Source organism: Promicromonospora umidemergens, assembly GCF_024171995.1.
In the GTDB taxonomy this organism is placed as follows: domain Bacteria; phylum Actinomycetota; class Actinomycetes; order Actinomycetales; family Cellulomonadaceae; genus Promicromonospora; species Promicromonospora umidemergens.
This window is the reverse complement of sequence record NZ_JAMTCT010000003.1, coordinates 224,346-282,016: the sequence shown is the minus strand read 5'-3', so window position 1 is coordinate 282,016 and position 57,671 is coordinate 224,346. Positions and strand designations below refer to the sequence as shown.

The 57,671-nt window shown below is 71.3% G+C and carries 49 protein-coding genes and 1 riboswitch (2 of these 50 cut by a window edge); of the genes, 20 read left to right on the top strand and 29 right to left on the bottom strand.

Translation table 11 applies throughout. The features are described 5' to 3' along the window. The 6 genes from APR04_RS07315 to APR04_RS07290 all read right to left on the bottom strand — a co-directional run. A protein-coding gene (locus APR04_RS07315; protein WP_253868984.1) for an exopolysaccharide biosynthesis polyprenyl glycosylphosphotransferase crosses the window boundary here: on the bottom strand, positions 1-889 show its 5' portion. Its footprint begins 584 nt before the window's first position; only the first 889 of its 1,473 coding nucleotides appear in the window; it begins with the start codon at positions 887-889; the stop codon falls past the left edge of the window. A 462-nt stretch (positions 890-1,351) separates the two neighbouring features. Next, a complete protein-coding gene (locus tag APR04_RS07310; RefSeq protein WP_253868982.1) occupies positions 1,352-1,981 on the bottom strand; it encodes an acyltransferase in 630 nt (209 codons plus the stop codon). A 15-nt stretch (positions 1,982-1,996) separates the two neighbouring features. Next, positions 1,997-2,293 carry an acyl carrier protein gene (locus APR04_RS07305; protein WP_253868980.1) on the bottom strand — a complete coding sequence of 99 codons (297 nt, stop codon included), beginning with the start codon at positions 2,291-2,293 and terminating at the stop codon, positions 1,997-1,999. A 21-nt stretch (positions 2,294-2,314) separates the two neighbouring features. Further along, positions 2,315-3,571, bottom strand: coding sequence for a pyridoxal-dependent decarboxylase, exosortase A system-associated (locus APR04_RS07300; RefSeq protein ID WP_253868977.1), 1,257 nt, complete (start codon positions 3,569-3,571; stop codon positions 2,315-2,317). Next, positions 3,568-5,172: an acyl-CoA ligase (AMP-forming), exosortase A system-associated gene (locus APR04_RS07295; RefSeq protein ID WP_253868974.1), complete on the bottom strand. Its 1,605-nt coding sequence runs from the start codon at positions 5,170-5,172 to the stop codon at positions 3,568-3,570. Before APR04_RS07295 ends, APR04_RS07300 begins: the two co-directional genes overlap by 4 nt. Before the next feature lie 239 nt (positions 5,173-5,411). Continuing rightward, positions 5,412-6,281, bottom strand: a complete 870-nt coding sequence (locus APR04_RS07290) for a GNAT family N-acetyltransferase (protein ID WP_253868971.1) — start codon at positions 6,279-6,281, stop codon at positions 5,412-5,414. Between the two features lie 344 nt (positions 6,282-6,625). Here APR04_RS07290 and APR04_RS07285 point away from each other — a divergent pair, with 344 nt between their 5' ends. After that, positions 6,626-7,606: a hypothetical protein gene (locus APR04_RS07285; protein WP_253868969.1), complete on the top strand. Its 981-nt coding sequence runs from the start codon at positions 6,626-6,628 to the stop codon at positions 7,604-7,606. Positions 7,607-7,629: 23 nt separating this feature from the next. On the opposite strand, the gene APR04_RS07280 is transcribed toward APR04_RS07285, so the two are convergent. The 5 genes from APR04_RS07280 to APR04_RS07260 all read right to left on the bottom strand — a co-directional run bounded on the left by APR04_RS07280 (position 7,630) and on the right by APR04_RS07260 (position 12,200). Continuing rightward, positions 7,630-8,490, bottom strand: a complete 861-nt coding sequence (locus tag APR04_RS07280; protein ID WP_253868966.1) for a glycosyltransferase — start codon at positions 8,488-8,490, stop codon at positions 7,630-7,632. Then, the gene (locus APR04_RS07275) at positions 8,487-9,386 is read right to left on the bottom strand and encodes a glycosyltransferase family 2 protein (protein ID WP_253868964.1); all 900 of its coding nucleotides are present in this window, start codon (positions 9,384-9,386) and stop codon (positions 8,487-8,489) included. The genes APR04_RS07280 and APR04_RS07275 overlap by 4 nt, the downstream gene beginning before the upstream one ends. After that, positions 9,386-10,039, bottom strand: coding sequence for a polysaccharide deacetylase family protein (locus APR04_RS07270; protein WP_253868962.1), 654 nt, complete (start codon positions 10,037-10,039; stop codon positions 9,386-9,388). Before APR04_RS07270 ends, APR04_RS07275 begins: the two co-directional genes overlap by 1 nt. Before the next feature lie 83 nt (positions 10,040-10,122). Next, positions 10,123-11,451, bottom strand: coding sequence for an O-antigen ligase family protein (locus APR04_RS30965; RefSeq protein ID WP_253868960.1), 1,329 nt, complete (start codon positions 11,449-11,451; stop codon positions 10,123-10,125). Further along, positions 11,448-12,200, bottom strand: coding sequence for a hypothetical protein (locus tag APR04_RS07260; protein ID WP_253868957.1), 753 nt, complete (start codon positions 12,198-12,200; stop codon positions 11,448-11,450). Before APR04_RS07260 ends, APR04_RS30965 begins: the two co-directional genes overlap by 4 nt. Positions 12,201-12,339: 139 nt before the next feature. Here APR04_RS07260 and APR04_RS07255 point away from each other — a divergent pair, with 139 nt between their 5' ends. Next, positions 12,340-13,053 (top strand): hypothetical protein, encoded by a 714-nt coding sequence (locus tag APR04_RS07255; RefSeq protein WP_253868955.1) that lies wholly within the window; start codon positions 12,340-12,342, stop codon positions 13,051-13,053. Here the strand turns inward: APR04_RS07255 and APR04_RS07250 are convergent. The 10 genes from APR04_RS07250 to lhgD all read right to left on the bottom strand — a co-directional run bounded on the left by APR04_RS07250 (position 12,971) and on the right by lhgD (position 24,704). After that, on the bottom strand, positions 12,971-14,212 hold the full coding sequence (locus tag APR04_RS07250; protein WP_253868953.1) for a glycosyltransferase family protein: 1,242 nt from the start codon (positions 14,210-14,212) through the stop codon (positions 12,971-12,973). The genes APR04_RS07255 and APR04_RS07250 overlap by 83 nt on opposite strands. Positions 14,213-14,244: 32 nt before the next feature. After that, complete coding sequence (locus tag APR04_RS07245; RefSeq protein WP_253868951.1) at positions 14,245-15,348, bottom strand: DegT/DnrJ/EryC1/StrS family aminotransferase; 1,104 nt, start codon at positions 15,346-15,348, stop codon at positions 14,245-14,247. After that, positions 15,345-16,856: an oligosaccharide flippase family protein gene (locus tag APR04_RS07240; RefSeq protein WP_253868948.1), complete on the bottom strand. Its 1,512-nt coding sequence runs from the start codon at positions 16,854-16,856 to the stop codon at positions 15,345-15,347. Before APR04_RS07240 ends, APR04_RS07245 begins: the two co-directional genes overlap by 4 nt. Then, positions 16,853-17,893: a glycosyltransferase family 2 protein gene (locus APR04_RS07235; protein WP_253868944.1), complete on the bottom strand. Its 1,041-nt coding sequence runs from the start codon at positions 17,891-17,893 to the stop codon at positions 16,853-16,855. The genes APR04_RS07240 and APR04_RS07235 overlap by 4 nt, the downstream gene beginning before the upstream one ends. Beyond that, a complete protein-coding gene (locus tag APR04_RS07230) occupies positions 17,890-18,603 on the bottom strand; it encodes a NeuD/PglB/VioB family sugar acetyltransferase (RefSeq protein ID WP_253868939.1) in 714 nt (237 codons plus the stop codon). The genes APR04_RS07235 and APR04_RS07230 overlap by 4 nt, the downstream gene beginning before the upstream one ends. A gap of 7 nt (positions 18,604-18,610) precedes the next feature. Further along, positions 18,611-19,753: a DegT/DnrJ/EryC1/StrS family aminotransferase gene (locus APR04_RS07225; protein ID WP_253868937.1), complete on the bottom strand. Its 1,143-nt coding sequence runs from the start codon at positions 19,751-19,753 to the stop codon at positions 18,611-18,613. Then, positions 19,750-20,781, bottom strand: a complete 1,032-nt coding sequence (locus APR04_RS07220) for an NAD-dependent epimerase/dehydratase family protein (RefSeq protein WP_253868935.1) — start codon at positions 20,779-20,781, stop codon at positions 19,750-19,752. Before APR04_RS07220 ends, APR04_RS07225 begins: the two co-directional genes overlap by 4 nt. Further along, on the bottom strand, positions 20,778-21,839 hold the full coding sequence (locus APR04_RS07215) for a Gfo/Idh/MocA family protein (protein WP_253868932.1): 1,062 nt from the start codon (positions 21,837-21,839) through the stop codon (positions 20,778-20,780). Before APR04_RS07215 ends, APR04_RS07220 begins: the two co-directional genes overlap by 4 nt. Before the next feature lie 193 nt (positions 21,840-22,032). After that, the gene (locus APR04_RS07210) at positions 22,033-23,256 is read right to left on the bottom strand and encodes a glycosyltransferase family 4 protein (RefSeq protein WP_253868929.1); all 1,224 of its coding nucleotides are present in this window, start codon (positions 23,254-23,256) and stop codon (positions 22,033-22,035) included. Positions 23,257-23,504: 248 nt separating this feature from the next. Further along, entirely contained in the window at positions 23,505-24,704 is a 1,200-nt protein-coding gene (gene lhgD, locus APR04_RS07205; RefSeq protein WP_253868926.1) for an L-2-hydroxyglutarate dehydrogenase, read from the bottom strand. A 223-nt stretch (positions 24,705-24,927) separates the two neighbouring features. On the opposite strand from lhgD, the gene APR04_RS30960 reads away from it, so the two are divergent. Together APR04_RS30960 and APR04_RS07195 are read left to right on the top strand one after the other, a co-directional pair. Next, complete coding sequence (locus APR04_RS30960) at positions 24,928-28,809, top strand: DUF4082 domain-containing protein (RefSeq protein ID WP_253868924.1); 3,882 nt, start codon at positions 24,928-24,930, stop codon at positions 28,807-28,809. A 14-nt stretch (positions 28,810-28,823) separates the two neighbouring features. Further along, positions 28,824-29,567: a hypothetical protein gene (locus tag APR04_RS07195; protein WP_253868921.1), complete on the top strand. Its 744-nt coding sequence runs from the start codon at positions 28,824-28,826 to the stop codon at positions 29,565-29,567. A gap of 36 nt (positions 29,568-29,603) precedes the next feature. Here APR04_RS07195 and APR04_RS07190 read toward each other — a convergent pair whose 3' ends face one another. Beyond that, complete coding sequence (locus tag APR04_RS07190) at positions 29,604-30,632, bottom strand: hypothetical protein (RefSeq protein WP_253868918.1); 1,029 nt, start codon at positions 30,630-30,632, stop codon at positions 29,604-29,606. Continuing rightward, entirely contained in the window at positions 30,629-31,873 is a 1,245-nt protein-coding gene (locus tag APR04_RS07185; RefSeq protein WP_253868916.1) for an MFS transporter, read from the bottom strand. Before APR04_RS07185 ends, APR04_RS07190 begins: the two co-directional genes overlap by 4 nt. Before the next feature lie 309 nt (positions 31,874-32,182). Between APR04_RS07185 and APR04_RS07180 the strand changes: the two genes are divergently transcribed. The 3 genes from APR04_RS07180 to APR04_RS07170 all read left to right on the top strand — a co-directional run bounded on the left by APR04_RS07180 (position 32,183) and on the right by APR04_RS07170 (position 37,497). Next, positions 32,183-32,968, top strand: coding sequence for a class I SAM-dependent methyltransferase (locus APR04_RS07180; RefSeq protein ID WP_253868914.1), 786 nt, complete (start codon positions 32,183-32,185; stop codon positions 32,966-32,968). Positions 32,969-33,017: 49 nt separating this feature from the next. After that, positions 33,018-35,759 carry a UvrD-helicase domain-containing protein gene (locus tag APR04_RS07175; protein WP_253868912.1) on the top strand — a complete coding sequence of 914 codons (2,742 nt, stop codon included), beginning with the start codon at positions 33,018-33,020 and terminating at the stop codon, positions 35,757-35,759. A gap of 415 nt (positions 35,760-36,174) precedes the next feature. Beyond that, the gene (locus APR04_RS07170) at positions 36,175-37,497 is read left to right on the top strand and encodes a hypothetical protein (protein ID WP_253868910.1); all 1,323 of its coding nucleotides are present in this window, start codon (positions 36,175-36,177) and stop codon (positions 37,495-37,497) included. Here the strand turns inward: APR04_RS07170 and APR04_RS07165 are convergent. Genes APR04_RS07165 through APR04_RS07155 form a run of 3 tightly spaced genes read right to left on the bottom strand, consistent with a single transcriptional unit; the run spans position 37,439 to position 39,476 of the window. Next, complete coding sequence (locus APR04_RS07165) at positions 37,439-38,161, bottom strand: hypothetical protein (RefSeq protein ID WP_253868908.1); 723 nt, start codon at positions 38,159-38,161, stop codon at positions 37,439-37,441. The genes APR04_RS07170 and APR04_RS07165 overlap by 59 nt on opposite strands. Further along, positions 38,158-38,778 carry a hypothetical protein gene (locus APR04_RS07160; protein WP_253868906.1) on the bottom strand — a complete coding sequence of 207 codons (621 nt, stop codon included), beginning with the start codon at positions 38,776-38,778 and terminating at the stop codon, positions 38,158-38,160. The genes APR04_RS07165 and APR04_RS07160 overlap by 4 nt, the downstream gene beginning before the upstream one ends. After that, positions 38,775-39,476, bottom strand: a complete 702-nt coding sequence (locus APR04_RS07155; RefSeq protein WP_253868904.1) for a hypothetical protein — start codon at positions 39,474-39,476, stop codon at positions 38,775-38,777. The genes APR04_RS07160 and APR04_RS07155 overlap by 4 nt, the downstream gene beginning before the upstream one ends. Before the next feature lie 253 nt (positions 39,477-39,729). Here APR04_RS07155 and APR04_RS30955 point away from each other — a divergent pair, with 253 nt between their 5' ends. From APR04_RS30955 to APR04_RS07130, 5 genes are all read left to right on the top strand, one after another. Beyond that, on the top strand, positions 39,730-41,631 hold the full coding sequence (locus APR04_RS30955; RefSeq protein WP_253868901.1) for an alpha/beta hydrolase: 1,902 nt from the start codon (positions 39,730-39,732) through the stop codon (positions 41,629-41,631). 154 nt (positions 41,632-41,785) lie between these two features. Further along, on the top strand, positions 41,786-42,211 hold the full coding sequence (locus tag APR04_RS07145; protein WP_253868898.1) for a hypothetical protein: 426 nt from the start codon (positions 41,786-41,788) through the stop codon (positions 42,209-42,211). Between the two features lie 379 nt (positions 42,212-42,590). Beyond that, positions 42,591-43,052: a hypothetical protein gene (locus APR04_RS07140; RefSeq protein ID WP_253868896.1), complete on the top strand. Its 462-nt coding sequence runs from the start codon at positions 42,591-42,593 to the stop codon at positions 43,050-43,052. Positions 43,053-43,130: 78 nt separating this feature from the next. Beyond that, positions 43,131-43,760: a hypothetical protein gene (locus tag APR04_RS07135; protein WP_253868893.1), complete on the top strand. Its 630-nt coding sequence runs from the start codon at positions 43,131-43,133 to the stop codon at positions 43,758-43,760. Positions 43,761-43,840: 80 nt separating this feature from the next. Next, positions 43,841-44,641 carry a hypothetical protein gene (locus APR04_RS07130; RefSeq protein WP_253868890.1) on the top strand — a complete coding sequence of 267 codons (801 nt, stop codon included), beginning with the start codon at positions 43,841-43,843 and terminating at the stop codon, positions 44,639-44,641. Positions 44,642-44,674: 33 nt separating this feature from the next. Here the strand turns inward: APR04_RS07130 and APR04_RS07125 are convergent, their stop codons facing one another. Together APR04_RS07125 and APR04_RS07120 are read right to left on the bottom strand one after the other, a co-directional pair. Continuing rightward, positions 44,675-45,217 (bottom strand): Clp protease N-terminal domain-containing protein, encoded by a 543-nt coding sequence (locus APR04_RS07125; protein ID WP_253868888.1) that lies wholly within the window; start codon positions 45,215-45,217, stop codon positions 44,675-44,677. After that, positions 45,217-45,426 (bottom strand): helix-turn-helix domain-containing protein, encoded by a 210-nt coding sequence (locus tag APR04_RS07120; protein WP_253868885.1) that lies wholly within the window; start codon positions 45,424-45,426, stop codon positions 45,217-45,219. Before APR04_RS07120 ends, APR04_RS07125 begins: the two co-directional genes overlap by 1 nt. A 270-nt stretch (positions 45,427-45,696) precedes the next feature. Here APR04_RS07120 and sucC point away from each other — a divergent pair, with 270 nt between their 5' ends. The 5 genes from sucC (at position 45,697) to APR04_RS07095 (ending at position 53,503) form a co-directional block, all read left to right on the top strand. Further along, positions 45,697-46,863: an ADP-forming succinate--CoA ligase subunit beta gene (gene sucC / locus APR04_RS07115; RefSeq protein ID WP_253868883.1), complete on the top strand. Its 1,167-nt coding sequence runs from the start codon at positions 45,697-45,699 to the stop codon at positions 46,861-46,863. A gap of 39 nt (positions 46,864-46,902) precedes the next feature. Next, on the top strand, positions 46,903-47,799 hold the full coding sequence (sucD, locus tag APR04_RS07110; protein ID WP_253868881.1) for a succinate--CoA ligase subunit alpha: 897 nt from the start codon (positions 46,903-46,905) through the stop codon (positions 47,797-47,799). Between the two features lie 210 nt (positions 47,800-48,009). After that, positions 48,010-49,521: a cell division protein PerM gene (locus APR04_RS07105; protein ID WP_253868878.1), complete on the top strand. Its 1,512-nt coding sequence runs from the start codon at positions 48,010-48,012 to the stop codon at positions 49,519-49,521. Between the two features lie 1,352 nt (positions 49,522-50,873). Further along, positions 50,874-51,518: a phosphoribosylglycinamide formyltransferase gene (gene purN, locus APR04_RS07100; RefSeq protein WP_253868876.1), complete on the top strand. Its 645-nt coding sequence runs from the start codon at positions 50,874-50,876 to the stop codon at positions 51,516-51,518. A gap of 326 nt (positions 51,519-51,844) precedes the next feature. Then, positions 51,845-53,503 (top strand): BCCT family transporter, encoded by a 1,659-nt coding sequence (locus tag APR04_RS07095; RefSeq protein ID WP_253868874.1) that lies wholly within the window; start codon positions 51,845-51,847, stop codon positions 53,501-53,503. A gap of 18 nt (positions 53,504-53,521) precedes the next feature. On the opposite strand, the gene APR04_RS07090 is transcribed toward APR04_RS07095, so the two are convergent. Then, complete coding sequence (locus tag APR04_RS07090) at positions 53,522-54,112, bottom strand: TetR/AcrR family transcriptional regulator (protein ID WP_253868870.1); 591 nt, start codon at positions 54,110-54,112, stop codon at positions 53,522-53,524. A 93-nt stretch (positions 54,113-54,205) separates the two neighbouring features. Here APR04_RS07090 and APR04_RS07085 point away from each other — a divergent pair, with 93 nt between their 5' ends. The 3 genes from APR04_RS07085 to purH all read left to right on the top strand — a co-directional run. Further along, on the top strand, positions 54,206-55,264 hold the full coding sequence (locus APR04_RS07085; protein WP_253868868.1) for an NAD(P)-dependent alcohol dehydrogenase: 1,059 nt from the start codon (positions 54,206-54,208) through the stop codon (positions 55,262-55,264). A 69-nt stretch (positions 55,265-55,333) separates the two neighbouring features. Further along, the gene (locus APR04_RS07080; protein ID WP_253868866.1) at positions 55,334-55,759 is read left to right on the top strand and encodes a pyridoxamine 5'-phosphate oxidase family protein; all 426 of its coding nucleotides are present in this window, start codon (positions 55,334-55,336) and stop codon (positions 55,757-55,759) included. Positions 55,760-55,955: 196 nt separating this feature from the next. Beyond that, a riboswitch (ZMP/ZTP riboswitch) is annotated at positions 55,956-56,042 on the top strand. A gap of 33 nt (positions 56,043-56,075) precedes the next feature. Beyond that, positions 56,076-57,671 carry the 5' portion of a bifunctional phosphoribosylaminoimidazolecarboxamide formyltransferase/IMP cyclohydrolase gene (gene purH / locus APR04_RS07075; protein ID WP_253868864.1) on the top strand. Its footprint extends 57 nt past the window's final position, so only the first 1,596 of its 1,653 coding nucleotides appear in the window; it begins with the start codon at positions 56,076-56,078; the stop codon falls past the right edge of the window.

The following is a 57,671-nucleotide window of genomic DNA, read 5'->3' as shown; positions in this document are numbered from 1 at the left end:
TCACGCGAAACTTCTGTCCGTCGAACCGGGGCGCCGCTACGTGCAGCAGCGAGATCCCCGACGCCGGGGCGACGGTGACGCGGGAGGCTTCGACGTCGGCCAGCTCGGTCGTGAGCATGAGGTCGACCCCGACCCGTTCGAGCTGCCAGCCGAGCCGGCGGACCACATCGGTCGTGATCCGGCCGGACGCGCTCACCGCCACCGCGCTCGCGCGGACCAGAGCCGCCGCCTCACCCACACGGGACAGGTCGCCAAGGACCGGGACGCCGCCCACCTCGTCCCCGGGAACCGCGTCACGGGGCCGCGTCCCGTCGGACCGGGTGCCGTCGCCGGACGGTGCCTCGTCGGCCGGCAGGCAGGCGCCGACCACCACGATCCCCTGCTCGGGAGAGTCGTTGAGCAGGCGGATCACCCGTTCGGCCCGCTCTCGGTGCCCTACGACGAGGACGGAGGTCATGCACCCGGCGCCGCGGCGCCGGGTGCGCAGCACCCACCGCCGCCAGGCGTACCGCGACGTGATCAACCCGGCGAGCCCCAGTGGGAACGCGACGGCCTGCACGAGCACGTCCCGCACCTCGACGAGGGCGGTGAGCCACGCGACGAGGACGAGCAGGCTCACCGACGTCCAGGTGGCGCCGAGGACCCGCCGGTACTCGGTGAGGTCGTGGCCGACGATCCGCAGGTCGTACGAGCCCTGTGCCGCCAGTGCCGCTATCCAGACCATGGCCACCACTGCGGGGACGGCGACAGAGCTGACCAGGCCGGGGTGACCCGAGGAGCCGGCAGGCAGGGCGGCGTCGAGCGCGAACGCGGCCACCGCGGCACCGACCACGACAGCGGCGTCCGAGAGGCGAAGTCGCGTGCGGTACCGGGTCTGCCACAGGGGCATGGCGAGCGACGCGCGAATGCTGTGAAATCCACGGGGTGCATGATTCCTGACCCGGAAACCCGCCAGTGCAGGGTGTATTTCGAATCCGCCGCCCAGCGTCTGGCTCGCCACGTCGAAACCCTTCTTCCCTCGGCAACGGTTGCGATGTATCGAGTGCGTTCGATCGGAGTGCAACGGCCGCCACAGGGCGATGGGGCTGGCTGTGCCAGTCCTGGTGCAGGTCGGTTCGGGGCGGTTCATGGCCCGGAACGCATCGGCTTCCTGAGCACAATGATACGAGAGGAAAGGGGCGGTGTCGTCTTGTCGTCACCTCTTCACCCATGTCTTCACCCACGTATTCACCCATGATGAAAAAGGGCGAGAAAATTCGTCGTAGAAGGGGGCGGACCCATTTCATCCACGCCATTCGCCCTTTTCATCCACGCCATTCGATCGCCAGGAAAAGGATGAGCGAAATGCGGGTCACCCGCAAGGGCGAGCGCTCGAGGATGCCTCGCTCAGCACGCCGTCCGCTTCCGTGAACTCGTCACCGGTCGCGGGGCAGCGCCACCGGTCCGGATCGATGCGTTCCAGCGGCACGCCGGCACGCCCCACCCACCGGATGCGCCGTGCCGGCACCCCGGCGACGAGGGCGAAGTCGGGCACGTCGGCAGTCACCACCGCGCCGGCAGCGACGGTGGCCCACCGGCCGATCGTCACCGGTGCCACGCACACCGCCCGCGCGCCGATGGCGGCACCGGTCCTGACCGTTACGCCTACCGCCTGCCAGTCGTCGCCGGTCTTGACCGTGCCGTCCGGGGTGATCGCCCGGGGGTACAGGTCGTTGGTCAGCACGGCGGCGGGGCCGACGAACACGCCGTCCTCCAGCACGGCCGGCTCGTAGACGAGGGCGTAGTTCTGCAGCTTGCAGCCGTCGCCCAGCAGCACACCAGGCCCGACGTAGGCTCCCCGTCCCACGATGCAGCCGGCACCGACGACGGCGTCCTCCCGAACCTGGGCGAGGTGCCAGACGGCGGTTCCCCCGCCGATCGTCGCGCGCTCGTCGACGTCCGCCGACGCCTCGACGCGCACCGGGTCCCCGTGGCTGGTCATGGTGGCCTCGGTGGTTCAGCGGGCTCTGTCGTGGACGAACGCGTGCAGGCTGCCTGCGGTCTCCAGCAGCCCGCCCGTCAGCTCGTCGTCGTCGACAGTGATCCCGAACCGGTCCTCCAGCGCGGTCAGGAGCTCGAGGACGGCCAGCGAGTCCAGCTCCGGCAGGGTGCCGAAGAGGGGCGTGGCGGCGTCGAACGTGCCGACGCGATCCTCGATCCCGAGGGTGGTGCCGACCACGTCCAGCACGGCGGCGAGAGTTACCTCGCCGCCGGTAGCGGTGCCGGACGGGCTGTGTGTCACGTCGCTGCTCATCGTGTCTCTCCTGTCAGGGGGTCAGACCAGTACCTCGGCGGGCGCCGGGTGGCCGAGGAAGGCGGTCGGGCTGGCGGTGAGGCCGTACGCCCCGGCCTGGAGCACCACGACCAGGTCACCTGGCTCGGCCCGGGGGAGCTGGACGCCGTCGGCCAGGACGTCGAGGGGCGTGCACAGGCAGCCGACGACGGTCACCTGCTCCATGTCGGGCGATGCCATGTGGTTGCCGACGAGCACCGGGTAGTTGCGCCGGATGACCTGCCCGAGGTTGCCGGACGCGGCGAGCTGGTGGTGCATCCCGCCGTCGACCACCAGGTACGTCCGTCCGCGCGAGACCTTGCGGTCGATCACGCGGGTCACGTAGCAGCCCGCCTCGCCGACGAGGTAGCGGCCCAGCTCGATGTGGACGTCGGCGTCGGGCAGCGCCGGAGCGATCAGCTCGCCGACCACGGTCGCGAGGCTCTCGCCCACGCGACCGAGGTCGACCGGTCGGTCCTTCGGGAAGTAGGGGATGCCCAGGCCGCCGCCCAGGTTCACGTAGCGCACCGGACCGGGCAGGTGGTCGGCGAGCGCGACGACGAGCTCGGCCGTGGCGCGCTGGGCGTGGGCGATGAGCTCCGCGTCCAGGTTCTGCGACCCCGCGAAGACGTGGAACCCGTTCATGTCCACCCCGGTGGCCACCAGATAGCCGAGCAGGTCCGGGACCTGCTCGGCATCCACCCCGAACTGCTGCGGGCCGCCGGACATGCGCATCCCCGAGCCGCGCACCGCGAAGTCGGGGTTGACGCGGACCGCCACGCGCGGGACGACGCCGAGCTCGTCGCCCGCCGCGACGACGCGGCGGGCCTCGGTCTCCGACTCGAGCTCGATCAGCACGCCCGCCGCGACGGCGGACCGGATCTCGTCCGGCGTCTTGCCGGGCCCTGCGAAGCTGACGTGCCGTGGATCGGTGCCCGTGTCCAGCGCGGTGTGCATCTCCCGCGTCGAGGCGACGTCGAGCGCGTCCACCAGCCCGGCCAGATGCTGCACGACGGCGGGCATCGGGTTCGCCTTGACGGCGTATCCGAGGCGCACCGCGCCGTCGAGCGCGGCTCTGACCTCGCCGACCCGGTCGGTGACGCGCTGCCGGTCGTAGGCGAAGAACGGTGTCGAGCCGACGCGGGCGGCCAGGCGGGTCAGGGGTACGCCACCCACCACGACCTCGTCGCCCGAGACCGGCAGCGCCGCGACGGCGGGGTGGAGCGCAGCGGGGGACTCGACCAGCGGTCGCGTCGTCACGAGGCGACCTCCGCCGAGACCTTGGCGCGGATCGCGGAACGGTCCAGCTTGCCGTTGGGGTTCCGGAGCAGTGCGGTCACCTGGCGAACCTCCGCAGGCAGCATGAACGTCGGGAGCGACTGGCGCATCTCCTTGAGCAGCCGGTCGGTGTCGACGGGCTCCGGTGCCCCGGCGACGAGCACGATGCGCTGGCCCAGGCGGGCGTCGGGCACGCCGAGGGCGACCGCCTCGCGCACCAGGCCCGTGCCGAGGGCCGCCTCTTCCACCTCGGTGGGGCTGACGCGGTACCCGGAGGTCTTGATCATCTCGTCGGAGCGGCCTACGAAGTAGAGGTACCCGTCGGCATCCCGCACGACCGTGTCGCCCGACCACACGGCAGGTTCCGGGACCGCACGCCACGGTTCGTCGTACCCGGGCACGGGCCGGAAGCGTGCGGCCGTGCGCTCCGGGTCGTTCCAGTAGCCGAGCGCGACCAGGCTGCCGCGGTGCACCAGCTCGCCCGGCTCGTCGGGGGCACAGGGTGTGCCGTCCGGGCGTAGCACCAGGACCTCCGCGTTGGGGATGGCCCGGCCGATCGAGTCGGGGCGCGACTCGACCTGGCCGGGGTCCAGGTAGGTGGACCGGAACGCCTCCGTCAGCCCGTACATCAGGTACGGCGCAGCGGTGGGGAACAGCTCGCGCAGCTCGCGCAGGAGCGTGCCCGGCAGGCGCCCCCCGGTGCTGGCGAAGTACCGCAGCGTCTGCCGGGAGCGCTCCGGCCAGTCCGCCGCCGCGAGCTGCGTCCACAGGGGCGGTACGCCCGTGATCCCGGTGACGCCGTGCCGCTCGCACGCGGCGGTCACGTCGCGGGGGACCAGGTAGTCGAGCAGCACCGCATGGGCGCCGACGGCGAACGCGGTGGTGAGCTGGCTGAGGCCCGCGTCGAAGCTCAGGGGCAGCACGGCAAGGAGCACGTCGTCCGCGGTGTTGCGCAGGTAGCCGGAGACGCTGGTCGCGCCGACGATCAGGTTGCGGTGCGACAGGACGACACCCTTGGGCGCCCCGGTGCTGCCCGACGTGTACAGGATCGCCGCGATGTCGGTGTCGGGCCCGGCCTGCGGGGCGTCGGGGAGCTGGGTGTCGACGGAGCTCTCGTCGGCTCCGGGAACCGGCGCCCAGCGGTGCACGGTCACGCCCGGCAGGCCGTCCGCCAGGGACGCGCCCTCCGGCCCGTCCACGAGGAGCACGGTGGTGAGCCCGGTGTCGGCGAGCCGGTCGCGCACGGCGGCCAGCCTGCCCGACGACGTGACCAGCACCCGCGCACCGGAGTCGCGGACGACGTGCGCCACCTGCGTGCCCTTGAGCAGCGGGTTGACCGGGACGAGCACACCGCCGGCCACCGAGGTGCCCCAGAGCGCCACTACCGTCTCGAACCGCTTCTCGAGGTAGACCGCCACCCGGTCGTGGCGGGCCACGCCGAGCCCGGCGAGCTGCGCCGCCGCCTGTCGTGCGGCACGCCACAGCTGCGCATACGTCAGCGTCGAGTCCCGGGAGGACAGCGCGGGGGCGTCGGGCCGGATCCGGGCCTGGTGCTCCACGTGCTCATGGATGGAGGTCGTCACGAAGTTCACGGTACGGCGGTAGCCATCGTCTCCGGCAGGCCGTAAGGGGGTGAATGGGCACGAAGAACGGGTGAATCAAATAATCGCCCGACGGTGGTTCCGGCGGCGCGGTCCTGGTGGGGCCGAATCGTACGGTGAAATCGACAAGGTGAAATCGACAAGGTGAATTCAAGGAGGTGAATTCCTGAGGGCCGGCAGATACCGGCCTCACTGGCCGGGTGAGATGTTTCCCGCCGTCTTCACCACGGGACCTGGGTGAGCTCGCTGTAGAGGTACGTGACCGATTCCGGTGGCTCCCCGGTCCGGCTCAGGTACATCATCGGTCGCTGTGCGGACAGCGGTACGGAGTGCCACGGGCGAGGGCCGCACACGCGGGTCTGGACCAGGGTGAACGGCAGCCGGTGCGCGAGCAGGATGTGCCGGTACACCGCCGGCGCGACCGTGCCGAAAAGGTCGCGGTCGCTCACGTGGAGCACCGAGGCGAACAGGCCGAGCCGCTTGCGCCGCACCCTGCGGAACACCACCCAGCACGGTCGCCCGTCGGCGACGGCGACGACATGCCGTGCCGCCGCCGAGCCCGCGTGGTCACGGTAGGCGGCCAGGTCGCCGCCCGTGAGGACGGCCTCGATGTCTGCCCGCCCGCTGAGCAGGCGAACACCGGGCTGCGTGGGCAGGGCGAGGTTGACGACCAGCGCGCCGGAGGTGTCCAGGCGGCGGAAGCCGAGGCGCTCGTTCAGGGGCACGACGGTCCCGCTCGGCGAGAGGTCGGTGAGCTCCCGGTCACGTTGGGCGAGCATCGCGCGCACCAGCCGCAGCGAGTGCTGGCGAAACTCTTCCAGGACGCACCACGCGGCGAGGTTGCACACCGCCAGCTGCCGGTCGGGGCCGCCGGTCTCGGAGTAGACCCCGGCGTACACGCCGACGACCCGGCCGTCAGACTCGAGCAGGAACCCGTGGTGGGGGTGGCTCGTGGTCCAGGTGGGGCGCAGCGACCGGGCCCATCGGTCGGGCGTGAGGGCGTTGTCCAGGTGCGCGCTGAGAAACTCGCCCACGCGAGAGAGGTCATCCGGTGTGATCGGGACGAGCCCGACCTTGTTCGAATGTGACACGTCCGCATTATGGCCCCGGGAAATTGCGCCGGCAGGCCGCGTGCGGGGTGAATCCGCCGGGGTGGCCGGATTTCATCCCGAAATTCCCCGCGACATCGTGGAGGGTGTCTTTATCACCCCTACGTTCACCCGTGAGAGGGGTGCCTTTGTCGTGCGGCGGCCCCCACTATCGGGTGGTGGTCGTCAACGAATCGGCGAGTTCCTCCCGTGTGGCTCACGTGCTTGTGGGACCGCCGGATCGAGCGCATGACGGACCTCTACGAGCAGCTCGCCGCCTCGCGCGCGGCGGGCGCCGGCCAGGTGCCCGGATGAGCGAAGAGGGCCGGCGTGCCAGGATGAACCGCATGGGCACTCCGTCCTGGCGGGTGGCGCTCCGGTGGGCCGTCGGTGCGCTGGTCGCCGCTGTGCTCACCACGCTCGGTCCGGCACCTCTGCCGTCGCCGCCCGAGGACTCCACCGCGTCCGGGCCGTCGCCCGACGCCGCAGGGCCCGCGGCCGCCGGCGACCTCTCCTCGTCCGGCACGGCGGCGGTGCCGATCACGTTCCCGACGGCCGAGACCGCGGGGTTGCCCGCCGGGTGGTCGCCGCGGCGCACCCACACGGGGGACCTCTGGATCCGCAGGGCGGGGACGGTGGTCGAGGACCTGCGGATCACGGACGGGATCATCTATGTCGCGGCGAAGGACGTCACGCTGCGGCGGGTGGACGCCGTCGGGACCAAGGTGGTGAACGACGCCGGTGACACCTGCGGGTCCGGCCTGGTGATCGAGGCGTCCCGGTTCGTCGCGGGGTCCGCGCCGACACGTGACACCGACCCGCCGGTCATCGGGAGCGGTGGGTTCACCGTGCGGGACGTGGTGATCGACGGTGTCCCGGAGGGGATCAGGGTGGGCGCCGAGCAGTGCGGCGACGTCGTCGTCGAGCGCTCGTTCGTCCGGATCACGCCGCCCGACGCCTGTCCGGACTGGCACGGCGACGGTATCCAGGGGTACGGCGGCGGCAGCGTGACCGTCCGGCAGACGCGGATCATCATGGTCGAGCGGAAGGACTGCTACGGCACCGGGCCCTTCTTCTACCCGAGCGGCCAGGGCAACACGTCGCTGACCATCGACGGGCTGCTCGTCGAGGGCGGGGGCTACCCGTTCCGTGCGGGCACGCCGGGAACCGTGCGCGACCTGCAGGTGGTGCGGAACAGCTGGGGCTACGGACCGGTCGACGTCCTCTGCTCGGCCCTCACCGCGTGGCAGGCGCACGTCGTGACGGTCAGCGACGAGGGTCGGACGACTCCGGGCCCCGCGATCGAGTGCACAGGAAGTGGCACATAGACCCGTTCGCCCGACGGCGTCGGTCACCGGGTGCTGGTGTCGCGTTCCCAGGTGGTGAAGTCGCCTGCGCGCACGGCAGCGCGGGCGCGGGCGCGCCCGGCGAGCACGACGCCGAGGAACACGGGGACCCGCGGCGCCAGGCCCGGGCGCTCCCGCACGAGCTGCCAGAGGTCGCCGAGCGTCGTGCGTGCTTCGGCCCCGCGCAGGCCGGCCCGGTCCGCCTGGACGTTGCCGGTCGTCACCCGTGCACGACGGCGGACGAGGTCCCGCAGGGTGCGCGCCGGGTGCACCACGACGGCGACGTCCTGCACGACGACGCGCTCGGCCGGTGCGAACGCCTCGGAGAGCACCAGGTCGTCGGCCATCATCTCGGGCAGCGCCTCGACCCGGCGTGCACCGTCCCGGGACACGGCCAGGGCCCCGCGCCCGAACAGACCCGAACGCACGGTGGGCAGCGCTTCCCAGACGTCGTAGTACCAGCGGGTGAGCACGGAGACCCCTGTACGAGGCATGACCCGCCGTGGTGCCGCGACCGCCGCGCGTCCTGGGCCCACCGCGGCCACGAGCCGGGCCAGGCCGTCCGCGGTGATCTCGACGTCGGCGTCGAGGTATACCCGCGGGAACGTCCGGGCCACCTTGTCGGCGGCACGCAGCGCGCGCGCCTTGGAGGGCTCCGGCAGGTCGAGCACGGTCACCGGGTACCGTGCGGCCACCCGCGCCGTCTCGTCGGTGCACCCGTTGCACGCGACGACCGTCTCGAACCGGCCGGGTTCTGCGCACAACGCGTCCAGGAGGCGGCCGATCGTGCGTTCCTCGTCGTGGGCGGGAACGATGACGGACGCGACCGGCGACCCGGGCGCTCCCGCCTCCTGGGGAGAGCTCATCGGGGCAGCACCGTGTCGCTCGCCCCGAGCGCGGCCGGACGCAGGGCAGGGCGCACGAGCGCCCGCAGCGTCGGCCAGGACGCGCGGTGGCCCAGGAGGCCGCGGCGGAGCTCCACGAGCAGGGTCAGCGCGTAGTACAGCCAGGCGGCTCCCGTGCCGCGACGCCGCCGGATCAGGCGCACCCGGTTCAGCATCTGCATGGTGTGGGTCTCGTGGCTCGTACCTGATCCGCCACCGATGTGCATGCCGCCCGCCGTCGGTGTGTAGACCGTGGCCCAGCCACGGTCCCGGGCCCGGAGCGCGAAGTCCGTCTCCTCGGAGTACAGGAAGTACGACTCGTCGAACCCGTCCACCGCCTCGAAGCACTCCCGGTCCACGAGCCAGATCGCGCCGACCGCCCAGTCCACCGCGTGCTCGGTGGTGTAGGCCCGCGGGTCGTCGATCCGCTCCGCGAGCAGCGGCATGCGGGTGAAGCTCAGCCCTCCGGCGCGAGCCACGGTCGGCGTACGCCGCAGCGTCGGAGACAGGCGCCCGTCGGCCTCGCGGGTGCGGGGAGCCACGATGCCGACCCCCGGTCGGCGCAGCACGCTCAGCATCCGCGGCACCGCGTCGGCGTCGAGCTCCACGTCCGGATTGAGCACCAGGATCGCGGCCGTCTCCGGCGCGTGGCGCACCGCACGGTTCATGCCGGCCCCGTAGCCGTCGTTCACGCTCTCGACGACCGTGCAGTCGCCCCGGCGTCGCAGCAGCGCCGGTGTCCCGTCGGTGGAACCGTTGTCGACGACCACCGTGGTGTACGGGACGTCGCCAAAGGCGCCGGGCAGGCCGTCCAGGAGAGCATCGACGTGCTCGGCGCTGTTGTAGGTCACGATGACGGCGGCGACCTCTGCCCCCATCAGCGCAGCCCCTTGATGAAGGTGCGTGCCGAGTCGGCGAACCGGGTGGCGCGGCGGTCGCCGTGCCGGAGCCAGCCGGCGACGTCGTCGGCCGTGTCGTGGGCGCGGAGGCTGAACCGGGCCTGCCGCCAGGCACCGGGCCGGGCCAGTGCCCGGTCGCTGGTGTAGACGCGGGTGTACCGCAGCCGCCGCAGCGCGGCCAGGGTCGCGCGGTCGTACCGGCCGAGCGGGCACGCCGCCGTGCGTACCGGCTCGTCCAGGATCTCCTCGAGTCGCCGGCGGGCGACCGCGAGCTCCTCGTGCTGCTCCGTGGGACCCAGCCTGCGCCACACACGGTGGTGCATCCCGTGCGACCCGACACCCATCCCGGCGAGGCGCAGCCGGCGCACGTCGTCGGCCGACAGGGAGCCCGGGTCCTCGAGACGGCCCGCGATGACGAAGAACTCGGCGACCAGCCCTCGCTCCTGCAGGTCCGGCAGCGCGACGGCGACGTCGGAGGAGTTGCCGTCGTCGAAGCTGATCCGCACGTCCGGATGATCGGCGACCAGGTCGAGGACCCGGCGGAACGTGCCGACGCCGATCCAGTAGGAGGCCTCCTCGGCCGGGACACCGACTGGGGGCGTCCCGATGCCGTGAAAGCAGAGATTGATCATTTGTTTATCGTGAACGAAGAAGTGCCGGCGCGGAATACGGCGGAGGGTGAATGTCCGGGTGAATGACGGACCGGCCGGCGCGACTATGTCCGGTCGTGCAGCGACCCGGTGAGACCGATCAGAAGAAAGAGGGCGCCCATCGTCATCGGAAAAGCGAAGGCGTCGAAGAAGAACAGGCTGACGAAGCCGACGACGACCGAGGCGATGAGGGCCAGCGCGAGGTCGTGGGACCTGGCGTCGGTGTCCACGCTGTGGGCGCGGGCCCGCACGAGCCCACGGACCGCCGCCATGCCGAGGCCGCAGAACAGAGCAGTGCCCACCACGCCGACGGTCACCAGGAGCAGCAGGTACTGGTTGTCGAAGATCCGGTAGGTGGGCAGGAAGGTGCCCAGCCCTCGTCCGAACAGGGGGTCTCGTGCGATGAAGTCGCCCGCCAGCGCGAACGATCCGGTCCGGGAGGCGACGCTCGGGTCATCGGCGACGCCGGTGAACAGGCCGAGGATCGACGCCAGCATCGCCGGTGCGACCACCAGTCCTACGGCCGTGCCCGCCGCGGTGACGCCGAGCATCACGCGGCGCCGCGATCCTCGCCAGCCGATGAGCAGGATCACGAGGCCGACGGCGGCGCCCACATAGGCGGACCGAGAACCCGATGCGGGCACCAGCGCGAGCGACGCCGCAGCGGGCGCCCAGCGCACCAGGGCTCGGCGCTCGGTGTGCTGGAAGCCGACGTGCAGCGCCAGCGGCAGCAGCATGGTGACCAGCACGCCGTACTCGATCGGGTGGGTGGCCGTGCCCTGCGGGCGGACGCGTCCGTTGCGTTCCCCGAGCTCGTACGGCGACGTGAGGGTCAGCCCGGGCAGGGAGATCCGGTCCACGAACAGCTCACCGACGACGAACTGGGCGAGCCCGAGCACGGCCAGGGCGCCGCCCGCGAGGGCCAGCCGCCACACCAGCACGTCGCGTCGGGCGGGGGACCCGATCCCGTCGTGCGCGAGGAGGAGCATGCCCGACCAGGCGAGCAGCGACAGGAGCCCGACGTCGGCGGGGCTGACCTCGCCCCAGACGACGGGCCGCGACATCGCGATGACGTACGACACCCCGACGCCGAAGAGGAACAGGCCGAGCGCCACCCGGACCTGCCGGGGGCGGCGCGGCTCCGACCCGGCCGCGCCGATGCCGGCCGCGCCGACACCGATGAGGACCCACAGCAGCAGGCTCACGAGGCCGAGCACCATCGACGGTGCCCCCGCGCTGCCGAGCGGCCCGATCACCAGCTTCGACGGCACGGCGAACAGCAGGACGAGGTAGATCGAGAGCCAGGTGACGATGTCGAACGGCACGGCCCGCCGGAACGGGGACCGTGCCGGTGCGGCATGCCGGTGGGTCGCGGCGGGCCGGGCCCGCGTCACCAGGGCTCCGCGGTGGCCGCCCGGGCGGGTGCGTCGTCCCTCCGGCGGTCGCGGGAGTCGGGGGCGGGGTTGTTCCAGGGCGGGTCGCTGTCCGATGGTTTGCTCGCCGGCGGCTTGAGGACAGGCGGCCCGGTGACCGGTGTCCGACGCCGTAACCGGCTGCGCCGCATCCCGTCGGTCGCCACGGCGCCGACGACGGTCCCCACCAGCCCGACGCCTGAGGCAGCGATGAGCATCCGCACCGTGCCGCTGGTGTCGGTCTCCGTCCGCTCGTCCTTGGCGAGGACGATCGTCGACACTATGGCGTCCTCCGGCGCGTCGACCTCCTCCTGGAGCCGCCGCAGCTCGACGGGGATCGACGAGGTGAGCAGGTCAAGGGTCTCGAGGGCGCGCTGCGGGGTCTCGTCCGTCACGTCGACGGCGATCACCGGTCCGCGCGTCGACTCCTCGATGGCCACGACGTACTCGGCGTCGGGGGAGCCGGAGGTGAACTGGGCCTTGGCGCTGTCGCTCTCGTAGTAGGCGACCACCACGCGCGCCGGAAGGTCGAGACCAGCGAGCGCCAGGAACGGGTTGCCGCCCTTGCCGACGGCCTGCTCGGAGGGCACCAGCAGGACCAGGGCGCGCGCGGTGTGGACGGGCGGCTCCATGGCGGCGGCACCCCAGACGAGTGCGGCGGTCGCCAGGAGCCCCGCGATCGACACCATCCACTGGCGGCCCAAGGCTGCGATCAGGTCGAGGAATGACATTTGTTCACCCTTTCCGGGCGTATCACGCCACGCTCGACAAAGGTATCGTGCGAGGGCGAGGAAAGGAACGAGCCGCGGCATTCTGGCCCGAATTTCGCCCACTCTGGGAAATGGCAGAGAGAGAAATAGCGGAGATTCGATGAAGTTCTGGGATTTGGTACGTGCGGCGCTGCGGCACTGGATCGTCCTGGTGGCGGGCGCGGTGGCGACGCTCGGACTCATGTACTCCACGACGCTGGACGACGGCGTCTTCTGGAGCCGCACGCAGGTCGTGTTCCTCGCGCCGCCGAGCGCCGCGTACCCGAACTCGCTGCGCACCACCTCCGAGGACCTGATCATCACGGCGGGTGCGGTCGCCAAGACGGTCTCGGGGCCGGACGCGGTCACCAAGTACGCCTCTCCGGACGCGTCGCTCGTCGGCGAGGGGGTACGTGACGGCTGGTCGATCCGCCTGCCGGACACGGGCGGCCAGTGGGCCCCCCACTTCGCCGAGCAGGTCCTGTACGTCGAGGTCGTCGCGGCCACCGCCGACAAGGCCGCGGCGCGGCAGGGCGAGATCATCGCGCAGATCACCGAGGCGCTGGACCGCCTGCAGCGCGACGCGGGGGTGGCGCCCGTCAACGACATCACCGTGACGGTTGCCCCCGAGTCGACGGTGGTCCATCAGGTGAAGGGGTCGCGCGGCCGGAGCGCCGGGATGGCCGGCGTGCTCGGCGTCGCCGCCACGTTCACCGTCATAGCAGTGCTCGAGATCCGCGGGCGCCGACCCGTCATGCACCGTCACCGCGCCGCACCTCGTCCTCCACGATCTGCGCCACCAGCTCCTGCGTCAGGTCCCAGGACCGACCCGTGACACTCTCGGCGACCTCCACCGCGTAGGCGTCGGCGTCCGGCCGGTCGACGGCGGCCGCGAGCTCCACGGCGATGCCTTCCGCCGTCGGCTCTGCCCAGCCGACGTACGCGCCCGGCAGGTCCGCGCGGGACAGTGGGGAGTCGTTGACGACCGGCACGACGCCGGCGGCGAGCATCTCCTCGGCCACGAGCGAGATGTTGGTGAAGGACATCGCCAGCCCGGCCACGACGCGCCCGTACAGCTCGTTCAGCGCCGTCGGTGTGACGCTCCCGTGGTAGGTCACCGGGAACGGCAGACCTGTGGGCGGTGACCCGTAGACGTGGATCTCCTGGTCCGGGTGCGTACGGTGAAAGCGCTCGAGCGCCAGGCGGGCCAGGAGATAGCCGCGGCGGCCGACGTCCGGCTTGGCGTAGAGCACCACCCCGGACCGAGGCATCCTGGCCTTCGGCAGGTGGTAGGTGCGGGTGTCGCACCCGAACGGGACGAGGTCGCTGTCCTGGCCCAGCTCGGACCGGAGGCAGCCGGCGACCATCTCGCCGAGCGCGATGCGGCGGAACGGGAACCGGTAGGTCATGGCCGCAAGCTCGTACTCCGAGCCGCGCGGGTAGAAGTACGGCTCGAAGTCCTGGATGAAGTACAGCCGGTGCACGGGCTCCGCACCGTAGGAGAGCACGACGTGGGCCGACTCCCACGAGGACGCCACTACCGCGTCCACGCCGCTGATGCCCGCGCGTGCGTCCCGGACCTCTGCCCGCACCCCTGGCCAGCCGCGCCGCAGCTCCGCGGTGCGCTGGGCGATGTCGAGCCCGTGCCGGTCGTAGAGGTACACGACGCAGGTGTGGCCACGCGCCTCCAGCCCTTCGACCATCCGGAACAGCGTCGTGTGGCCGCCGGACCCGGCGGCGGGCGGGCTGGTCACCCAGCCGACCGTGAGCCCAGGGGAGTCCTGGCCCGCACCGCCCGCCGGGCGGGGCGCGGGCACCGGCAGCGAGGCAGGCACGTCGCCGACGACGTCGGCCGGGTCGAGGTGCAGGTCGAGTGCCTGGGCGCCCGTTGCGCGATAGGCCCGCGCGGCCAGCCGCTGCGCCACCCCGCGCGGCCCGACGTCGCGGGCGCGGCGCAGCGTGGCAGTGGTCTGGGCGAAGCGGGATCGGGCCATGGGTGCTCCTTCTCTCGGATGCTCTCGGTGGGTCAGAGGACGTTCAGCAGTGCCTCGGCGACCCACTCCTGCTGCGCGGCCGTGATCCCGGGGAACATCGGCAGGGAGAGGATCCGGGACGCCTGCCGTTCGACGACCGGATGGTCACCGGCCCGCCCGCCCAGGTAGGAGAAGGCAGGAAGGAGATGGATCGGAGCCGGGTAGTGGATCCCGGTCCCGACCCCCGCCTCGTCCAGGGCCGCCTGGGCCTTGCCCCGCTCCTCGACCTGGACCACGTACAGGTGCCACACGTGCTCGTTGCCGGGCGCCGTGCGCGGCAAGGTGAGGCCGGGAGCGCCCTCCAGCAGCGCGGCGTACCGGTCGGCCGCGTCCCGGCGCCGGCCGTTCCAGCGGTCGAGCCGGGCCAGCTTGAGCGACAGGACGACCGCCTGCACGGTGTCCAGCCGGGAGTTCGTCCCGATCACGTCGTGCTCGTAGCGGCGGACGCCGCCGTGGTTGCGCAGCTTCGCCAGGTGCTCGGCCACCTCGGCGCTGCCGGTCGTCACAGCGCCCGCGTCCCCGTACGCGCCGAGGTTCTTGCCGGGGTAGAAGCTCGTGCCGGCAGCGGTCCCGAGGGAGCCGGACCGGCGGCCGTGGCGCCGGGCGCCCTGGGACTGCGCGGCGTCCTCGACGACGGCGACCCCCGGGCCGACCGCTTCCGCGATGAGCTCGACCTGGGCCATCTGGCCGTACAGGTGCACCGGCACCACCGCCGTCGTCCGCTCCGTCAGGTGCTCGCGGACGGAGGCCGGGTCGAGCAGGAAGTCGTCGTCCACGTCCGCGAGCACCACCTTGGCCCCGGCCCGCAGGACGGCTTCGGCAGTCGCGACGAACGTGTTGGCAGGGATGATCACCTCGTCGCCGGGCCGCACGCCGGAGGCACGCAGGGCGAGCTCGAGCGCGTCGGTGCCGTTGCCGACGCCCAGGCAGTGCTGGACGCCGCAGTACGCCGCGTAGGCCTGCTCGAAGGCGGCGACCTGCGGTCCGAGGACGAAAGCCTTGGACCGGAGCACCTCGCTCAGGCCGGCGTCCACCTCCTCGGCTATCTCGTCGTGCATGTGGTCGAGGTTGACGAACGGTACGGTCTCGGAGGTCATGGGACCATGTCCTTGCTGGGTTCGGGGTCGGGCCGGTCGGCACGACGTGGCCGGCGGGAGAGCCGGCGGAGCAGGTCCTGCCCGGGCAGGACCCCGGCAGGGAGGAGCCGTGCCAGCCACGGCAGTACGAGGGCGGCGTAGGTTGCGAACCCGGCGACGCCGCCCACGGTGAGATGGACCCACGCGTCGGGGGCGACGTGCCGGACCAGCAGGACGACGGCGGCGGCCGGGACGACCGCGGCGACCGGCACCAGCAGCGGGACGACGAGCCTGCGCAGCCGGACCCCGGTGCCGTGCAGCGCGTGCAGGAACGCGGGGAGCACGACCACCGTCACCACGACCAGGTGCGCCGCCCCTGCGCCGACCAGCCCGAGAGACCCGACGCCCCACCACATCACCGGTGCCAGGGCGACCAGCCACAACCCCTGCCGGCGCAGCAGCTTCCCGGACCAGCCGCCCGCCGTGAGGTAAGCGACCCAGACGTCGAACAGGATGCGGAACGCGCCGACTGCGGCGAGCCAGGCCAGGACCCCGGCCGCCGCGGCCCACGCGTGCCCGTACAGGGTTTCGATCACGGGACCCGCCAGTGTGCCGAGCAGCATCGATACGGGGACCGCCAGCGCCCAGGTCAGCGACGACGCGGTGACCAGCCCGTCGTGGTCCGCCGTTCCGGTGTCGTCGCTGCGCCGCGCGAACGCAGGCATCGCGACCGCCCGGACCGCGGTGCCGATCACCGAGCTGGGCCAGGACGAGACGTTGAAGGCGAGCGAGTAGAGCCCCAGGAGCACAGGCCCGCCCAGGCGCCCGACCAGGACGTTGTCGATGTTGAGCAGGACCAGCGACAGCAGCCCGGCGCACGCGAGCGGGAACCCGAACCGGAAGCCGGACGACGCGACGTCGGACCGCCACCCGAACCGGGGGAGCGTCCGGGTCGTGGCGAACTCGAGCACGACGACGGCGACCATCGAGCACAACCTGCCGACGGCGATCGCCATGGCGCCCCAGCCGGCCAGCGCGAGCCCGACCGACAGCGTGGTCGAGACGGTGAACGCGACCAGCTCGATGAGGAAGAGCTCCCGCTGGCGCAGGTCGCGCTGCAGCCGGGCGAACGGGACGACGCCGATCCCGGCGAGCAGGAGGGTCAGCGACATGGCCCGCACAGCGGGTGCCGCCTCGACGGCGCCCATGAACTCCGCGATGGCGGGTGCGCCGAACCACATGGCGGCCGTGAGAAGCCCCGAGGAGACGAGGGAGAGCGTCGCGATGGTGGGGCCGCGCTCGTCGAACCTGCCGCGGCGCACCAGGTCGGCGGCGAGCCCGAGCTCGCTGACCGTCATCAGGATGCCCTGCACGGTCGCGGCGACGGCGAACACGCCGAACGTCTCGGGGTCCAGGATGCGGGCCAGGAAGATGCCCGTGATCAGGGTGCCGAGCCGCAGGGTGGCGTTGTTCAGCGCGCTCCACACCAGCCCGGACCTGACCTGCGTCCCGAGCGGGGCCGTGGTCATACGCCGTACCTGCGCCACAGCCGCCACCACAGGTGCCGGGAGGCACGGCGCGGCAGCCCGCCCCACCGGCTCTCCAGCCAGGCATCCCAGGCGACCAGCACCGGGCTGACGCCCTGTCCGCCGAGGAAGGCGGTGGTCTCGGCGGAGAACCGCCGGAACGCCTCGGCGGAGCCGTCGCCCGACGGGTCGCGCGACCCGGCGATCGCCAGCCGGTTCGCGCGGCGGACGATGGACCGCAGCGCCGACTCGCGGACCCGCGCCGGAGGCAGGTGCGCGGGCGGCGTCTCCTCGAACAGGATCCCCAGGAGCGCGCGCTGCTCCTGCATGTCGCGGAGCATCCCGGCGTACTGGGTCAGGTGCATGTTGGTGCCGTGCACCCGGTAGAGCGCCTGGGCCTCGTTGTTCACGCGTCCGACGTCCCAGCGTGCCGCGGTCTGGTACCAGAGGAGCATGTCGCCGGCGTGGGGCACCCGCGCGTCGTACCGGCCGACGTCGTCCCAGGCCGTGCGGCGCATCACCACCCCGGGGGTGTACACCGGGTTGGTGGAGCGGGAGCACATCCAGGTCAGCCACTGGCGCCCCGGCCAGGTGGTCCAGCTCCGGGCCGCGCGGTCGGCGCGGGGAGGCTCGTCGGTGAAGTAGGCGCAGTGACCGTAGACCAGGCCGACCCTCGGGTGACGCTGCATGAGGGCGACGGCGCGGGCGAGCGAGCCGGGCACGAGCGCGTCGTCGGCGGAGAGCAGCACGACGTAGTCGCCCTTGACCTGGTTCAGGCCCTCGTTGTACGTGGCGATGTGCCCCGCGTTGGCGGTGTGCACCACGACGCGGACCCGCGCGTCCTGGTCGGCCAGGTTGCGGGCGACCTGCGCGCTGTCGTCGTCCGAGGCGTCGTCGATCACCAGGACGTCGACGTCCACGTCCTCCTGCTCCAGCACCGAGGCGACGGCGGTGGGCAGGTAGTTGCCGTACCGGTAGCAGGGGATCACGACCGAGACCGTGGCGCGTTCGGCCGGGGCCGCGGGGCGGTGGAACCTCATCGCGCCTCCTGGGCGGTCCGGAACGGCTGGGTGTCGGTGGTGCGGCGGGGGTCGGCGACGCGCGCGGGGCGTGGCACCAGCCGGCGGGCGGGGACGCCCGCCCAGGTCTCGCCGTCGGGCACGTCGTGAAGGACGACCGCGCCCATGCCGACCGTCGCCCCCGCACCGACGCGGACGCCGGGGTGGACCGAGGCGTTCATCCCGAGGTAGGCCCCCGGCCCGACGACCACGCCGCCGCCGAGGGCGACGCCCGCGGCGAGCGTGGCGACGTCGCCGACCACGCAGTCGTGCGTGACCGTGACGCCGGGCATGGCGACCACGTGCTCGCCGAGCACGGCGTCCGCGGTGATCACCACGTGTGCCATCAGGATCGAGCCGGCGCCGATCCCGCAGGCAGCAGGGTTGCGGACCGACCGGTCGACGACGGTGGCGAACCCCGCGCTCGGCCCGAGCCGGTCCCGCAGCGCGGCGCGCACCGGGCTCGGGCCCACGCACAGCAGGAGGGCGGCGTCGGGGTGGTCGGGTGCGGACGACACAGGGCCGAGGACCGGCACGTGGTCGTACGGCGGCGGGAGGACCGGCGGCAGGTCGGCGTACCGGTCGTCGAGCACGCCCAGCACCGTGCGGCCCTCCTCCGCCAGCAGGGGCAGCACCTCGCGGGCGAGGCCGCTCGCCCCCACCAGCAGGACCGGCCGGCCGTCGGTCGTCATCGCGCGATCACCCGGCCCGGCGCACGACGTCGACCACGCGGTCCAGCTCGGCGTCCGTCATCTGGTGGAACAGGGGCAGGACCAGTGTGCCGCCCGTGAGCCGCTCGGTCACCGGAAGCGGTGCGTGGTCCCGGTCGGCGTGCGCCGGGTGCAGGTGCGCCGCCATGATGCCGCGCCGCGCGGAGACCCCCGCCGAGGCGAGCGCCAGGAGCAGGCCTTCCCGGTCCGTCCCGTAGGCGGGCAGGATCTCCAGCCACAGCGACTGCATGTTGCTCGTGCCCCAGGAGGGGTCCTCGACGAGCCGCAGGCCGGGCACACCGGAAAGCTTGTCGCGGTACTGGTCGGCGAGCTGCCGCCGTCGGGCCACGATCTCGTCGAGGCGGCCGAGCTGCACCAGGCCGACGGCGGCCTGCAGGTCCGTCATGCGGAAGTTGAAGCCGACCTCTCCGTACTCCTCCGGCGGTGACACGAGGGAGCTGTGCCGGTCCGCGGCCGAGACGCTCATCGCGTGCTCCCGCAGGCGGCGTGCGCGGGTGGCCCATTCCGGGCGGCTGGTGGTGAGCATCCCGCCCTCGCCGGTGGTGAGGAGCTTGCGGGGATGGAAGGACCAGGCGGCGATCTCGGCGCCCGCCCCGACCGGACGGTCGAGGTAGGTCGAACCCGCTCCGCACGCAGCGTCCTCGATCACCACGATGCCGAGCGGGTCGCACAGCCCCCGGATCGCTGCAAGGTCCACCGGCACGCCGCCCTGGTCCACCGCGATCACTGCGCGGGTGGCGGGTGTGAGCGCCGCGGCGACCGTCTCGGCGGTGACGTTGCCGGTGACAGCGTCAACGTCCGCGAACACCGGCCGTGCGCCCACGTACGTGGGCGCGTTGGCCGTGGCGACGAACGAGAAGGACGGCACGACGATGTCGTCCCCCGGGCGGATGCCCGCGACGACCAGGGCGAGGTGCAGCGCGGTCGTGCAGCTCGACGTCGCGACCGCGGCGCGGGCCTGCATCGCGCTCGCGAACGCGGCCTCGAACGCGGCGACGCGCGGCCCCTGTGCCACCCAGCCCGACTCGATCACCTCGGTGACCGCCGCGACCTCCTCGGCCCCGAGCCATGGCTGCATGACGTTGATGCGCGAGGGCGTGACGGCGGTCATGACGCACCCTTGACCGCAGCGGCGGCCAGGTCCGGCGCTTCGGGCAGGGACCGTCCAGCGGCGATCTCCTCGCGCAGCGGACGCCACCAGTCGACGAGCAGCCGCAGGCCCTCTTCCAGCCCGATCGTCGCCTCGAAGCCCAGGTCGTCGCGTGCCGCCGTCGTGTCCGCCAGGCGCCGCACCACGCCGTTGACGGCCCGCTCCGGGCCGTGCTCCACGGGTAGGTCGGACCCCATGACCCGCAGCAGGGCCTGGGCCAGCTCCAGCAGGCTCGTCTCCGTGCCGCTGGCGATGTTGTACACGCCCTCGGCGACGTCGCTGGCCGCGGCGAGCACATTCGCCCGGGCGATGTCCGGCGTACAGACGAAGTCCATGGTCTGCTGGCCGTCCCCGAAGATCAGGGGCGGACGCCCGTCGGCTATCCGCTCCATCCAGCGCACCAGCACCTCGGTGTACAGGCCGTGCACGTCCATGCGCGGGCCGTACACGTTGAAGTAGCGCAGCGTCACGTAGTCGAGGCCGCTCATCGCACGGAACGACCTGGCCAGGCCCTCGTTGAACGTCTTGGCAGCGCCGTAGATCGTGTCGTTGTCGTGATGGTGGTGCCGCTCAGCGGTGGGGAACTCCTCGGCGAGGCCGTACACCGACGCGCTCGACGCCACCACGAGCTTGCTCACGTGATGCTCTGCCGCGGCCTCGACCACGTTGAACGTGCCGTCGACGAGCACCTCGAGGGCCAGGCGGGGCTCCTCAGCGCACTGGGTGATGCGGATCGCGGCCTGGTGGAACACCAGATCCTTGCCGCGGGTGAGGTCGTGCACCAGGTCCCGGTCGCGGATGTCGCCCTCGACGAGGGTGACCCGCCCGTCGGCGAGCGCGTCGTCGAGGTTGGCGCGCCGGCCGCGAACCAGGTTGTCCAGTACGTCGACGTGAGCGGCGCCCGCGTCGAGGAGCTGGTCGACGAGCGTCGACCCGATGGTCCCGGCGCCTCCCGTGACGAGGACATCGGCGCCCTGCAGTGTGCTCATGCGGAGAGCTCCAGTTCTCGGTGGGGATCGGGGATGAAGGCGGTGCCGGAGGCGAGGCTCGCCGACGCTGCCTCGAGAACGCCGAGGACCCGGCGCCCGGCGCGGCCGTCGGTGAGCGGCGCCCGCGCCTGCGTGATCGCGTCGGCCAGCTCGGCGACCATCAGGCCGAGCGCCTCCTGCTCGGGCAGCGCAGGCGACCAGGTGTCGCCCAGGCGGTACGAGACAGTGGCCGCCCGGCGCTCCTCGCCGTCGGCGGCGATCTGCTCGTAGTTGACGCCCCGGTCGTAGACGCTGAGCCGCTGCTGCGGGTTGAGGTCGTCCCAGACGAGGGTCCGCCTGGACCCACCGATCGTGATCCGCCGGATCTTGGTGGGGCTGAGCCAGTTGACGTGCACGTTGACCACGGCGCCGCTGGCCAGCGGCAGGAAGAGATATCCGACGCAGGCTCTGCCGGTGCCGAGCGGGTCTCCGCCGTGCGCGGCCACCGACACGGGCCGCAGCCCGCCGGGCAGCACGAAGTCGACGATCGACAGGTCGTGCGGGGCCAGGTCCCAGAACACGTCGACGTCGGGCTGGACCAGGCCCAGGTTGATCCGCACCGAGTCGATGTACAGGATGTCGCCCAGCTCTCCGACCGCGATGAGATCGCGGATCTTGCGCACCGCCGGCGTGTAGCAGAACGTGTGGTCCGTCATGAGGACCAGGCCCCGTGCGTGGGCTTCAGCGACCATCTCGTCCGCTGCGGAGGCGCTGTCGGCGATCGGCTTCTCGACGACCACGTGCTTGCCCGCCCGCAGCGCGGCCATGGCTATCGAGTGATGCGTTCCGGCAGGGGTGGCGATGGCCACAGCGGAGATGTCGTCCCGGGCGAGCAGCGCGGCGAGCGACGTCTCGACGTCGGCTCCGCCGTGCGCGCCGGCGACCCGGGCGGCGCGGTCCGCGTCGAGGTCACACACCGCCGCCAGCTCCCAGTGGTCCGACGCCGCGAAGTTGCGTGCGAGGTTGGGTCCCCAGTAGCCGGCGCCCACGACGGCCGCCCGCAAGATCTTTTCGTCCATGCTGCCTTCTTCCGTTATCAGCTCGGATCGGCCTGGGCAGTCAAGTTCCTGGCTCCGATCAATGTACGTGCCGGCCCCGTGATGTACCGGCCGGTGTGATTCGAAATCACCCTGCGGACGCTGTTTATTCACCCGTGGGCCCCTTTCACCCGGGGTGAAAGACAAATGCAGGACGAAATGCGGCCGTCGGGTTTTACGCGTGGGCCTCGGCAGGTGTTCCGGTGCGCCCGGTGATGCCGTCGAAGACCCCCACGTAGGTGGCGGCCTGCCGGCGCCAGGACAGCTCGCCCTCGATCCGAGCGCGGCCGACCGCGCCCATGGCACGGGCGCGCCCCGGGTCGTCGAGGATCTCGAGGATCGTGTCGCCGAGGGCCGCAGGGTCGGTGCCGGCGACGTAGGCCGCCGCCGCGCCCGCGCTGTTGCGGGTCTCGGTCAGGTCCGACGCCACGACCGGCAGCTCGTGCGCCATGTACTCGAGGGTCTTGTTCATGGTGGAGCGGTCGTTGAACTCGCTGGGCGGGTCGGGCGTGACCCCGAGGTCGGCGCTCGACAGCCAGCGCCCGATCGCTGCGTGGTCCACCCGTCCGGTGAAGTGCACCCAGGGGTCCAGGCCGCGCCGTGTGCAGTCGGCGCGCAGGTCCGCCAGGGCGTCCCCGAACCCGAGGAGCGCGAACCGCACGTCGGTGCGCCCGCGCTGGTGCACCACGTGGTCGACGGCGGCCAGCAGCCGGTCGACGCCGTCCTGCGAACCCATGATGCCGACATAGGCCACGAGGTGCTTTGCCTGGTCGCGCGCTCCCGGCTCGAGCTCGCCGCGCCGCATCAGGTCGGCGTCGGGGGTGCTCATCACGACGGAGCTGCGCAGCGGGTCGACCCGGCCACGACCCTGCGCGATCGCCTGGTAGGAGCCGTTGGTCGAGATGACATGGTCCGCGCTGCGATACGTGGCGCGCTCCAGCAGCAGCAGGGCGCGGTGCAGCGGGCCCCGGCGGCCGAACTTCGCGACGTACACCTCTGGGCAGAGGTCGTGCTGGTCGTAGACGAACCGCACCCCGCGCCGCAGGCGCCAGAGCAGCGCGAGCAGCCAGTAGGTGTCCGGCGGGTTGCACGCCTGGATGACCTGGAACGGGGCGTCCCGGTGCACGCGCACCGATGCGCGAGCGGTGCGCCACCAGGAGACGACGAACTCGCGCACGTAGCCAGCGAGCCCGTGCGAGTCCGGCGGTGGCGCATAGGGGTGCACGGTGGTCTCGTCGATCTTGAACCGGGCGGGTTCGCCCGGGTTCTCCTGCGGGCAGATGACGCTCACCCGGTAGCCGGCGTCCGTCAGGGCGCGGCACTCGGACCGTACTCTGCGATCGAGCCGGAACGGCAGGTTCTGGATGATCACCAGAACGTGTGGAGCGGCGGAATGCATGAGGGAAGTCTTACGTCCAGGACACATTGCAGAAACCCGTGGAGAGGGTGAACAGGGGTATTCACCCGCAGGTCTTCGGTGGGTTTTCCGGAAAAGATCACCCCGAATCTCATCCGCCTCCGGGATTGCATTTCTTTCCGCCCTGCTCGTGCCGGCCGAAAAAGCGCCCTCGATATTTCATCCGCCCTTGACCTCGTTCAGCGTGGGCGACCACCGCAGCCATTTCGTGCCGTAGTTCCGAGAGCTGCTCAGGCAGCGGTCGCGAACTTGTCAGTGATGAGACCGGCGATGGGGATCGCAGACGTGGCGGCCGGCGACGGCGCGTTGCACACGTGCAGCTGACGCTCCGTCGAACGGAGCAAGAAGTCCTCGACCGAGGTGCCGTCCCGCATGATGGCCTGCGCACGGATGCCGGCGGGATAAGGGCGCAGGTCCTCGAGGCGGAGTCCAGGGCAGTACTTACGGACGAGCTCGAGGTAGCCCTGCGGGAAGAGCGAGCTGCGCATCTCGTCCACCCCCGTCCGGATGTTCGACTTCGCGAACCGCCACATGCCCGGGAACGTCAGGTACTCCGCCACGTCGCGGGCCGTGACAGAACCGCGGGGATGACGCTCGCGTGAGAAGCCCAGCACGGCGTTGGGGCCGACGGTGATCCTGCCGTCGATCGTCGGGCTCAGGTGGACGCCGAGGAAGGGCAGGCCGGGGTCAGGGACCGGGTAGATGAGCCGTTGCACGACGTCGGAACGGTCGTGCGGTAGCTGGTAGTACTCCCCGCGGAACGGGATGACCTGGAAATCCACAGTGAGCCCGCCCATGGCTGCGACCCTGTCGGCCTGAAGGCCGGCGCACACGACGAGCTTCCGTGTGCGGTACTCGCCTGTGTCGGAGCCGACGACCACTTCGCCCGAGGGGCCCGCGAGCTCACGGATCGAGCGGGCCTGCGACCGGGTGATCACCCGTCCGCCCAGCTCGTCGATGTCCCGGGCCATCGCCCGGGCGACCTCGCGGAAGTCGACGACACCGGTGGCTGGGGACAGCAGTGCAGCCTGCCCGCGGACGTTGGGTTCCATCTCCGCGAGCCGGCCGCCGTCGATGCGCTCGAGCTCGATTCCGTTCTCGGCGCCTCGCACGGCCAGCCGCTCCATCCGGGCGACCTCGACCTCGTCGGTCGCCACGACGAGCTTGCCGATGGTCTTGTACGGAATGGCGTGCTCGTCGCAGAACTCCTTGGTGGCCCGCTGCCCGGCCCGACACAGCCTGGCCTTGAGCGAGCCGGGCGCGTAGTAGAGCCCGGCATGGATGACGCCGGAATTGTGGCCGGTCTGCGCGCTCGCGATGTCGTCGGCCTTCTCCAGGACGAGGACGGCTGCTCCCGGACGGCGCCGGAGCACTTCGCGCGCCGTGGCGAGTCCGACGATGCCGGCACCGATGACGACCAGGTCTTCCATGACTACCTCCGTGTCGGTGCGAGCATCCTGGCAGAGAGCCGGCACGCCTCGTGCAGACGGGTGGACCGGGAGTCTCGTGCAGACGGGTGAACCGGGGGTGAGGAACCCTTCCTCGCTCTGCCTGACCGCTGTCGACGTCCTTACAGTGGCGAACGTGGGCTACTCCATAGCAGGTCCAGCATCTCGGTCCCGTCGCGCCCTTCGCGTCCCGGCGGTCTTCGCCGTGGCAGTGCTCGCTCTGTCCTCTGGCCTGCTTTCCGTGGTCCCCGCGACCACCGCCGAGGCTGCCCCGTGCGATCCAGGGGGCAACCCGGTCGTGTGCGAGAACTCGAAGCCGGGCACGTCCCCGCAGGTCTGGGACATCGAGGGCGCGGGCGACTCCAGTATCCAGGGCTTCGCCACCGAGATGAGCGTCGACACGGGGAGCCGGGTCGCGTTCAAGATCGACACCGACGCGCGGGCGTACACGATCGACATCTACCGCACGGGCTGGTACCAGGGGCTGGGGGCGCGCAAGGTCGCACAGGTCACGCCGAGCGCCACGCTGCCGCAGACGCAGCCCGAGTGCGCCTGGTCCGAGCCCGTCGAGCTGGTCGACTGCGGGAGCTGGGCGGTGTCGGCGGCATGGGACGTCCCGGCCACCGCCGTGTCCGGCGTCTACGTGGCGCACCTGACCCGGCAGGACACGGGCGGTCAGAGCCACATCACGTTCGTCGTGCGCGACGACGGCTCCACCTCGGACATGGTCTTCCAGACGGCGGACACGACCTGGCAGGCCTACAACACCTACGGCGGCTCCAGCTTCTACCAGGGCGGCGCCAACGGGCGGGCCTACAAGCTGAGCTACAACCGTCCGTTCAACACCCGCGGGCTGTCGCAGGGCCGTGACTTCTACTTCAGTGCCGAGTACGCGATGGTCCGGTTCCTGGAGCAGAACGGCTACGACGTCACCTACATCGCGGGGGCAGACACCGACCGCGACGGGTCTCGGCTGCTGAACCACGACGCGTTCCTGTCCGTCGGGCACGACGAGTACTGGTCCGGCCCGCAGCGGGCCGCCGTCGAGCAGGCCCGCGACGCAGGGGTGCACCTCGGCTTCTTCGCCGGCAACGAGGTCTACTGGCGCACGCGCTGGGAACCGTCCGTGGCCGGCCCGGCGGCCGCCCGCCGCACCCTCGTGTCGTACAAGGAGACCTGGGGCAGCGCCAAGATCGACCCCTCCACCGAGTGGACCGGGACGTGGCGCGACCCCCGGTATGCGAGCAAGGCCGCCGGGGCAGGCCGCCCCGAGAACGGCCTCATCGGCACCCTGTACACGACCAACTACTCGGACCTGCCCGTCACTGTCCCGGCCGAGGAGGGGAAGATGAGGATCTGGCGGGGCACGACGCTGGCCTCCCTTGCCGCCGGGACCTCTCAGGCGCTGGCGCAGCACACGGTCGGGTACGAGTCGAACGAGGACCTCGACAACGGCGTCCGGCCCGCGGGTCTGATCCGCATGTCGAAGACGGTGGGCGACGTACCCGAGTATCTGCAGGACTTCGGCAACGCGGTGGCGCCCGGCGTGACCACGCACACGATCACGATGTACCGGGCCCCGAGCGGCGCGCTGGTGTTCTCGGCCGGCACGGTGCAGTGGTCGTGGGGCCTGGATCAGCAGCACGACGGCGACGGCGCCCCCGCGGACTCCCGGATGCGCCAGGCGACGGTCAACCTGTTCGCGGACATGGGCGTCCAGCCGGACAGCCTCGCGTCCGGCATCACCCCGGCGACGCGGACGACTGACGTCACCGGGCCGACCACCCAGATCCAGGGCCCTGCCGCGCAGCAGTCGTTCGCAGGCGGGTCGAGCGTCACCGTCACCGGTACGGCCTCCGACGCCACCGGCCGGGTGGCAGGCGTCGAGGTGTCGCTCGACGACGGGCAGACCTGGCACCCCGCCACCGGCCGCGCGAGCTGGACGTACACCGGGCAGATCTTCGGTTCGGGAGCGGCCGGGATCCGTGCCCGTGCGGTCGACGACTCCGCGAACATCGGGCCCGCCGCGTCCGTGGGCGTCCAGGTGACCTGCCCGTGCACGGTGTTCGGCACCGCGCCCCCGACCAACGCCCCGGCCGACGACTCGTCGCCGGTCGAGCTGGGCATGCGGTTCGTGGCGGCGGCCGACGGTTACATCAGCGGCGTCCGGTTTCACAAGAACGCGGCGAACACCGGCGTGCACCGCGGGACGCTGTGGAGCGCGGCCGGCGAGCCGCTGGCCGCCGTGCAGTTCACCGGCGAGTCGGCGACCGGATGGCAGAAGGCGTCGTTCGTCCGCCCGGTGCCCGTCGTCGCGGGGGAGGCGTACGTGGTGTCCTACACCGCGCCCTCCGGCGGTTACACCGCCACGCCCTGGGCGTTCCAGGCTCAGGGGCGCGCCGCAGGGCCGCTCACCGTCCAGGGCGGGTTCGGCGCCACCCCGGCCGGCGTGTTCGGCGCTGCCGGTACCGTCCCCACCCAGTCCTGGAACAACGCCGCCTACTACGTGGACCCCGTGTTCACGTTCATCGACGACTCCCCGCTGGTCGCCATCGCGCACGCACCCGTCGCAGGTGAGGTCAGCGTGCCCCTGGACGGCCGGGTGCGCATCACGTTCTCGAAGCCCGCGGTCCTGTCGACGATCGGCTTCACCGTGACCGACGAGGCGGGCAACGCCGTGGCGGGCAGCGTCTCCTACGACGCCCCCACGCGGACGGCCACCTTCACGCCGTCCGCGCCGCTCGCCGGGTTCGCCCAGCACACGGCCGTGGTCACCGCCCGCTCCGCCGAGGGAACACAGCTGTCCGACGGCGGGACCTGGAGCTTCCGGACCGTCCGCCCGCCGTCCGCGACGTGCCCGTGCGGCGTGTTCGACGAGACGACGGTGCCGGACCTCGCGGCCGCTGCCGACCCGGGCGCCGTAGTGCTCGGCATGCGCTTCTCGCCGCGCGTGGCAGGCCACGTCTCCGGGATGGAGTTCTGGAAGTCGGCCGAGATCCAGGGGCCGTTCGTGGCCTCCCTGTGGGCCGAGAACGGGCAGCTCGTCGCCCAGGCGACCGTCACGCACCCCGTCACGCGTGGGTGGCAGGACGTCGAGTTCGACACCCCCGCAGCGGTGACCGCCGGACAGGAGTACACGGTGGGCTACCGTGCGCCGACCGGCCGCTATCCGGCGACCCTCGGTGCGCTCGCTGCCCCCCGGACGGTCGGGGACCTGAACACGCCGCAGAACGCCGGGGTGTACCTCTACGGCTCGGGCCGCCCGACGACCACGACCTCCTCGAGCTACCTCGTGGACGTGGCGTTCACGCCGGCTCCCGTCGCCCCCACCGTCGTCTCGCGGACGCCGGCCTCCGGCGCGTTCGACGTGCAGGCGAGCACCTCCGTCTCGGTCACGGCATCAAAGCCGCTCGCGGCGGGCGCCACGCTGACGCTGACCCGACCGGGCAGCCAGGCCGTGCCGGGCAGCCTGGCGATCAACGGCACGACGGCGACACTGGACCCCACGGCAGACCTTCTGCCCGGCACCACGTACACGGCCCGGTTCGCGGGGACCACCACCGACGGGGGCACCATTGCGCCCACCACGTGGTCGTTCACCACGCAGGCTCCGGCCGGCGCGTGCCCGTGCCTGATCTTCGGCGGTGACGTGCCGCCGGTGGCATCGGCGGACGACGGCGCGGCCGTCGAGCTCGGCACCCGGTTCTCCGCGGCCCGCGACGGCGTCGTCGGAGCGGTCCGCTTCTACCGGGGTCCGAACAACCCAGGGCCGCACACGGTGACCGTGTGGTCGGCGGGCGGTGCGCCGCTGGCCACCACGGAGGCACCCTCGGGCGGGGGCGAGGGCTGGCAGACGGTCCCGCTGCCCGATCCGGCGGCCATCACGGCGGGCACCACCTACGTCGTGTCCTATCTCGCGCCGCAGGGCGGCTACGCGGCCGGTGCGGGGTACTTCGCACAGCCGCGGACCATCGGCCCGCTGACGACGCCGGTGGACGCCGGACGCTACTCCTATGGCGGCGGCTTCCCGCAGTACTCGTGGCAGGGCACCGGGTACTGGGTGGAGCCGGTGTTCACCGACCAGTGACCGGGACACATGACATGAGCCGCCGCAGAGAGCTCGCCGCCGCGGCCGGCAGGGGCCACCTCGTCACACCCCTGCTGGTCGCCGCCCTGGTGCTGTCCTCCTGCACCGCTTCGCAGGATCCGGGACCGGACGCCGGACCCACCGCGGCGTCGGGTCCCGGCACGGCCGCCCCCACTGCGGACGTCACGCCGGGCCCCACGCCTGACGGTGCGGACGGCGCTACCGCCGGCCCCGACGGGAAGCCGAAGACCGACGGGAACGGCAAGAAGCCGGAGACCGCCGCCTCAGCGGCGCCGGACGGACGCAGCGGCGGGCAGAACGGAGCCGAGGGCAGCGAGGTCGCCCCGCCCGCGCCCGGCCGGCCGAGCGGCGACGGCCTGGGTGACTCGGTGGCCCCCGCGGCCGGCCGGCTGACCCGCGACCAGCGGACCGGCACAGCTGAGGGACTCGTGGCGGGCTTCCCCGACGACGTCGTCCTGGTACCCGCTGGCACCGCTGTGGCGTCCAGCTCCGTGACCGGGACGGACGGCCGCTACCAGGTGACGCTCGACGCGAAGGTGGACGGCGCCTGCGACGCCGTGGTGCTCGACTACCGCAGCTGGTTCACGTCCGGCGGCTTCACCGAGACGGGCACTACCGCGCGTCCGGGCCGCACCACCGTCGATCTCGCCCGCGCCGACGGCACGGTCCAGCTGGGCACCTCGCGTACCCGCGGTGGGTGCGACGTCACCGTCTTCGCGGCTCTGTCCGCCAAGTAGGCCCGTCCCAGTAAGCCCGTCCCAGTAGGCGTCGTGTCACCCCACGACGCTCGGGGACCAGGCCTGCGGGATCGCCACGGCGGGCTTGCTCGTGCCGTCGACGGCCAGGGACCAGACGTCGGTGGTCCCTGGCTCGTCGGCACGGGGTAGCCCGTAGAGGAGCGTCGTGTCGTCGAGCCAGGTCATCTGGTCGTCCACGGTCCGCTGCTCGGCGTCGAGCACCGTGACCTCCAGGGTGGCCAGGTCGAGCACGGCGGGTGTCCAGTGCTGGGTCGCCGCACCGTCCGCCGCGACGTCGTGCTTGAAGGCCAGCCGGGTCCCGTCCGGGGACAACGAGGGGCACTCGACGCCGTCGAGCACGGTGACGAGGGTGCGCTCGGTGAGGTCACCGCGCACGAGCCAGGTGTGGCCGAGGGACTGCGACCGGACCGTGGCGTAGAAGTAGCGGTCGTCCACGAAGGTCACACCCCACACGTTCCGGTCGACCGGGGCCACGCGCTCGCCGTCGGCCAGCAGGGTGAAGTCCTCGAGGTTGCCGGACACCTTCGCGCCGTCGGCGTCGCGCACCATGGTCTCCGTGGAGAAGCCCGCCTGGGAGTAGGAGTGGCCGGTCACGAACGCGGTGGTGGCCACGAGCCCGTCCGGTGAGAGCTGGGCCCTGCTGGGGAGACCGGGCAGCGACCAGGTGGCCGTGGTCCGCCAGGCGGCGTCGAGCACCTCGGCCTCGTAGGTCGTGACGACACCGCGGCGGGTGCGCAGGCAGAGCGTCGTCGCGCCCTGGGACGACACCCGGTCGCACACGACGGGCGTGACCTCGCGCGGGCCGGACAGATCGTCCAGGGCGACGGCGGCGACCCTGCCGTAGAGCTCGCCCGGGGCTGTGCCGCGGAACAGGACGTGGGGACCGTCCAGCACGCCCTCGGTCACCTCGACCCGGGTCGGCGCGTTCTGTTCCGCCCGCGCGCGCTGGAGCTCCGCGGCGGCGTACCAGGTGGTGCCGGTGAGCACCACGACGACCAGCACGGCGAACGCGGCCCGACGGCGGAAGGCGGGTCTGCCGGTCATGCCGGCATCTCCGGGTCGGGGTCCCGCTCCAGCCGGCCGCCCCTGACCAGGTATGCGCACACCGGAACCGCGACGACCAGGGCGGCCGTCACGATCCACAGCGCTTCGACGCTGCCGAACGCGTACCAGAGCACGCCGAACCCGGCGGACGCGACCATGCGCACGACCGCGGTGACGGTCTGCGCGGTGCCGATCGCGGTGGCTCGGACGGCGGTGGGGACGAGCGCACTGGTGAGCGCGGCGAGCACGCCGTCGGTCATGGCGTAGAAGGTGCCGAGCAGCACCAGGGCCGCGATGGTGGTGGCCGCTCCCGGGAACGGGAGGGCCGCGCAGACGTAGGCGCCGGCCAGCAGGGCGTGCCCCCAGACCAGTACCCGGGCCCGGCCGACGCGGTCGGCGAGGCGGCCGATCGGTGCGGCGAGCAGCATGTACGTGGCGTTCGTCCCGACGTAGAGCAGCGGGAACCAGTGGGTGGCGAACCCGTCGCGGTCCTGCAGCGCGAGGTAGACGAACCCGTCGCCGACGGTGAGCAGCCCGAGGATCCCGGCGACGACCAGCAGACGCACGGTCGCGCCGCCGCGCAGGAAGCTCCAGGAGAAGGGCCGCCCGGCGAGCTCGAGGCCGCCGGCCGCGTCGCACGTGCACCCCTTGCACCTGGGCAGCCCGCGGTCCTCGCGCGTGCGGTGCGTCCTGAGCCACGCGGCCTGGCGCGGCCGCAGGTCCGGGACGAGCAGGACGAGGGCGCCGACGCCGAGCACCGCCGCGCCGAGCGAGACGACGAAGATCGTCGTCCAGCCGTCCGGGATCGCCCAGAGGATCGCGAACGCGAGCAGCGGCCCGAGCGTGGCGCCCGCCGTGTCGAGCGCCCGGTGCACGCCGAACGAGCGCCCGAGGTTGCGGGGGTTCGCCGCGGCGGCGATCAGGGCGTCCCGCGGGGCGGTGCGGATGCCCTTGCCGATGCGGTCCGTCACGACGAGGCTCGCGATGGCGGGCAGGCCGGCGGCGAACAGCAGTCCCACCCGGGTCAGCGCCGAGAGGCCGTAGCCAACGGCCGCCACCCACTTGGGGCGGTCGGTGCGGTCGGCGGCCCAGCCGCCGGCCACCCGGACGAGCGCCCCGGCGCCTTGAACGAGCCCGTCGACCACGCCGTAGGCGATCACCGACATGCCGAGGGCTGCGGTGACGTACAGCGGCAGGACCGCCATGACGGCCTCGGAGGAGACGTCGGTCAGGAAGCTCACCACGCCCAGCGTCACCACCGTGGACGGGACCCGGCCGGCGCGTCGGCGTGCGTCGCCCGACCGCTTGCCCGGTCGGCCGCGGGAGGAGCCGGTCGGAGAGCCAGCCTCTGCCGGTTCGGCACTGACGAGACCAGACAATGGGGCTCCAGCGATCGTGTCGCAGCTGAGTGGGGCAGGCCTGTTCAGGTTACGGCCGGCGTGTCCTGCCCTGGCGGGTCGGGGAGGGGTGAACTGGTTTTCTCACCCGGCGCATCGCGGAGCCGGAAATAGACGTGAGCCGACGCCGCCACCGGGCATAACGTCGAGGCCGTGAGCGAAACGGCGCGCGACGACGCGAGCAGGACGACCATCGACGACCCGAGCGACGGCTTGTTCCCCGAGAGCGTGGCCGCCGGGTACGACGACCCGGAGGACGCGAACACGCCCGAGGTGATCGACCCGGTGGTCGACGTGCTGGCAGACCTGGCCGACGGCGGTCCGGTGCTGGAGCTCGCGACAGGGACCGGCCGGATCGCCGTGCCGCTGGCCGCACGCGGAGTGCCGGTGAGCGGCATCGAGCTGAGCAAGGCGATGGCCGCCCGCATCGGCGGCAAGCCGGGCGGCGAGCGCATCGACGTCACGATCGGCGACATGACCTCCACCCGGGTGCCCGGCGAGTTCTCGCTGGTCTACCTGGTCTTCAACACGATCTCCAACGTCACCACCCAGGACGGGCAGGTCGACGTCTTCCGCAACGCCGCTGCGCACCTGCGCCCTGGCGGCCTGTTCCTCGTCGAGGTGGGCATCCCGGACCTGCGGCGCATGCCGCCCGGCCAGGACACCGTGCCGTTCACCGTCGCGCCCGACGACGGGGGCGGGTACGTCGGCTTCGACCGGTACGACGTCGCGACGCAGCTCTTCACGTCCAACCACGTGACGGTGACCCCGGACGGCGGCCGGTTCCGCGTGGTCCCCTTCCGGTACGCGTGGCCCGCCGAGATGGACCTCATGGCCCGCATCGCCGGGATGCGGCTCAAGCACCGTTGGGCGAACTGGGACCGGGCCCCGTTCGAGCACGAGAGCACCAAGCAGGTCTCGGTCTGGGAGAAGGCCTGACCGCGCGGCCCGTCGGCACTGTCAGTCAGCCCGCCTAGGCTTAGGACCGATGACTTCCCTCTTCGACAGCCTCTCCCTGCCCGGCCTCGACCTTGCGTCGCCCGGACCGATCTCGCGCCTGCCGAGCACGGCACCGCAGTGGGACGACGACGGGGCGGCGGACGCCGGCGACCCGGGCGAGGCAGCACTTCCCGCCGAGCCGGACTGGCTCGCGGGCCTGCCGCACGAGTCCGAGGCGCCGCGAGCCCGCGGGGCCTACGCGCACCTCGACCCGGACGAGCTGCTGGACGGCCTCAACCCGCAGCAGCGAGCAGCGGTGGTGCACGAGGGCGGGCAGCTCCTCATCGTGGCAGGCGCGGGGTCGGGCAAGACGCGCGTGCTGACGCACCGCATCGCCCACCTCCTGGCCACCGGACGTGCGCGGGCGGGCGAGGTCCTCGCCATCACGTTCACCAACAAGGCAGCCGCCGAGATGCGCGAGCGAGTTGGCGGCCTGGTGGGTCCGGCAGCGAACCGCATGTGGGTGTCCACGTTCCACTCGGCCTGCGTGCGGATCCTGCGCCGCGAGGCGACGACCCTCGGACTGAGGTCGAGCTTCAGCATCTACGACGCCGCGGACAGCCAGCGGCTCATCACCCTGGTGACGCGCGAGCTCAACCTTGATCCCAAGAAGTACCCGGCCCGCGGGCTCTCCAACAAGATCAGCGACCTGAAGAACGAGCTGGTCGATCCCGAGACCTACGCGCAGCAGACCGGCGCCCACGCCACCCAGGAGGCGCTCGCGGAAGCCGCGGCGGCGGAGGCCGGTGCCATCCGCAGGCCGTGGGGCGGACAGTCGGCCGACGAACGCAACACGGCGGCGCCCAAGTTCGACCAGGTCCTGGCGGACGTCTATACCCGCTACCAGGCGCGCCTCGCGCAGGCGAACGCGCTCGACTTCGACGACATCATCATGACCACGGTGAACCTGCTCCAGGCGTTCCCGAACGTCGCCGAGCACTACCGCCGCCGGTTCCGGCACGTCATGGTGGACGAGTACCAGGACACGAACCACGCGCAGTACACGCTGGTCCGCGAGCTGGCGGGGGTCGGTACCTCCGACGGCTCTGCCGGCTCGACGAACGGTGGGCTGGATCCCGCAGAGCTCACCGTCGTGGGCGACTCCGACCAGTCCATCTACGCGTTCCGCGGCGCCACGATCCGCAACATCCTGGAGTTCGAACAGGACTACCCGGACGCGACGACGATCCTGCTGGAGCAGAACTACCGCTCCACGCAGAACATCCTGAGCGCCGCCAACGCGGTGATCTCCCGCAACGCCGGCCGCACGCCCAAGCGCCTGTGGACCGACTCGGGAGCCGGGGCCAAGGTCGTCGGCTACGTGGCGGACGACGAGCACCAGGAGGCACGGTTCGTCGCCGACGAGATCGACAGGCTGGGCGACTCCGACGGGGTGCGGCCGGGCGACGTCGCGATCTTCTACCGCACCAACGCGCAGTCTCGTGCGCTCGAGGAGGTGCTGGTCCGCGTCGGCCTGCCGTACAAGGTGGTGGGCGGCACCCGGTTCTACGAGCGGCGCGAGGTCAAGGACGCGGTCGCGTACCTGCGCGCGCTGGCCAACGAGGACGACGACGTGAACCTGCGCCGGGTCCTCAACGTGCCCAAGCGCGGGCTCGGCGACCGCGCCGAGTCGCTCGTCGCGTCGTTCGCGGAGCGGGAGCGGACGTCGTTCGGCGCAGCCCTGGAACGTGCCGACGAGATCCCCGGCATGACCAACCGCTCGCTCAAGCCGTTGCTCGTCTTCCGCGACATGATGCGGGAGCTGCGCGCCCTGGTCGACCAGGGCGCCCCGCCTGCGGAGGTGCTGGGCGCGGTGCTCGACCGCACGGGTTACCTCGCTGAGCTGCGCGCGAGCGACGACCCGCAGGACGAGGGGCGCGTCGAGAACCTGGCCGAGCTGCACGCCGTGGCGGTCGACTTCGGCGAGACCGACCCGGAGGGCTCGCTGACGGACTTCCTGGAGCGGGTCTCACTGGTCGCCGACAGCGACCAGATCCCCTCCGATGACGTGGCCGACGGCGCGGCGGAGGAGGCTCCCAAGAAGGACCAGGGCGTCGTCACGCTCATGACCCTGCACACCGCCAAGGGCCTGGAGTTCCCCGTCGTGTTCCTCACGGGCATGGAGGACGGGACGTTCCCCCACATGCGTTCCCTGCACGACGACGCAGAGCTCGCCGAGGAGCGCCGCCTTGCCTACGTGGGCATCACCCGCGCACGCGAGCGGCTGTACATCACCCGATCTTCGGTGCGGGCAGCCTTCGGCATGGCCAACGAGTTCCCGGAGAGCCGGTTCCTGCAGGAGATCCCCGAGGAGCTGTGGGACTGGCGGCGCCGGGAGTCGTCGACGGCGGCGATCCGCGCCGGCCGTGGAGGCTGGAGCGGTGGCTACGGGTCGGGCGGTTACGGCTCCGGCGGGCGCGGCTCGGGTACGGGGTCGACGTGGTCGGCAGGCCGGTCCGGGGCCTCACGCACCGGCACCACCGCGTCGTCGGACGGCGGACAGAGCAAGCCGTTCGCGCCGGAGAAGAAGGCGGGCGCGAAGGGCGGCTTCGGCGGCATCAACGTCCAGAAGAGCATCCCGAACCTGGAGATCGGTGACCGCGTCACCCACGACTCCTACGGGCTCGGCACCGTGGTGGACGTCGAGGCCAACTCTGTGGTCAAGATCGACTTCGGCAGCAACGGCACCAAGCGCATCGCGCTGAAGTACACGGCGGTCACCAAGCTCTGACGGCCCCGAGCGCGCGCGGCTCCTGTCCGGAGGGGGCCCGCGGTCTGCGCCACCTACGACGCCGAACCGCAAGTTGCTCGTGGCGTGCTCGTGCTTCGTGGGCCGAACCGCAAGTTGCTCGTGGTCTGCTCGTGCTTCGTGGGCCGAACCGCAAGTTGCTCGTACATAGCTGGCCGAATCGCAACCTGTGGGTCCTTCAGACGCCCGATGGACGTGCAGGTTGCGGATCGGCGGGTCAGATGACGCGTAGGTTGCGGTTCGGCGCCGCCGGGACGCCCCATGGACGTGCAGGTTGCGGATCGACGGGTCAGATGACGCGTAGTTTGCGGTTCGGCGGGCCCGGTGGCACCCGACCAACCCGCGCGCATGACCAGGCTTGGCGCATACCGCCCGCTTTAGGCCACTATGTGTCGACATGAGGATCCTGGTTTCCGCCGGCCGGCTGTTCGTGGCGCACTGGCCCGCGCTCCTGACGCTGGGGCTGCTCGGCGTCGCCGTGCGGAACGGCGCGATGTGGGGCGCCGTCGAGCTGAGCCAGTGGAACTCGTTCGTGGCGCAGCTCCTGCTGATCGTCAGCCCGCTCGGGTACCTGATGCCGGTCATCGGAATGCTGTGGGTCTGTCGCCAGTCCCTGCCCCACCTGAGTCCGCGGCCCCTTCCGGCCACGGGGGCCGCTGGCCTGGTCCCCGGCATGCTTCCCACCCACGGTGTCCCGATCATGCCGTCGGAGCGGCGCGAGCGGCGCCTCATCGACGTCGCACTGTCCGTGCTGGTGCCGTTCCTCCTGGTCTACGAGGTCGAGGGTCTGATGGACGCCGACCGGGACCGGTTCATCAACGAGGCCTCCGCCGACGAGCTGTTCAACGACCTGTTCAGCCCGGGCGGTCTCGACTGGACCTCCCGGCTCGGCGTCTGGTCGGGCTGGACGCTCATCGCCATCGTGGTGGGCGCGTTCCTGCTGCGCTGGCTGCTCGGCAGACTCGAGGGCAAGCTCCACTTTCTCGGTATCGCGGTGCTCGGCGGATGCCTCGAGATCTACTGGACCAGCCAGGTGGCGGGCCAGATCGAAGCCATCGAGCTCGGCCTGTGGGATGTCGCGACGGACCGGCAGCTCGTGTCCGCCGCCGTCGGTACCGTCGGAGCCGCGCAGGAGACCGTGGGGGAGTCGGGCAGCGAGGCCGTCGTCTTCCTCGCCGAGGGGGCGGTGACAGTCGTCGAGTCGCTCGATGTCGTCCTCGTCGCACCTCTGGCGTGGCTCGCGATCGGTGCCGTCGTGCTGGGGCACCGGCTGATGGAGCCGCCGTCGACCGAGCACCGCTGGCTCGACCGCATGACCTGGCTCCCGGGCGGGCTGCGCGCGATCCTCGAGTCCCTCACCGACGACCTGCGGGCCCGCTTCTCCGCCCTGTGGAACGGCCTGAAGATGATCGTCGACGGCGGGCTCGGCCCCATGCTCGTCTTCTGCCTGGGCTACCTCGTCGTCATGCGGGCGCCTCAGGGCGTCGGCTGGCTCGTGCGTGCCGTGACCGGACCTGTCGAGACCAACACCTGGCTGGCCTTCAGCACCATGGAGTCGGCGGCCGGCCTCGCGCTCTCCCTGGCGCTGGCCGCCGCGCTGATCGCCGCGACCGTCGAGGTGCTGGTCGAGCGCGGCCTCGTGGTGCGCGAGGACGACGCCGCTACGGCAGGTCGACCGTCACGTACTCGGGCCCGCCGAACCCCAGTCGCACCTGGGTGATCTCCGCGTCGGGATCGGCGAGGAGGAACGACGAGACGTCCCACTCGGGCTGCTCGCTGAGGGAACCCTCCGCGTCTGGTGGCAGGCAGCGGTTGGGTCCGCCCAGCAAGTCCGTGTTCGACTCCCCGTACCGCGCGCCGTCCTCGGCCACGAGGATGATCTGGCACAGCGCGACGTCGGTCTGCGGCTCTGCCGCGAAGTGCACCTGCACCTCGTACGCGACCGACCCGTCGGGGATCGCGACAGGGTCGCTGTAGAGGGGCGGCGGCAACCGCTCCACCTGTTCGATGCCCGTCACCGTCGCGTCGATCTCCCGGAGCACCGTGGTGTTCGCCCGCTCCGGCACGCTGAGCCCGAGGTCGTAGTACTCGGCGGCCATGTGCGCGGGCTCGCCGACGGAGACGCGGTCCACCTCGTGGTGCAGGCCGACCGGCCACCAGTACGCCCACACCCGGAACGACGACGCCCCCGCGGCCGCCGCGACCGCTATCGGAAGCAGCACCAGCCAGACGATGTTCCGCCGCCACCAGCCCCTGCGCCGAGCGGGGGCAGGGAGGTCGGGCGGGACACTGCCCGGGAGCATCCCCGGTTGCAGGCTCGGCGCCGCTCCGGGCGGTGTTCCTCGGCCTGGCCCGGGCACCGCCGGGGTCACCAGCGTCGTCATCCCTCGCTACCTCCTGCGCTCGCCGGGGGATAACCCGGAGCCTCGGGCGACACGGTCTCCGCCGCCTTCCACAGTGCGTCGGCCTCGCTCGCCGTGATGCCGAGGTCCACCACGGCGACGGCGTCGCGCCGCTGACCGCCGTGCTCCTCGGTCTGGTCGCCGCGGGCGAGGCGCACGGTCGCTCCCTCCAGCGCGTCCCGCGGCACGTCGAAGCAGTACGTGGTGCGCCAGGCGTAGCCCGGCTGGGCGCTGGCCGACGTCGAGCAGCCGCCTCGCGAGCTCGGCCAGAACCTGCGTCCCTGCTCGTCGGTGACCTCGGCCCCGCTGAACGTCGTCTCGCCCTGCGTGGCGCGCCAGGTCGCGTCCACCACGAGGAACGTGCCTGCTGCGGCCGCTGCCTCGGCGGGGCTCGTCAGGACGTCGGCGACCCGCACCTCGGTCACGGTCAGCTCGGCGTACGTGAGGTCGAGCGGCTGTCCGACCTCGCCCTCGACGATGAACGGCGCGTCCACGGCGTCGTCCTGCGGCAGATACGTCACGAGGGCGCACCCCGCCGTCACCGCGCCGACGACGAGCGCGGTGCCCTTCCAGGTGATCCGGCGCCGCCCGTGCCTCACTGCTGTTCCGCCTCGGTGCTCGCGCCCTGCTCGCCGGCGCTCGCCTCCGGTGCGGCGGGCTTGACCGGGATCTCCCCCTGGAAGGCGATCTCGTTCGCGAACCAGTGCCCGTCGTCCAGACCTAGCGGGTCCTCCTCGACCCACTCCAGCTCCACCACCTCGAGCGGCAGCTCCGTGCCCGACCACTCGCCGCTCTGCTCCCAGATCAGCGCGACCCGGTGCGTCACGCCCGGGTTGAGGATGCTGATGCTGGTGCCGTCCTCGATGTTGATGATCGTCGCGGACGGGAGCTTGGGCTTCCCGGGTTCCTCCGGCACGATCCCGGCGTCCTGCGGGGCCGGGATGGCGCTGCTGAGCGTGACGCCGTACTCGGGGACGTCGCCCGTGTTGGTGACGTCGGCGACGACGGCGAGCATGTGGTTGCCCGGCTGCGGCACGAGGTGACCGAGCTCGTCGGCGGTAGCGGCCTTCTCGACGGTCACCTCGAACGGCCCCACCTCGACGGGCACGCCGCCTGTCAGCGGGTCGGCTTGTACCTCTACCTCGCTCCACGCTCCGAACGGGGAGATCGCGACGAGCGCCGCTACCGCGCCGGCCCCGACGCGCTGCGTCGTCGACATGTCGTCGGCGACGGCCGTGACCACGCGGCGGGTGAGCCGGAACGCGAGGTCGGGGCCGGCATTGCGGGCATGCTTCATGGCGCATGATCGTAGCGGTGCAGATCGGCATCTTCGGTGCATATGTCTCCGGCAGCCCCGGAACCGACCGGAGTCGGTGAGTTCGTCAGACGTCCGGCCGAAACCGGCGGCACGCCGCCCCCCGCGCCGTCCGCGTGGTTGACGGCGCACGGGCCAGGGGCGAGGGGGATCACCGAATGCAATTCGTGTACACGCCGGATCCCGGTGGGTAGGCTCCGGCGTCAGCGGCCGGCGTGGACAAGGGGATCAGGTGGTGGCGGTTTACGTGCGCGTGACCGATGCTGGCGGGTTGATCGACCCCTCGGTGTTCCCGCAGCGGTCCGACGCTCTGGGGTTGGAGTGGGCGCAGGAGCAGGCTCGGGTCTCCCGGACCATGGGGCAGCAGGCCGCGGAGAGTGTTCAGGACGTCCACTCGGCGTGGTCCCGGTTGCCTGAGTACTACCAGGCTCCTGAGGCCGATGACCTGTATCGCGCGATGGACCCTGCGCTCGGTGCGGCGTCGCGGGAGCAGGAGAAGTTCTCGGACGCGGCCCGGTATCTGGACGACTACGTCGACGAGGTCGGTGTGGTCAAGCAGCGGCTGGCGAACCTTGAGGTGGAAGCGGGCGCGTTCCTGGCACGGGTACGGGCCGCGAACCCGGGCGGGGTGGCCACCATGCTGCTGCAGGAACTGGACACGGTCGACCAGAACCAGGACCTGATCGTCCGGGCTCAGCAGGTGTTCGCAGTGCTCCTTGAGGCCGAGCAACGGTGCGCGGACCGGATCAAGGCACTGGACGAGCAGATCGTGCCGGTCGCCAGGGGTCTGGGCCCGGCCTTGACGGGGCGCACGGGTCTGTTCTCCTCGACCGGTGCGTGGTCGCCGGTGGGCCCGCCGAGCGTGGCCGAGTTCGCGCCGACGAAGACGATCCTGGACGGGTTGGCGTCGGAGGTGCGGGAGTGGTGGGACACCCTGACCCCGGAGCAACGAACAGCGTTGGTAGCCGCCATGCCGATGGTGATCGGAAATCTGAACGGGGTCCCGGTCAAGTTCCGTGCCGACGCCAACCGGATCAACCTCGCGACCGAGATCGACCGGCTGGAAGCCGAGAAGGCGCGGATTGAAGAGGAGCTGCGGATGGCCGCCATGGCGAGCCGGTTCAGCAGCGCACGTAGGCAGTACGTGCCGGACCTGAGGCTGGCGATGGAGCTCGACCGGCTGCAGGCTGCGATCGACTCCTACGAGCAGTATCGGGGTCTGGACAAGGCGCAGGAGCAATACGACAGACACGGGTTGCCCGTCAGTCCTCCGCGCACGACCGTAGAACTGGTGGCGTTCGACCCGAACAGATCAAGCATCGCGACCTATCGCGGCCCGTACGACGAGGCCGGCGATGTGCCGGACTGGGTGGACAACGTGGCCGTCCATGTCCCGGGAACTACGACGCGGATGGACGACTTCAACGAGATCGACACCGACGTATACAACCTGTACGACGCGGCGAACCGCATCAAGAGTGCCGGATCGACAGCGGTATTCGCGTGGGCCGGTGGCGAGTTCCCCCAGAACATCCCGGAGGCGGCGAGCGCGAGCTACTCGCGTGACCTGGGGCCCAAGCTTCGTGACTTCATCCACGCGATCGATGTGCACCCGGACTCGACGCTGACGGCCGAGGCGCACTCCTACGGGAGCGCCGCGCTCGGCATCGCCGAGAGCGAGGGGCTAAGGGTGGACCGCGTCATGTATGTCGCTGGTGCAGGGCTGGGTAACGACAACACCTCGGTGCAGGACTTCCCGTACACCAAGGACGTGCCGCACTACACACAGATGGCCCGCCGCGACAGTGTCGTCGGCCTGATCCAGGGTGCAGACGCGGGCGAGCTTGGACACGGCGCCTCCGCGTTGCGCGATCCTGAGGTGACTCGGCTGGAGACCGGGTATATCAACGCCGCGAACTGGAGCGAGGGCGACATCGAGTCCACCGGTGTCTTCGAGAGTCATTCCAGCGTCTATACCAAGGGTTCGACCTCGTTCAACAACATCGTCGGTGTCATCACCGGCACACGCGTCGAGGCATACGCGGGCGACGAGATCTTGGTGACGGGCGGACAGTTGTACAACATCGACGGGATCGACGCCGAGGGCTACGAGCCGAGGTACCTCGATGTCGAGTGATCACACAGGGAAACGGAGCTGGCCGATGTCATCGCCCACAGGAACTTTGGACGTGTACCGGACACACGCGAACAGGCGACGGTCGCGCCTTGTCCTGGCGGGCCTGATCGCGCTGACCATGACCCTCACCACGGCATGTACCCCAAGGAGCGACGTGACAGTTGCACAACTTCAGGAGCGCTCCGAACAGATCGGGCAGTCCCTGACCGCGACGATCGACGGCGTCGACCGCTACCAGGACGACCACACCGGTGGCGGACTGCGCTGGGAGAACGCCGAAGTCAACGACGAGGACCCAAACGGCAGGAGGTACTGGCAGTGGGATGCGACGATCGTCCTCGCAGCCGATGCGGAGCTGACTCCGGAACAGGCTGCGGAGCGCATGATCAAGGTCCTGGAAGAGGACGGGTGGACCGCTGGCGAGCCGGCGGTAGATACGGGTAGTGACCGCCTCGGGTTTCACAAGTCTGACGACTTGGGTGAGGGCTGGTCCGTCGAGATCACGTACTGGAAGGACCCGCCGCCCGATCCTCAGAACCTGTTCGTGACTGTCGTCAGTCCTTCTACGAACCGTCCGTAGTGCGCGCAACAACGGCGTCGCACCCCGTGCGTGGGCCGCGTGGTGGTGCTTCAACCCTGAGAGTCTCCAAGGAGAAGTCCCAGGTGTCTCGCACTCCCCGATTCGCACTCGCGTACTGCGCGTGGGCGCCGCCCATTCCCTCGGGATAGGTCTGACTGCCTGCACGGCTGAGCAGGGATCGTCCGTCGAGCCCGCTGCGTCGGAGACGACGTCGATGTCGGCCTCGCCATCCGCATCGCCGAGTATCTCGATGTCGAGTGATCACACAGGGAAACGGAGCCGGCCGATGCCATCGCGCACAGGAAGCTTGGATGTGGACAGGACACGCGTGAGCAGGCGACGGTCGCGCCTTGTCCTCGCGGGCCCTATCGCGCTGACCATGACCCTGACCACGGCATGTACCCCAAGGAGCGACGTGACAGTTACGCAACTTCAAGAGCGTTCCGAAGAGGTCGGGCAGGCACTGACCGCGACGATCGACGGCGTCGACCGCTACCAGGACGACATCGCCGGTGGCGGACTGCGGTGGGAGAACGCCGAAGTTAACGACGAGGACCCAAACGGTCGGCGGTACTGGCAGTGGGACGCCCATATCGAGCTTGCTCCCGACGCCGAGATATCCCCGGAACAAGCCGCCGAGCGAATGACCAAGGTTCTCGAAGACGATGGATGGACTGCTGATGAACCTCGCGGTGGTGTCGAGAAAGCCCAGCACGGGTTCAGGAAGTCTGACGACCTGGGTGAGGGCTGGTATGTCGAGCTGGCGTTCATGATCAAGGAACCGCCCGCTCCGCAGAACCTCTCGGTTTCAGTCGTCAGCCCGTCGACGAACCGCTCGTAGTCTGCGCTAGCGCCGCATCGCAATCGACGCGCGAGCGGCACACGGTCCCGCCTGAATCAGCCAAGGAGAAGCCCTCAGATGTCTCGCACTCCCCGTTTTGCCACTCGCGTACTGAGCGTGGGTGCCGCCCTTTCCCTCGGGATCGGTCTGACTGCCTGCTCGGCCGAGCAGGGATCGTCCGTCGAGCCGGCTGCGTCGGAGACGACGTCGACGTCGGCCGCGCAGTCCGCATCACCGTCGCCAACCGTGCCGTCGCCCGAGGAGAAAGCGATCACCAAGGCTGAAACGGCGGTTCGTAAGTACTTCCGGGTGATGGAAGTCTCCCTGCGAGACCCGAAGAACTTCAACGTCGAGGACTTCAAGAAGGTCGCCATCACGACGGCGCTGTCCGATCTGCGGAACGGAGTCAACTCTCATGCCTACCAGGGGGTGCACCAGGTCGGAGGGATCAAGGTCGAGTCGATCAAGGACCCCGAAGTCAGCCTGACGAACAGGCCGAACGAGGTTCCGCCGGAGATCCCGAACGTCATCTTTACGGTCTGCTACGACCTCAGCGACGTCGACGTGGTCACCGAGGACGGCACGTCGATCGTCACGGACGCAAGGCCTGATCGCGTGGCGCTCCAGGTTGGCGTGGCCAACTACGAGTACCCGAAGGGGCCCTGGCTGGTCGACTTCACCGATGGCCCGGAGCTCACGTCATGCTGAGACGCTCTGTGGCCGTGCTGGTTCTCGCCCTTTCCCTGGCATTGTTCGCGCGGTCTGCAGCCGCTGCCGAGCCTGAATGTGTGCAGTGGAGCGACAACGGAATGAAGTGTGAGGTCACAGCCGATGACCCTGGCAGCGGCGGAGGCGACGGGGACACCGGCGGCGATGCTAGTGGCGGGAGCGGCAATGATGACGGTTCAGACGGTGGAGGCGACCTGCGTATAACCGTCGACGGCCAGAGCTGCCTGTACATCGGCCTGGCAGACCCACAACCTCCGAGGGACAGGCCTGTCTGGGAGGGGAACGAGGACGGCGCGATCCACACCGCACTGTGCGGCGCGAACCAACGATTCGGACCCACGGTCGAAGCCGAGTTCTGGGCGCCTGATGCCCCCGAAGCTCCGCCGACGCCGGACCCTGCGGAGCTCGCCGAGCAGGCCCGGGCCCAGATGAACCTGCGCGCGATCGACATCGGAATCGTGCCCGAGGACGAGCCTGGCAGCATCGGGATCGTCGGGATGCCCCAGTGGATGTGGGTCGTGGATCCTGGCCGGCACACCATGGGTCCGATCACGGAGACAGCGACGGCCGGGAACTTCTCGGTGACGGCGACAGCCAGAGTCGACAAGATCGTGTGGAACATGGGCGACGGAACCACGGTGACCTGTGTCGGCTCCGGCACCCCGTACGAAGACAAGTACGACATCGCAGATTCCCCCGACTGCGGGCACCGCTACACGCGGCAGGGCGAGTACAAGGTCACGGCCACCTCGTACTGGATCTTGCAGTGGCAGGGCATCGGCGATACCGGAACGATCGAGTTTACCCTTGAGGACTCCACGGACATCGTTATGGGTGAGGCTCAGGTGATCACCCAGTAGGCACCGCTGTCGTCGTAGGTCAGGCGAGTCCGCCTACACCGCCTCGCTCGCGCCCTCCGCGTGGCGCCGGACGCGCTCGAGGTCCGCTCCGGCGTCCGCCAGGACGCGACGGCCAGGTGACTCGGCGCGCGTGAGGCCGAGCAGCAGGTGCCCGCCGTTGATCTCCTTGGAGCCCAGCCGGATCGCCTCGCGCAGCGCGAGCTCCAGCGACTTCTTCGCGTCCGGGGTGAACGGGATGTGCTTGCGGCGCACGCGCAGGACCCGGCCGGCGCGCGCGAGCGCACCCTCGCCGAACGTGGCCTCGGTGCGGCGCGTGACCTCGTCGAGGTCGATGCCGACGGCGGCCAGCGCGCCGTGGTCGAGCGCGTCGCCCGCCTCGATGCTTGCCCGGGCACGCGCGACGACGTCGGTCACGTCGAGGCCGCCGTCGGCCAGAGCGGTGCGGGCAAGGCCCTCGCTCTCGGCGAGGGCGACGAGCAGGTGGCGGCTGTCGATCTGGTCGCTGTGCGCGGCACGGGCGACCTGCTGGGCGTCGACGACGGCGGAGCGGGCGTCCTTCGTGAACCTCTCGAACATCAGATCCTCCTGTTGTGCTTCTTGTGGACCGCCTGCCGGGAGACGCCGAGTGCGGCGGCAATCTCCTGCCACGACCAGCCGAGCCGCCGCGCACGTTCCACCTGGAGCGCCTCGAGACGGTCGGCCAGCTCGCGCAGGGCCCGGACGGCGCGCAGCCCGTCGGCGGGGTCGTCCCCGGCGGCGGATGCGACGAGTGCTTGCTGGCTCATGTGTCAACCATGGTTGACAGTCGCAGATCTGTCAACCGTGGTTGACAGATTGGGTGCTGCAAGCCCGTGGGGCGGGTCAGCACCGAGACGTGCACCACAGGCCGCGCGGCGGTCGGCGTCGAGCCGCGGAATGTCGCCGCTTCGTTCGGAAGCACGGGCGATCCAGGGCTACCCTGTACCGGGATGTCTTGACGTCGAGACATCGCTTCAGCCGGGCTCCGGGCGCCTACGACGTCCGAGGGCCGCATCCCGATGGAAGGACGCAGCAGGGTGGACCTGTTCGAATACCAGGCGCGCGACATCTTCGAGAAGCACGGCGTGCCCGTGCTTGGTGGGGTTGTCGCGACGACCCCCGAAGAGGCTCGCGAAGGCGCCGAGAAGCTGGGCGGCGGAACTGTCGTCGTGAAGGCCCAGGTCAAGACCGGTGGTCGTGGCAAGGCGGGCGGCGTCAAGCTGGCCCACTCGCCGGAAGAGACCGCTGAGAAGGCCGGCGAGATCCTCGGCATGGACATCAAGGGCCACACCGTGCACCGGGTGATGGTGGCGCAGGGTGCCAAGATCGCCGAGGAGTTCTACTTCTCCGTGCTCCTGGACCGGTCGAACCGCAACTACCTCGCCATGTGCTCCGTCGAGGGCGGTATGGAGATCGAGCAGCTGGCCGTCGAGCGCCCCGAGGCGCTGGCCCGCATCGCCGTCGACCCGGCTGTCGGCATCGACGAGGCCAAGGCCGCGGAGATCGTTGACGCCGCCGGCTTCGCCGACGACATCAAGGGCAAGGTCGCCGACGTGATCCGCGGCCTGTGGACGGTGTTCAAGGCTGAGGACGCCACGCTGGTCGAGGTGAACCCGCTGGTCAAGACCGAGGACGGCGAGATCGTCGCCCTGGACGGCAAGGTGACGCTCGACGAGAACGCCGGCTTCCGCCACGCGGACCACGCGGAGCTCGAGGACTCGGCCGCTGCCGACCCGCTCGAGGCCAAGGCCAAGGAGAACGACCTCAACTACGTCAAGCTCGACGGCGAGGTCGGCATCATCGGCAACGGCGCGGGCCTGGTCATGTCCACGCTCGACGTCGTCGCGTACGCCGGTGAGAAGCACGGCGGCGTCAAGCCGGCCAACTTCCTCGACATCGGCGGCGGCGCGAACGCCAAGGTCATGGCGAACGGGCTCGACGTCATCCTCGGGGACGAGCAGGTCAAGGCAGTGTTCGTGAACGTCTTCGGCGGCATCACCGCCTGTGACGAGGTGGCCAACGGCATCGTGGGCGCGCTCGACCTGCTGGGCGACCACGCCACCAAGCCGCTGGTCGTCCGCCTCGACGGCAACAACGTCGAGCTGGGCCGCCAGATCCTGGCCGAGCGCAACCACCCGCTCGTCACCCTTGCCGACACGATGGACGGCGGCGCCGACAAGGCTGCCCAGCTGGCCAACGCCTGACCGCCCGCTGAAGACTTCGAAAGCAGAGACAACGAGACAATGTCTATCTACCTGAACCAGGACTCGAAGATCATCGTCCAGGGCATCACGGGCGGCATGGGTGCCAAGCACACCGCCCTCATGCTCGACTCGGGCGCGACGATCGTCGGCGGCGTGAACGCCCGCAAGGCCGGCACCACGGTGGAGCACAAGGACCACGAGGGCAACGACGTCACGCTGCCCGTCTTCGGCACCGTCAAGGAGGCCATGGCCGAGACCGGCGCGGACGTCTCCGTCGTCTTCGTGCCCCCGGCCTTCACCAAGGACGCGGCCATCGAGGCCATCGACGCGGGCATCAGCCTGCTCGTGGTCATCACCGAGGGCGTGCCCGTGCAGGACACCGCAGAGGTGTGGGCCTACCTGCAGGGCAAGGAGACCCGGATGATCGGGCCGAACTGCCCCGGCATCATCACCCCTGGCGAGTCGCTGGCCGGCATCACGCCGCACACCATCACGGGCAAGGGCCCGATCGGTCTCGTGTCCAAGTCGGGCACGCTGACCTACCAGATGATGTACGAGCTGAAGGACCTCGGCTTCTCGACCGCCATCGGCATCGGCGGCGACCCGATCGTCGGCACCACGCACATCGATGCGCTCGAGGCCTTCGAGAACGACCCGGAGACCAAGGCGATCGTGATGATCGGCGAGATCGGCGGCGACGCCGAGGAGCGTGCGGCCGCCTACATCAAGGAGCACGTCACCAAGCCGGTCGTCGGCTACGTCGCGGGCTTCACCGCCCCCGAGGGCAAGACGATGGGTCACGCCGGTGCGATCGTGTCCGGCTCGTCCGGCACCGCCGCGGCGAAGAAGGAGGCCCTCGAGGCCGTCGGCGTCAAGGTCGGCAAGACGCCGACCGAGGCCGCTGACCTGATGCGCGAGATCCTCCGCTCCCTCTGACAGGTCCGCACCCTCCGTCGAGTGCGGGATGTTCGCTCTTCCAGGACGTCTGGACGGGCGAACGTCCCGCACTCAACGCGGTTTCGGTGCGCTTCATTACATCAGGTGACGCGGGAGCTCCATGCTTCTCCGTGATTTTTCCGAACTTCACCCGGGCCACGCCGAGGCGGGTCCCCCGTGTGACAGCACCGGGCGGGTGAAGATTGGCTCGTGAGCGCACCACCCCGCCCGAGCGCGACATCCCGTACCCCCGGCGCCCGGACGAGCCGCCCGGGCAGCCGCCCGCCCGCCCGCCGCAGCCGGCTGGTCGAGGAGCCGGCCCCGGCAGAGCCGAGGCAGGCGCGGCTGTCGCACATCGTGGCCGGCGTCGTCTCGGCCGGTCAGGCCGTGGTCCTGTCGCTCGCCGTGGTGGTCCTGCCCGCGGTGGTCGCGTACCTCGTCGGCACGGCCACGCCGGCCACACCCACGGGCGCCCCTGACGACGCCGCTCAGGTGGGCTCGGCGATCGACGTCGCGATGGGGATCTGGCTGCTGGGTCACGGCGTCCCGCTCACGGCCGACGCCGTGACCCTCACCCTCGCGCCGCTCGGCGTCGCGGCCCTCGCGCTGTTCGCCACGTACGTCTCGGCCAAGCGCTTCGCCACCACGACGGTGCCTGCCTGGGCGGCGGGCGCGGTCACCTACGCCCTGTGCACGACGGCGGTGGCGGCCATCGCGGGCACCGACCCCCGCTGGGGGCTCCTGATGGCGGCCGTCGCCGGCCTCGTGCTGGGCGGGCTCGGCATGCTGCTCGGCATCCTGGCGCGCCCGGACGCCCCGACCGCCGCCGAGATCGGCGAACGGGCAGAGGAGCTGGCCCGCAGGCTCACCGGTGCCGACCTCGTGCCCGCGACGCTGCGGCTCGGGCTGCGGGGCGGGGCAGTGGCCGTCACGCTGCTGATCGGTGGGGCGGCGCTCCTGGTGGCGGGGTGGACGGTGGCGGGGCGCGCCACCTCGTCGGACATCATCACCGCCCTCGAACCGGGCGCGACCGGCGGCATCGTGTTCGCGGTGGCCCAGCTCGCGCTGCTGCCCAACCTCGTGCTGTGGGCGGCCGCCTGGCTCGCGGGTCCCGGCTTCGCCGTCGGCGTGGGGACCAGCTTCACACCGTTCGGCACGATCTCGGGCCCGCTGCCCGCGATCCCGCTCCTCGGAGCGTTGCCCGGGGACGAATGGGTCAACCCGGTCAGCGCCTGGACACCCGTGCTCGTGGTGGCGTGCGGCGTGGTGGCGGGCGTGTTCGCGTGGCGCAGGCTGGAGCCGACACTGGTCCGCTGGTCCGACGTCGGCTGGGTGTTCGCCGGGATCGTCGTCACGCCGGGCGTCGTCATGCTGCTCGGGCAGTGGGTCGCGGCGGGGGCGGGCGGCCCGGGCCGGCTGTCCGACGTCGGCGCGAACCCGCTGGTGACCGCCGGCCTGGTGGCGGCGGAGGTCGGTGGGGGAGCGGCTGCCGTGCTGCTGGGCGCCAAGGTCGACGCCGTCGGCCTGCTGGGGCGCGTGCGCGATCCGGGCGACGACGCCGGGAGGGGTCCCGAGGGTGCCGTGGTCGGCTTGCCGCATGACGAAGGATCAGGAGACGACGCCGCCGAACGGTCCGGCGGACCCGACGGACCCGACGGACGCGGGGGACCTGACGAGCCCGGACAGCCCGCCGCAGGAACGGGCGGTACGACACCCGCCTGAGCGGGAGGCCACGATCCGCACGTGGAGGCGCGGGACGAAGCGGTTTCTGGCCCGGCGGTGGCAGGTCGTGGTCGTGGTGGCTGCCGCGGTGGCGCTGGTCGCCACCGGTGGTGTCGTCGTCGCCGTGCGGGCTGAGGCGTCCCGGCTGGTGAACCAGGCCGACGCTCGGCACACCGGCGGGGACTGCCAGGACTCGGCCGCGGCGCTCGAGGAGCTCGGACCGCTGCACCGTCTCGTGGCCGGCGACGTCGTCGACTCGTCGGTGCAGGGCCGTCGCGCGTGCGAGGTGCTCCTCGACGCGACCAGCACCGACGGGGACCTCGAGCTGGACGGCCTCGACGACTACCTCGCTCATCGTGGCGCGCGGTGGGCGCACGCGGGCGTCGTCCGCGCGGACCTGCTGTTCACGTCGTCGGCCAGCAGCGGGAACGGCAGCTGGGACGCTCCGGGCCGCGACCCGGAGGGCGCCGTCGAGCAGCTGGCCGAGACGCTCGCGGCGTACCCCGAGGAGTCTGCGTCGGTGCGCGACGCGATGTCGACGTATGTCGGGCGGTTCAAGAAGGAGTGGTACATCGAGCCGACGGTGTATCCCGGACCGGCCGGGTACATCGAGCCGGTCGACGAGGAGTCACTGGCTTCGGAGGCCTGTGCGGCTCGGGACGAGTACCTGTGGCTGCACGACGGTGGGTGGACGGAGCCGGAGCTCGCCGAACCGATCGCGTCGACGGACGACCGGGGTGACGATCTGCTCGCGGGCTGCGCCCAGGCGCGGCAGGCCGCCGGGAAGCTCGCCGCCGCCCGCTCCCTGTACGGCGAGTACCTCGAGACCTACGCCGACGCACCCGGCGCGAAGTCGGTGCGGAAGGTGCACGACGAGCTGGTGGAGAGCATCCGGCACCAGCGGATGCGTGACCGTGCCATGGCGAACGCAGACCACCCTGCGGACGGGTCGAACCTCGACGCGTGCGCGGACGCGCGATGCCAGGTGCGCGTGACGTCGGGGACCCTGGTCCCGATCGGCGGACCCGGCGGGCCGTACGAGCTCCTGGTCTGGGTCCACGACAAGTCCGTCACAGCTCAGCTGGGCGGGTACATCCGGTCGTTCTCCAGCAACGGCGGGAGCATCTCGTCGGGCGACGGATACGCGACCTGGAGCGGCGGCCCGGGAGGCGAGCTGGTCCTCAACGACAAGGTCGGGACAGGCGTGGACGGCGTCCGTGGCGACCGTGCGACCTTGAGCGTGTGGCGCGCCGACTGACGGCTCGGCCACCGGCTCGCACTCCCTCGGCACCCGGAGTGCCGCGCCCTCCGGAGTGCTGGGGGCGGGCCGGTGTCCACGTAGGCTGGGACTCGTGCAGACGCCCTCCGGTCACCCCGTCGAGTCCCGTTCCGCCAAGCGCCTGGTGGTGCTCGCCTCGGGCGGCGGATCCAACCTCGCCGCACTTCTCGCCGCGCACGACGACGCGGCCTACGGCGCGCGCGTGGTCGGTGTCGTGACGGACCGTCCCGACGCGGGCGCACTCGACCTGGCACGCGACGCCGGGGTGGCCTCCGCCGTCGTCGCCATGAAGGACTTCGACGACCGCGCCGCCTGGAACGACGGCGTGCTCGAAGCGGTGTCGGTGTTCCAGCCCGACTACCTGGTGCTGGCGGGATTCATGCGCATCCTCGCCCCGAGCGTCGTGCGGAAGTTCGAGGGTCGGATGATGAACACCCACCCGGCTCTCCTGCCGAGCTTCCCCGGTGCGCACCCGGTGCGGGACACGCTCGCCCACGGGGTCAGGGTCACCGGCTGCACGGTGCACCTGGTCGACGACGGCGTGGACACCGGCCCGATCATCGCCCAGACGGCGGTGCCGGTCCTCGACAACGACGACGAGCACGCGCTGACCGAGCGGATCAAGGTCGCCGAGCGAGCGCTCCTGGTCGAGACCGTTGGCCGCATCGCTCGCGAAGGCCTGTACGTGACGGGCCGCAAGGCGTCGATCGGGCGCTGAGGCGGAGCGCGGGTTGCGCTGCGGCTGTTCTGCTGGGATCGGTTTGTGCTGGGACTTGCCCGGACGTGCCCTGTTCTACTTGGACAACCTGCAGTCGGCCGTGGAGTGGGGTGGCTCGCTGGTCACACCTGCCCTCCTGACCACCGGACGGTTCGCCCAGACGATCGGTGCCGGGTGGGCACGTTCGGGGAGCCGACAACCCCAGGGCGCTCAGGAAGCAAGCGAGCGGGAGGCTCGATACGGTGGAAGAGCCCCATCCCTCTTGACCGTGACAAGTCGGTAATGACTGCGATTCGTTGAGAAATGTCCACAACGAAAGGCCGCACATGCCTGACCAGAAGACAGGAACGACAGCCGCACCCCCTGGGACCGGGAGGCGCCGGCTGATCCACGGGCCGCGGGTCTTCTACCCCGCAGCCGGTCTGCTGCTCGCCTTCGTGGTGACCACAGCGATCATCCCGGAGCAGGTGGGCGACCTGATCGCCGCGGCCAACGAGACCGTCGTCCAGGACCTGGGCTGGTACTACATCGGTCTGGTCGCCGCCTGCGTCTTCTTCGCCATCTGGCTCGCGGTCTCGCCCATGGGCAGCATCGTGCTCGGCAAGGACCCCAACGACGAGCCGGAGTTCAAGCTCGGCTCCTGGTTCGCCATGCTGTTCGCGGCCGGGATGGGAATAGGCCTCGTCTTCTGGGGAGTGGCGGAACCCCTCAACCACTTCAGCGTGACACCGCCGGGCGCCATCGCCGACACGCCGGCCGCCGCCGCCCGCGCGGCCATGGACGTCACGTTCCTGCACTGGGGCCTGCACGCCTGGGCCGTCTACGTGGTCGTCGGCCTCGCCATCGCCTACTCCGTGCACCGCCTCGGCAACCCGGTCTCGATCCGCTGGGCGCTCCGGCCACTGCTCGGCGACCGCATCAAGGGCTTCTGGGGCGACGTCATCGACGTGATCGCCGTGCTGGGCACGCTGTTCGGCGTCGCGACCTCGCTCGGTCTCGGGGTCACCCAGATCGGCGCCGGCCTGGCCTATCTCGAGGTCATCGACGAACCCAGCACCTGGTTGCTGGTCGTGCTCATCATCGTCATCACGGCGCTCGCGGTGACCTCGGTGGTCACGGGCGTGGACAAGGGCATCAAGTGGTTGTCGAACATCAACATGGGCCTCGCCGCGGCGATCCTCGCGTTCGTGCTCATCGCAGGCCCCACGGTGTTCATCCTGAGCGACTTCATCACCCAGATCGGCTCGTACCTCCAGAACTTCTTCCTCCTCACGTTCAACGCCCGCCCGTTCCAGGAGGACGGCGCGGCGTGGCTCGGCAGCTGGACCACGTTCTACTGGGGCTGGTGGATGAGCTGGGCGCCGTTCGTCGGCGTCTTCATCGCCCGCATCTCCAAGGGCCGCACGATCCGCGAGTTCGTGATGGGCGTGCTCCTCGTGCCCACGCTGGTGACGTTCCTCTGGTTCTCGGTGCTGGGTGGGTCGGCGCTGTACCGGGAGATCTTCGGCGGTGGCGGGATGATCGCCGAGGACGGCACGGTGAGCACCGACACCGCGCTGTTCCAGCTGTTCGACACGCTTCCCGGGTCCACGATCCTCAGCGTGCTCGGGATCGCCCTGATCGTGATCTTCTTCGTCACGAGCTCCGACTCGGCGTCGTTCGTGGTGGACATGCTCGCCTCGGGCGGTAACCCGGACCCGCCGAAGTGGAGCCGTGCGTTCTGGGGCTGTGTCGAGGGTGCGGTCGCGGCGGTGCTGCTCGTCGTGGGCGCTCGGGCGGCCGCCGCCAACCCAGACGCGGGAATCGATCCGCTGAGTGCGTTGCAGACCATGGCGATCCTGTTGGCGCTCCCGTTCAGCGTGGTGCTGGTGCTGCTCGCCGTCTCCACCGCCAAGGCTCTCCTCCGTGAGCAGAAGGTGCGGCAGAGGAAACAGCGAGAATGGTTCGCGGAGCGGGTGGCCGAGCACATCGAGAACCGCTCATAGCCGGCCCTGTGGGCGCCGTCAGTCGGGGGTGACCGCGCGGCGGACCGCCTCGCGCAGGAACTCCCGCCGTCGCCGGTGCTCCGCCGGGTCCTCGTCGGAGTGTGCCGCGTACACGTTGCTGACCGGCGACCAGGCCATCGACATGCTGATCACCATGGCCATCACGTCGAACGGGTCACCAGGCACGACGGCCCCGGCCTGCTGGGCGCCGGCGATCGCGGCCAGCTTCTCCCGGTCCTGGCGCTCGGCCTCGGCCACGAGGTGCCCACGGGGGCTCCGTTCCAGCCTCGACCACGTGGCCAGCCGGATGATGTCGGGGTGTGCCAGGTATTCGTCGTAGAGCCGCACGGCCCAGCCCGGGAGATCGTTCGCATCGATGGTGGCGAGGTCGATGATCTGGCGGAACGACGCGGCCAGGACGGCGTCGAAGAGCTCGTCCTTGGTGCCGAAGTAGCCGTAGAGCTGCGCCTTGTTCGTCCGGGCGGTGCTCGTGATGCGCTCGATCCGGGCGCCGGAGAAGCCGTGCTGGGCGAACTCGGCGGTCGCCGCGTCCAGGATCCGGTCCCATGTCGCCGCACCGCGCGCGGTGAGGGGCTTCCTGTCTGCCACGTGGCGACCATACCGTCGCTCGCTTGCCTGCCTCGCTGTGAGTGCCGTAGTCTCGTAATAGACCGAACAGTCTGTTTATTCTGAGGAGCGCACATGCGCAGCACCACCGGTTATGGGGCACTGCGCCCCGAGGGGCAGCTCACGCTCCGGACCATCGAGCGCAGGGAGCTGCGCCCGGACGACCTTGCCGTGCGCGTCACCTACTGCGGGGTCTGCTTCACCGACCTGTCGGCGCTGCGGACGCTGTCCGACCGCGGCGGGGACGACCTGCTGGTTCCCGGCCACGAGTTCGTGGGCGAGGTGGTGGCCGCCGGGACCGACGTCACGCGGTTCCGGGTCGGCGATCAGGTGGCCGTCGGCAACATCGTCGACTCCTGCGGGGCCTGCGCCATGTGCCGGGCGGGCCAGGAGAACTTCTGCGTCCAGTTCCCGACGCTCACCTACGGCGGTCGCGACCGGCACGACGGGACGCCGACGCTCGGCGGGTTCTCCGGCGAGTACGTGGTCCGCGAGAGCTTCGCCTACCACCGCCCGGAGAACCTCGACCCGGCCGCCGTCGCGCCCCTGCTGTGTGCGGGCGTGACGGTCTGGGAGCCGCTGCGCCGATGGTGTGCCGGACCGGGCATGACCGTCGGTGTGGCCGGCCTCGGCGGCCTCGGGCACCTCGCGGTGCGCCTCGCGAAGGCGCTGGGTGCACGGGTGGTGTTGCTGACCCGGACGCCCGGGAAGTCGGCCGACGCCCGGAAGCTCGGGGCCGACGACGTGGTCGTCACCACCGACGAGCACGACCTGGCGCGCGCGGTGAGCAGCATCGACCTGCTGATCGACACGATCTCCGCGCCGCACGACCTCGGGCAGCTGCTGCGCCTCGTCGCACTCGACGGCACCCTGTGCTCCCTGGGCTACCTGGGGCCGATCTCGCTCGAGACGATGGACCTGCTCGTGGGCCGCAAGAGCCTGGCGTCGGCCGGCAGCGGTGGCAGGCCGAGCACGCAGGAGCTCCTCGACTTCTGCGGTGAGCACGGCATCACCGCCGACGTCGAGGTGCTGCCGTCCGCGCAGGTGGCCACGGCGATGCGCCGGCTCGCTGCGAACGACGTGCGCTACCGGTTCGTCCTGGACCTCTCGGACCTGCCTGCGAGCGGAGCGTAAGACGATCACGAAGGTGGTCGGGCCTCTCACCCATGGATCCGTCCGGCGAGGTGGGGTTGACTCGGCGTCATGACCAACAGCACGAGCCTGACCGCCGACGACCTCGAGTTCCTCGGGCGCCCGCTGCACGGATTCCTGTCCGTCGCCGGCGGGGCGCAGCCGCCGCAGCCTCGGCCCGTGTGGTTCGAGGCCACGGCGGAGGGGACCGTCCAGATCTTCACCGAGCCCGACTCGCTGAAGATCCGGCGTCTCGGCCGCGACCCTCGCGCCTCGCTGGTGGTCGCAGCGCCGGTGGGTGAGCGCGAGCGCTGGGTGGCGGTCGCCGGCCGCGCCACGGTGGAGGCCGACGGGGCGCACGAGCTGGCCGCCCGCCTCGCCGCGCGGTACTGGGACCTCGCCGACCCGGTGCGGGCGGGCGACCTCGCCGCGATCCTGGCCGGCGAACAGGTCCGCGTCGTCATCCACCCGGAGGCGGTGCACCGCTACACGTACTGACCTGGGCCCATACCGACACACGGCATCACCGGCAGGTTGCGGTTCGGGGCCCCGACCACGACCAGCTTGCGGCTCGGCCCCCGCTGGACACGCAGGTTGCGACTCGGCACCCAGGATCGACCACCAACTCGCCGTTCGGCGCCCGACAGCCCGCGAACGGCACGCGGTTCGCCGTCCGACGGGGCCCGGCTAGACTTCCGGTGGCCGTGACTGGCGAGGGTGGGTCACCACCGGGGAGCGGCCGAGCGACCCGTGATGCGCGCCGCCCGCCTGGGTGCCAGGGTTTTCCGCGAAGCTACCTCCGAGGAGAACCGCCATGTCCGGCGCCCAGTCCACACACTCTGCCAGCCCAGCTGGCCAGCTCACCGACGACTCGCAGCGCTCCGTCCGGCGCGCCCTGCTGAGCGTCTACGACAAGACCGGCCTGATCGAGCTCGCCACAGCGCTGCACGGCGCGGGCGTCGAGCTCGTCTCGACCGGCTCCACCGCGTCGAGGATCGCCGACGCAGGGATCCCCGTCACCCCCGTCGAGCAGCTGACCGGGTTCCCCGAGTGCCTCGAGGGCCGCGTCAAGACGCTGCACCCCCGCGTGCACGCGGGCATCCTGGCCGACACCCGCAAGCAGGACCACCTCGACCAGCTCGCGGACCTGGAGATCGCGCCGTTCGAGCTCGTCGTCGTGAACCTCTACCCGTTCGCCGCCACGGTCGCGTCGGGCGCCGAGCCGGACGCCGTCGTCGAGCAGATCGACATCGGCGGGCCGTCCATGGTGCGTGCCGCGGCGAAGAACCACCCCTCGGTCGCGGTGGTCGTGGACCCCGCGCGGTACGACGACGTCGCGGCGGCCGTCCAGGCCGGCGGCTTCACCTACGCCCAGCGCAAGACGCTCGCCGCCGCGGCGTTCGTGCACACCGCGACGTACGACGTCGCCGTGGCCTCCTGGATGGGCTCGGTGCTCGCGCCGACCGACGTGGTGGACGGCGCCGACGGACCCGTCTCGACCGGCTTCCCGGCCTGGGCCGGCGGCACCTGGGAGCGCGCGGACGTGCTCCGCTACGGCGAGAACCCGCACCAGCGGGCCGCCCTGTACACGCGCGGCGACGGGGTGACGGGTCTTGCCCAGGCCGAGCAGCTGCACGGCAAGGCCATGAGCTACAACAACTACGTCGACGCCGACGCCGCGTGGCGGGCCGCCTGGGACCACGAGGGTCCTGCGGTGGCGATCATCAAGCACGCCAACCCGTGCGGGATCGCCGTGGGCAGCGACATCGCCGCGGCGCACGCGAAGGCCCACGCGACCGACCCGGTCAGCGCGTACGGCGGCGTGATCGCCGCCAATGGCGTGATCACCGCGGCTGCGGCGGCGCAGATCGCTCCCGTGTTCACCGAGGTCGTCGTGGCCACCGGGTTCGAGCCCGAGGCGCTGGAGATCCTGGGGGCCAAGAAGAACATCCGGCTGCTGGTCGTGCCGTCGGCGCCGTCGGCGGACGTCGAGACCCGGCCCATCTCGGGCGGGCTGCTCATGCAGGCCACCGACCGGTTCCAGGCCGACGGCGACGCCCCGGAGAGCTGGACCCTCGCAACCGGTGAGGCGGCGTCGCCCGAGGTGCTCGCGGACCTCGAGTTCGCGTGGAAGGCCGTGCGGGCCGCCAAGTCGAACGCGATCCTGCTGGCCAGCGGCGGCGCCGCCGTCGGAATCGGCATGGGACAGGTGAACCGCGTGGACTCGTGCCGGCTCTCGGTCGAGCGCGCCAACACCCTGGCCGCCGGCGTCGAGCGGGCCCGGGGCGCCGTCGCGGCGTCGGACGCCTTCTTCCCGTTCGCGGACGGCCTGCAGGTGCTGCTCGACGCCGGGGTCACCGCCGTCGTGCAGCCGGGCGGCTCGATCCGCGACGAGGAGGTCGTCAAGGCC

Coding starts and splice junctions, on each gene's coding strand:
- APR04_RS07220 (WP_253868935.1), bottom strand. CDS start 20,781: ATGAGCACACTGCAGGGCGCCGATGTCCTCGTCACGGGAGGCGCCGGG.
- APR04_RS07250 (WP_253868953.1), bottom strand. CDS start 14,212: ATGGCCCGATCCCGCTTCGCCCAGACCACTGCCACGCTGCGCCGCGCC.
- APR04_RS07235 (WP_253868944.1), bottom strand. CDS start 17,893: ATGAGGTTCCACCGCCCCGCGGCCCCGGCCGAACGCGCCACGGTCTCG.
- APR04_RS07270 (WP_253868962.1), bottom strand. CDS start 10,039: ATGATCAATCTCTGCTTTCACGGCATCGGGACGCCCCCAGTCGGTGTC.
- APR04_RS07155 (WP_253868904.1), bottom strand. CDS start 39,476: ATGAAGCATGCCCGCAATGCCGGCCCCGACCTCGCGTTCCGGCTCACC.
- APR04_RS07260 (WP_253868957.1), bottom strand. CDS start 12,200: ATGTCATTCCTCGACCTGATCGCAGCCTTGGGCCGCCAGTGGATGGTG.
- APR04_RS07190 (WP_253868918.1), bottom strand. CDS start 30,632: ATGACCGGCAGACCCGCCTTCCGCCGTCGGGCCGCGTTCGCCGTGCTG.
- APR04_RS07170 (WP_253868910.1), top strand. CDS start 36,175: ATGAGGATCCTGGTTTCCGCCGGCCGGCTGTTCGTGGCGCACTGGCCC.
- APR04_RS07240 (WP_253868948.1), bottom strand. CDS start 16,856: ATGACCACGGCCCCGCTCGGGACGCAGGTCAGGTCCGGGCTGGTGTGG.
- APR04_RS07275 (WP_253868964.1), bottom strand. CDS start 9,386: ATGGGGGCAGAGGTCGCCGCCGTCATCGTGACCTACAACAGCGCCGAG.
- sucD (WP_253868881.1), top strand. CDS start 46,903: ATGTCTATCTACCTGAACCAGGACTCGAAGATCATCGTCCAGGGCATC.
- APR04_RS07245 (WP_253868951.1), bottom strand. CDS start 15,348: ATGACCTCCGAGACCGTACCGTTCGTCAACCTCGACCACATGCACGAC.
- APR04_RS07140 (WP_253868896.1), top strand. CDS start 42,591: ATGACCCTGACCACGGCATGTACCCCAAGGAGCGACGTGACAGTTACG.
- lhgD (WP_253868926.1), bottom strand. CDS start 24,704: ATGGAAGACCTGGTCGTCATCGGTGCCGGCATCGTCGGACTCGCCACG.
- APR04_RS07215 (WP_253868932.1), bottom strand. CDS start 21,839: ATGGACGAAAAGATCTTGCGGGCGGCCGTCGTGGGCGCCGGCTACTGG.
- APR04_RS07310 (WP_253868982.1), bottom strand. CDS start 1,981: ATGACCAGCCACGGGGACCCGGTGCGCGTCGAGGCGTCGGCGGACGTC.
- APR04_RS07125 (WP_253868888.1), bottom strand. CDS start 45,217: ATGTTCGAGAGGTTCACGAAGGACGCCCGCTCCGCCGTCGTCGACGCC.
- APR04_RS07255 (WP_253868955.1), top strand. CDS start 12,340: ATGAAGTTCTGGGATTTGGTACGTGCGGCGCTGCGGCACTGGATCGTC.
- APR04_RS07225 (WP_253868937.1), bottom strand. CDS start 19,753: ATGACCGCCGTCACGCCCTCGCGCATCAACGTCATGCAGCCATGGCTC.
- APR04_RS07095 (WP_253868874.1), top strand. CDS start 51,845: ATGCCTGACCAGAAGACAGGAACGACAGCCGCACCCCCTGGGACCGGG.
- APR04_RS07285 (WP_253868969.1), top strand. CDS start 6,626: ATGGGCACTCCGTCCTGGCGGGTGGCGCTCCGGTGGGCCGTCGGTGCG.
- APR04_RS07120 (WP_253868885.1), bottom strand. CDS start 45,426: ATGAGCCAGCAAGCACTCGTCGCATCCGCCGCCGGGGACGACCCCGCC.
- APR04_RS07080 (WP_253868866.1), top strand. CDS start 55,334: ATGACCAACAGCACGAGCCTGACCGCCGACGACCTCGAGTTCCTCGGG.
- APR04_RS07305 (WP_253868980.1), bottom strand. CDS start 2,293: ATGAGCAGCGACGTGACACACAGCCCGTCCGGCACCGCTACCGGCGGC.
- APR04_RS07165 (WP_253868908.1), bottom strand. CDS start 38,161: ATGACGACGCTGGTGACCCCGGCGGTGCCCGGGCCAGGCCGAGGAACA.
- APR04_RS07175 (WP_253868912.1), top strand. CDS start 33,018: ATGACTTCCCTCTTCGACAGCCTCTCCCTGCCCGGCCTCGACCTTGCG.
- APR04_RS07230 (WP_253868939.1), bottom strand. CDS start 18,603: ATGACGACCGACGGCCGGCCGGTCCTGCTGGTGGGGGCGAGCGGCCTC.
- APR04_RS07210 (WP_253868929.1), bottom strand. CDS start 23,256: ATGCATTCCGCCGCTCCACACGTTCTGGTGATCATCCAGAACCTGCCG.
- APR04_RS07280 (WP_253868966.1), bottom strand. CDS start 8,490: ATGAGCTCTCCCCAGGAGGCGGGAGCGCCCGGGTCGCCGGTCGCGTCC.
- APR04_RS07195 (WP_253868921.1), top strand. CDS start 28,824: ATGAGCCGCCGCAGAGAGCTCGCCGCCGCGGCCGGCAGGGGCCACCTC.
- APR04_RS07135 (WP_253868893.1), top strand. CDS start 43,131: ATGTCTCGCACTCCCCGTTTTGCCACTCGCGTACTGAGCGTGGGTGCC.
- APR04_RS07085 (WP_253868868.1), top strand. CDS start 54,206: ATGCGCAGCACCACCGGTTATGGGGCACTGCGCCCCGAGGGGCAGCTC.